The organism is Mesorhizobium sp. ESP7-2, from assembly GCF_020164715.1.
Lineage (GTDB): Bacteria > Pseudomonadota > Alphaproteobacteria > Rhizobiales > Rhizobiaceae > Mesorhizobium.
In genome coordinates, this window is the sequence record NZ_JAIUGQ010000037.1 from 1 (window position 1) to 53,704 (window position 53,704).

The window sequence follows — 53,704 nt, forward strand, 5'->3', positions numbered from 1 at the left end:
GTCCCCAACGACCGGGTCAAAGGAGCCGGCCCCGTCCCCGGGCCGGCTCCGCCATTTCTAGGACGATCCCACGCGGACAACGCCAGCACATGATCTGGCTTTCGCGCTGCGCTTTCTTCCTCCGGAATGCCGTGTGGCTTGATCCTCGACGGCCGGATCGTTGGTAGGTATGGTCTCGATTGCTTCTCCGCATGAGATACGCTCGCCAACTGGCGACCATCGACAGCGCGTTAGTCACCGAAGGTGCCGCATGCCGACCGAACCCCGATCACCACGCCTTGCTGTACTTATCGACGCCGACAACGCTTCCGCCAAGATTGCCGACGGTCTGTTCGAGGAGATCGCCAAGATCGGCGAGGCTAGCGTTCGTCGAATTTACGGCGACTTCTCAACTGCTCGGTCGAAGGGCTGGGCCGACATCCTGTCCAAACACGCGATCATACCGCAGCAACAGTTCGCTTATACCGTTGGCAAGAATGCGTCTGATATCACTCTGGTGATCGACGCCATGGATCTTCTCCATAGCGGTCGCTTTGACGGCTTCTGTCTGGTTTCGTCCGACAGCGACTTCACGAGGCTTGCTGCCCGCATCCGTGAACACGGCGTTGATGTGTTCGGCTTTGGTGAACGGAAAACCCCTGAGAGCTTTCGGCAGGCATGTCGCCGTTTCATCTATACTGAAAACCTCCTGCGTGGCGCAGCGAGCGTTCAGGATACCGCACCGGCAACAAAGCCACTTCAGTCGCCGAACGCCGCAACGCCAATCCTCAGGAAAGTTATCGGCCAGATGGACAGCGAGGACGGCTGGGTGTCCCTGAGTAATTTTGGGAAACAGCTCTTAAATCTTTTCTCGGATTTCGATCCCCGCACCTACGGCTTCGGGAAGCTGAGCGATCTAGTGCGGGAGACCGCTGCTTTCGAAATCGACAAGCCCAGCGGTGGAGCCATGCGAATACGCATTAACACTGCCGCCACCAAAAAAGGGAAAAACAAATCAGGGTGAGCTGAACCCGGACGCTTCTGCACGTATGGTTTCGCAGCCGCAATATCGTTCGCAATCCGCACAGTTTGGATTACTGCCGATGCTGGAAATCCCGGAAGATCGATGCGAGCGCCACAGGCTGTTCAAGGCGATCGACGATGCCTTCAAGGCCGGTGACTTCGTTGGACTCGGCAAAGCCTTGGGCGGTTCGCCCGGCTGGTTCGACGAGCGCATGCCATTCGAACTCGGTCTTGGCCATCCGCTGGAATACGCGATCTACTGGAGTCCGCTTGCCTTCGTCGCGGCGCTGCTCGACGCCGGATCCAGTCCGAACTACGGGGATCATGCCGGATTTCCCTCGATCATCGCGGCGCTGTCCACCGAGCGCGCGGACAAGGTCGACATCATCCGTATCCTCGTCGATCACGGCGCCGATCCGGACATGCGAGGCGTCAACGACTGGACGCCGCTCCACTACGGCGTAGCCATGCGTGACGCCGAGGCGATCCGCCTGCTTCTCACCGCAGGCGCGGACCCTTCTTTGAGGACTCGTATCGATCACTACACGACAGCCCTTGAAGAAGCAGAGATTGCAGGATTCGAGTTGGGCGCTTCGCTGTTGAGAGAAGCCACAGCCGAGCGCGCGCTCGGCGACCGGGATCGTTAGACGCAACCCGTGTCCGAAGTCACGTCCCGGCCGAGAGTTCAGACCTTCTTCAGCCCAGCCTTGAACCGTTGGCCATTGGCGACATAATGCGCGGCCGAGGCCCGCAGCCGCTCGACCGCGGCGTCGTCCAGCACCTTGATCGCCTTGGCAGGCGAACCAACGATCAGCGAATTGTCCGGAAACTCCTTGCCTTCGGTGACCAGGGCGCCAGCGCCGACGAGTGAATTCTTGCCGATCCTGGCGCCGTTCAGCAGGATGGCGCCCATGCCGATCAGGCTATTGTCACCAATCGTGCAGCCGTGAAGCATGGCGCGATGGCCGATCGTACAGCCCTGTCCGATGGTCAGCGGAAAGCCGGGATCGGTGTGCATGACAGTATGTTCCTGCACATTGGTGTCGGCGCCGATGACGACGGGCTCGTTGTCGCCCCTGATGACGGCACCGAACCAGAAGCCGGCATTGCGGCCGATCCTGATGTCGCCAATCAGCGTGGCATCGGGCGCAATCCAATTCGAGTCCGCGTCGGCGAAGCTGGGCTCCGTTCCATCGATTGCATAAAGCGGCATTGTCGGTCTCCGAATCGTCTCAGAGTGAAAACCCTAGGAGACGGAGCGCCCAGGAAGCAATGGCAAGCACGACGATGCCCAGCGCCAGGGACCAGGCAATAGCGGTGCAGCCGCATGACAAGAGCGCCGCTGTCGAGATGCGGTTCTGGCGCCGCGCATCGAGGGCATCGTTGACCAGCATGAATGGCCCGGCGCCGGCAGTGACGGCCAGCGAGCGCAGTACATGCGAGGGCGACACATAGGGCTCGGTGAAGGCGACCTTGCGACCCGATACCAGCTCCATTGTCGAGCCGGTCAGCCCGCAAACCGTCAGCCCGACGACAAAAGCGAACAGCAAGAGTTCCATCTGGGCCACATTAACCCTCCATTTACCATGAAATCGCACAGTCGCTTCAGGATGGCAGCAAGAGCCGTGCCGTATGATGTGTGCCGTCAAGAGACACCCAGATGGGGGACACCGGGATGGCGGACACCGGGATGGCGCACAGGCGGTGGGACGAGGACCGAGATGAAGCAGGCAGCGATCGCCGACGGCGCGGAACTCACCGTGGTCGATTCCATGCTGATGAAGCGGGTGTTCTACGCGTTCGCGGCTCTGGCCTTGCTGTCGATAGCCATCAGCCTTGGCGGCAAATGGTTCGGCCGCTCCATTGCCATGGCCGGCTACACCGACGACGCGACCGTGCGCGAGGTGGTGATCGGCAACAACGTCATCACCGTGCCGGCCAATTTCATCAGGTTCGAGCCGGCCAGGCGCGACGGTATCGCCTCGCGCCTCGACCTTTACCTGCGCTATCCCCAGATGGACGGCTACAGCGAGGCGTCGCGCGACGATTTCAATCACGCCGGGGCCAACAGGAACATCATCTTCCTGTCCTTCGAGCAGCAGATGATGTCGCGCGACATGAGCGGCCGGTTCGGGCCGATCTACAGCGCGCTGATCGTCCAGCCCGGTATTCCAGGACCCGGCGGCACGACGGTCTATGGGTTCAATGAGAAATCAGGTTATCTGAACGAGGTGCTGGTCGTCGGCAAGCGCGCTGGCAAGGACCCGTTCGTGGCCCGCTGCCTCAGCGGGCCGAGCGCCGGCGAATCGCTGGCTCCTTGCCAGCGGGACATCCATGTCGGGGATGATCTCAGCCTTACCTATCGCTTCCCGAGGGAATTCCTTGGCGACTGGCAGACGCTTGATGCGGCGATCGCGGCAGAGGCGGGGCGAATCCTGAAGACCCGACATTGACCGGCTGAAAAGCGGCCCGGCCGCGCTCTACGCGGCCTGCCGTGGCATTGCGGGCTCAGGCCAGGTCGATATCGAGGATCGCCATCGAGAAATTATAGTCGCCATCGTCCTCATCCTTGAAGACGATGCCGAGGAATTCCTCGCCGACATAGACTTCGGCCGAATCTTCCTTGCGCGGCCGTGCCTTGACCTCAAGCTTGGGGTTCTGGAAGACGCGCTTGAAATAGGCGTCCAGCTTTCTGATTTCGTCCGGCTTCAACAGTCTTCTCCGATCATCGGCTTGCTCGTTTGAACGGCGCTTCTGGCACGTCGACAATGGCGATGTAAAGGCAAGCCGACCTTATTGCACCGGAAGCGGGCAGCGCCGCCGGGCAATCATGCCGGGCAGCTGCCAGCAAATCAGATATCGAAACTGATGACGTGGTCCATCTTCTGCGACGGCAGAAGCTGGTCCATCTGGCGCGAAGGCTGGTCGCAGCCGGTCTCGCCGACCACGCGCGCCGGCACACCGGCAACCGTCTTGTTGTGCGGCACAGGCGACAGCACCACCGATCCGGCGGCAATCTTGGAGCAATGGCCGATCTCGATGTTGCCGAGAATCTTGGCGCCGGCGCCAATCAGCACGCCATAGCGAATCTTGGGATGGCGGTCGCCACCGGCCTTGCCGGTACCGCCCAGCGTCACGCCGTGCAGGATGGACACATCGTCCTCGATCACGGCGGTCTCGCCGACGACGAGGCCGGTGGCGTGATCGATGAAGATGCCCTTGCCGATGCGCGCGGCCGGATTGATGTCGGTCTGGAAGACTGCGGACGAACGGCTCTGCAGGTAGAGCGCGAAATCCTTGCGGCCCTGATTCCACAGCCAATGCGCCAGCCGATGGGTCTGGATGGCGTGAAAGCCCTTGAAGTAGAGCACCGGCATGATGAACCGGTCGCAAGCCGGGTCGCGGTCATAATAGGCCTGGATGTCGACGCGCACCGTGGTCGGCCAGTCCTTGTCGTCGGCGAGCATCGACTTGAACGTCTGGCGGATGAGATCGGAGCCGATATCCTGATGGGCAAGCCGCTCCGCGATCCTGTGAATGACCGCCTCTTCCAGGCTTTCCTGGTTGAGGATCGTCGCATAGAGGAACGCGGCCAGCAGCGGGTCGCGGTTGACCGCTTCCATCGCTTCGTCGCGGATCGAACGCCAGATCGGATCGACCGGCTGCAGCGCGTTTTGGCGGGAAATGCTGATGCTGTTCATCGACGTCTCGTCCTGCGTCCTGCTAGTCTGCTGTCATCGGGGCCGCACATATAAGCCAGATCATAGCACGATTGAACTCAATTTTCCTTAGTGCTGTGTCAAATGGATTTGGTTCGCGGGAATTCAAGCAGCCATGGAAAACGAACCCTTGATCGACGACGCGCTGAAAACCGAGCTTTCGGCGCTCTACGCCGCCGAGGAACGCCACTATCACGGCCTTGCGCATATCGAGGCAATGCTGGCGCTGGCTCGCGACTATCAGGGAGAACTGGACGACCCCGAAGCCGTCGAAGCGGCGATCTGGTTCCACGACGCCATCTACGACAGCAGGGCCAAGGACAATGAGGCGCAAAGTGCCGCCCTTGCCGAGCAAAAGCTCGCGGGCCGCACCGATGCCGCGCGCCTCGAGCGTATCAGCACGATGATCCTCGCCACCGCCACGCACCAGTTGCCGCCTTTCGACGACGCTGCGGCGACACGCGACGCCAGCCTGTTTCTCGACATGGATCTTTCGATCCTAGGCGCTGATCCGGTTGCGTTCGATGCCTATGAACGCGCGGTTCGCCGCGAATATGACTGGGTGGAGGAGCCGATATGGCGTGCCGGACGCGGCGCGGTGCTAAAAAGCTTCCTTGCCCGTCCGCATATTTTTCTCACGCAGGAGTTTAGGCAGCGCTTCGAACCAAAGGCAAGGCTGAACATGGCGCGGTCGCTGGAGACCTTGTCCTAGGTCAATTTCGCGATCCGAGGCGCTTCGTCCCAAGAAACCGGCGCGTCAGAGCGGATTTTCGGCGTAGAACTCCAGCACACGTTGCTTGAAGGTCTTGTCACCAACGGCCAGCATATGGTCGCGGCCCTCGATGTGGAAGGCCCTGGCGTTGGGCATCAGCGCCGCAAGCTCGTCCGGCGATCCGCCAATGTCGTCGGTGGTACCGACCGCGACCAGCGTCGGCTGGGCTATGCGGGCAATATCCTCTTCACCAAGCAATTCCCGTGACGTGACGATGCAGGCGGCAAGCGCCCGGCGGTCGCTGCGGGTCTGGTCGGCGAAGGCACGAAAAGCGCGGCCGCGTGGATGGGTGGTCGCGGTCGGATCCTCGGCAAGGAGGGCGGCGGCAATCGGATCCCAATCGCCGACCCCATCGATCATACCGATGCCGAGGCCGCCAAAGACCAACGTCGCCACCTTGTCCGGATCGGACAGTGCCAGGAAGGCCGCAATGCGCGCGCCCATCGAATAGCCCATGACATGGGCCCGCTCGATGCCGAGATGATCGAGCAGGGCTGCCGCGTCCGAAGCCATTTTCGCGGGCGTATAATCGGCCTCGTCGTAACTCTTGGACGACGAGCCGTGGCCGCGATTGTCGAAGGCGATGGCGCGATAGCCGGCATCGTTGAGCGTCTTGAACCAGCCGGGCGACACCCAGTTGACATAGTGGCTCGAGGCGAAGCCATGAATCATGAGCACCGGATCGCCCTCACCCGATGCCGGCTGGCGGTCGAGGAAGGCTAGATCGAACCCGTCATGGGAGAAAAACTGCATCGGAAAGCGATCCCTGGCGCTCAGTCGGAATCGACGTTCGGAGAATCGCCCTTGTCCGCGGGCGGCATGCCAGGGCCGGATGCGGTGCCTATCGCCGGATGGCGCAGCAGATCGCCGTCCGCGATGCCGTCCCTGGCGGCAGTGCCTGCCTTGAGTTCAAGCACGAAGCGGACCGGCTCGCCCGGCGAGACGATCGCCTCGGATTGCGGCTCGCCCTGCTTGATTGCGCGGATCCTGCCGTCCTGGCCGACAAAGATCAGATCGAGCGGCATCGGCGTATTCTTCATCCAGAAACTGACGTCGCGTGTCTCGTCGAAAACGAACAGCATGCCATGATTGGCAGCCATGTCCTCGCGAAACATCAGGCCGGCCTCACGCTCTGCCTCGGTATCGGCGACTTCGATGGAAAAGGAGCGTTTACCGTTTTTGGTCACAGCGACCAGCGGCGCGGGATCGACCGGAAGGATCATCGCCTGGCCATCGGCGGCGCTGGGTACCTGGAAATAGAAGAATGCGGCGGCGGCGACCATGACGGCAGCCACAGCGCACATCACGCCCGCCGTCAGCCTGTTCCTGTGTGTCATATGAAATCCTCGGCCGGATCGCCCTAGTGCGAGACCGGCAAGGTGCCCATATCGGGGTGAATTTCGGCGGCCATAAGGCCTTTGTCACCGCGGCCGAAACGGACAAGCACGACCTGGCCCGGCCGAAGCTCGGTGATGCCGTAGCGGCGCAAGGTCTCCATATGGACGAAAATATCCTCGGTGCCCTCGCCGCGCGTCAGGAAGCCAAACCCTTTGGTGCGGTTGAACCATTTGACCAAAGCGCGTTCGAGCCCACTCTCCGGCGTTACCGAGACATGGGTGCGCTGCTCCTGCATTTCGGCGGGATGGACGGCGGTGGTGACATCCATGGAAAGCACACGGAACGCCTGCAGTCCGCGCTCGCCCTGCTTCACAAGACAGACCACGCGCGCGCCTTCCAAGGCTGTCTGGAAGCCGTCCCGTCGAAGACAAGTCACATGGAGGAGGATATCGCCCGAAACACCGTCATCCGGAAGGATGAAACCATAGCCCTTGGCCACATCGAACCACTTGATGGCGCCGGAAATTTCGGTCAGGTCAGCAGAATCGCCGCCTTCGTCGCGCGTCAAAGCGTCGCCAAGGGTATTGGCCCGCCCCGTCAAAGAGGCCTTTTCCCCCATAAGAATGCCCCCTTTATTCAAGAACACCGCAACTGATTCTTGATACCAGATTAACACCGCGGCTTCCGGTGTGTGCAAGACCTGACGTGCCTTTTTTCACGGTTCATTGCGGGAATACCGGATTTGTTCTTTGCCGGCGCTGCCTGACCCGAACGATTGCCCTTTGGCCGGGCCGACCCTATGTTGCGCCGCAACCCAACAGATCGAGGAAAACACATGCGCTATCTGCACACCATGGTCCGCGTCGCCGATGTCGATGCCTCGCTCGATTTCTACTGCAACAAGCTCGGGCTGAAGGAAGTTCGCCGCCATGAAAGCGAGCAGGGCCGCTTCACGCTGATCTTCCTGGCCGCGCCGGAAGACGAGCAGAGCGGCATCAACGAGAAAGCGCCGCTGGTCGAACTCACCTACAATTGGGATCCGGAAGACTACAAGGGCGGGCGCAATTTCGGCCACCTCGCCTACGAGGTCGACGACATCTATGCCACGTGCCAGCGACTGATGGACAATGGCGTCACCATCAACCGGCCGCCGCGCGACGGCAACATGGCCTTTATCAGGTCGCCAGACGGCATCTCCATCGAGCTTCTGCAGAAAGGCCCGGCCAAGGCCAAGGCGGAACCGTGGGCGTCGATGGCGAATACCGGAAGCTGGTAATCGATCACCTTTTCGAGTGGCCGGCGGCCACTCCATGGTGTTTCGCTAAATTGTGCCTATCTATGCGGCTATGGCGCCTGCCCTGAAGAGCGGCGCCACATCATCAGATTCAGCTTTGGAGAACCCTTCATGCCGACCAGCCACGCCAATGTCTCCACGGCGCACGCAAGCCGCTATCTGCAGCAGTTGTGCAAGCATTGGGCGCACAAGTTTCCCGTCGAGTTCGACCCCAATCACGGCGTCATCGACCTTTCACTCGGCCGCACGGTCATGGACGCCGACGGGGCAGCGCTGCACATCACGGTATCGACCGGCGAGTCCGCTTCGATCGAGCGCCTCGAAAGCGTCGTTGCCGACCACATCAAACGCTTTGCGTTCCGCGAAGAATTGGCTTTCGACTGGAAACGCGCCGAGGCGGCATAGCGCGTTCATGCGTGTCGCCAAGCATTTCCGGCGAGACGCATGGATCAATCGCTACCGGACTTGCCCGCCATCTCCAGCAGCGCCAGCATCGATCGCCAATTGCGGGCCGTGCCCGGCACTTTCAACGTGCGCGGAATGAGGTTGGCGAACACCGATTTGCCGAGCCCGTCGGGCGCGCTGAGATAGAGCACATCGCCCTTGACCTCGAAACGCTCCGGGCCAGTGCACTTTTCAGCCAGCCGCGCCACCTCTTCGGCAGTCGGCTCACGCTCCAGCGCATAGGCGTGGAGCTTCGTGTGGTCAGCGGCCGCTTCCGGATAGGGATTTTCGCGAACCAGCCGTTCGAGCCATTCGAAATCGCGCACCATGATGCGCGAATGGAAACCCCATTTCTTCTCGAAAGCCGCCTCGATCTGTTTGGTCAGCACGGCGGCGTCGCCCTTGTCAGCCCGGAACACGGCATTGCCGCTCTGCACGTAGGTGGAGACATCGGAAAAACCGAGACCCTCGAAGAACGACCGCAACTCCGCCATCCTGACAATGCGGTTGCCGCCGACATTGATGCCGGAAAACAGGGCGATGAAGATCTTTCCGCTCATATTATGAAACCTGCCAATGTCTCATTGTCGGTGATGTCCTGATACTGGACGCCCTCGGCCTCGAAATTCGCCTTCAGCAGGTCGAAATTGCGCCGATCCTTGGTTTCGATGCCGATCAACACCGAGCCGAAATTGCGCGCCGATTTCTTCAGATATTCGAAGCGGGCGATGTCGTCGTCCGGGCCCAGCATTTCGAGGAAGTCGCGCAACGCGCCCGGCCGCTGGGGAAAGCGGATGATGAAGTATTTCTTTAGGCCTTCGAAGCGCAGCGCCCGTTCCTTGACGTCCGGCAGCCGCTCGAAATCGAAATTGCCCCCGGAGACCACGGCGACGATGGTCTTGCCCCTGATCTCCTTCCTGGAAAAATCCTTCAGCGCGTCGATCGCCAGCGCGCCGGCGGGTTCCAGGACCACGCCTTCCACGTTGAGCATCTCGATCATGGTCGCGCAGAGCCGGTTTTCCGGGACCAGCCGCACGCTGTCGGCGGCGAACTCCCTGAGATAGCGCAAAGGTTCGCGGCCGATCTCGGCAACCGCCGCGCCGTCGACGAAGTTGTCGACCTTGGCGAGCTTCAGCCGTTTTCCCGCCGCAAGACTCTCGCGCAGGCTCGGCGCGCCGGCCGGCTCGCAAAAGACGAACTGCGCCTCTCGGCCCTGATCGGCGAAATAGTGCGTGACCCCGGCAGCCAGACCGCCGCCACCCACCGGCAGCATGACGATGTCGGGCATGCGCGCGCCCGGCATCTGGTCCGCGATCTCATAGGCGACCGTCGCCTGGCCCTCGATGATATCCTTGTGGTCGAAGGGCGGCACCATATGGGCACCGGAGCTTTCGGTGAAGTCGAAGGCGGCGCGATAGCAGTCGTCGAAAAAATCGCCGACCAGCCTGATCTCGACGAAATCGCCGCCAAACAGCCTGGTCTTGTCGATCTTCTGCTGCGGGGTCGTCACCGGCATGAAGACTACGCCCTTCTTGCCGAAATGGCGGCAGACGAAGGCAAAGCCCTGCGCATGGTTGCCGGCGGACGCGCAGACAAACAGCTCCGCCTGGTTGCCTTCGCCAAGCGCCTTGCGGAAGAAGTTGAAGGCGCCACGGATCTTGTAGGATCGCACGGGACTCAAATCCTCGCGCTTCAACAGCACCCGCGCGCCTGTCTTTTTCGACAGATAGTCATTTTCCTGCAGCGGTGTCTCCGGGAAGATCTGGCGGATCGCGGAGGCGGCGGTGGCGACGCGCGAGGAAAAGGTGGTCATGGCAGGATCATCCCGGATCGCCCGCGGGCGAGTTAGACCACAACCCTATTACACATCCGACCCGGCAAGACCATTGCCCGGCCGAGCCCCACGCCCGCAAAGGCGCCTTCCCGAAATGCCAGCAAGTACTTGGGGACGTTTGTTCATGCTTCTCGCGTCGCGCCGAGCACGCGCATTGGTGGACGCCTGAATTCGACATCCGGCGGAGATGCCGGTGCCTGCCCTCTGTGATGGTACGGCCTCGCCGCCGCTTTGGCTTTCGCGCAACAGTGCGATGACCGTCGCGAAGCGCCGACCGCATTTTGGCTGGACACGACTTACTTCCGCCGCACTTCGCCTGCTGGGGAGATATCGCGGAGGGTGGATGGCCCTTTTTGGGCTCGAGTGGAATTTTTGACGTGCATGTGAAGACGATTTGCATTCTTGCGCTTGCCTTGCTGGTGGCAGGCTGCGGCGGCCACAAAACCGAGGAACTGCTCGGCAGCGCGGTCATGTCCGCGCCGGTGACGGAAATCGCCGGCAACCACTCGATCTTCATTGCCACGACCCGCAAGCCCTCCGACGACCCCAACAAGGTTTTCGACGGCGAACGCTCGGCGACGCTGAACTACGCCCGCGTCAACGTCACCGTCCCGGGGCTCCACACGACCGGCCAGATCGAGCGGCGCTCACGCGGCAAGTCGGATGATCCGGCCAAGTATTTCATGGCTTCCGAGGTCGTCGGCTACGACACCCAGCCGAAATTCTCCAGCGCGCTCAACGCCGACATAGCGGCGCGCGGCGGCCGCGTGATGGTCTTCGTCCATGGCTACAACACTGGCTTCGACGACGCCGTCTACCGCTTGACCCAGATCGTCCATGATTCCGGCTATCCGGGGACGCCGGTGCTGTTCTCCTGGGCCTCGGGCGCCAAGACCACCGACTATGTCTATGACAAGGAAAGCGCCAGCGCCGCCCGTGACCAGCTCGAAGTGACCTTGCGAATGCTGCAGCAGTCCGGTGCGCGGCGCATCGACATTGTCGCCCATTCGATGGGAACCTGGGTGACAATGGAAACGCTGCGCCAGATGGCCATCAGCGGCGATCGCGATCTTGGCGGCAAGCTCGGCGACGTGGTGTTGGCCTCTCCCGACATCGATGTCGATGTGTTCAAGAGCCAGATGCGCCGCTACGGCAAGCCCGACAAGCCGTTCATCCTGCTGTTGTCGGACGACGACCGCGCGCTGAGGTTGTCCGGCCTGATCGCCGGCGCGCGGCCGCGCGTCGGCGACTACAAGGATGCGGCGGACCTTGCCTCCTACGGCGTGACGGTCGTCGATCTCTCCAAGGTCAAAGGCAGCGACAGCTTCAACCACACGAAATTCGCCGACAATCCGGCACTGGTGAAGATGATCGGCCAGCGGCTGCGCGAGGACGATGGCTTCGCCAGCGACCGGGACGTGACCGACCGCATCAGCCTGCTTGGACAATAGATGCGGCTCGCGGGTTTCGCCGTGCCTGTTCACCATCGCCGAACCATTGGCCCACTTTGAACTGGACCACGCCCGCCTCTGGCCTTATCGGAGTATCGAGCGACGTCATGCGTTTGACGTCCCCTATGCGGGAGCCGACGCGTGGCCTTGCGCTTGAAGAGTTTTGGTGTCGTTGCGTTCGCGCTGCTGGTCGCTGGCTGCGCCGGAAAAACGCATGATCTGCTCAACAAGACGACGATCACCGTGCCGGCGTCCGATATTGCGGCCACCCATGAAATATTCGTCGCCACCACCCGCCAGAAGGCGGTGAAGGACCCACGGCAGGTCTTCGACGGCGACCGCTCCCCGACCACCAGCTTCGCGCGGGTCGATGTCACGGTTCCGAAGAGCCATCAGGTCGGCAACATCGAGCGCGCCAAGGGTTCGGCCAACAGCAACCCGGCCAAGGATTTCACGGCCAGGGACGTCACCTTCTACGAAGGCGCGCCGCAATTCGCCAAGGCGGTCGGCGCCGACATCGCCATGCGCGGCGACCGTGCGCTGGTTTTCGTGCATGGCTTCAACAATGGTTTCGACGACGGCATCTACCGGCTGACGCAGATCGCCCACGACACGAAATATCCGGGTACGCCAGTGCTGTTCTCGTGGGCGTCGAGCGCCAAGACGACGGGCTATATCTACGACAAGGACAGTTCCACCGCCGCCCGTGACGATCTCGAGGCAACGCTCAGGATGCTCGCCAAGACGCGGGTCAAGAGCATCGACATCATCGCCCATTCGATGGGAACCTGGCTGACGATGGAGGCGCTGCGCCAACTCGCCATCACCGGCGACCGCGATCTCGGCGGCAAGTTGGGTTATGTCATCCTTGCCTCGCCGGACATCGACGTCGACGTGTTCAAGAAGCAGATGACCCGTTATGGCAAACCCGACAAGCCGTTCGCCGTGCTGCTTTCGGGCGACGACCGGGCTCTCAAATTGTCCTCGTTTATCTCCGGCGACAAGCCGCGCGTCGGGGACTATGGCAATGCCGCCGATCTCGCCTCCTACGGCGTGGCCGTCGTCGACCTGACCAAGACCAAGGGTGGCGACGGCGGCCTCAACCACGCCAAATTCGCCGACAACCCGTTCCTGGTGCAATTGCTCGGCGACAGGCTGCGCACGCCGGCGGGCCTTGCTGCGGACGAAGACCCGGCACAGCTCAGCAATATCGGCCAAGGCCTGGGAAAGGCCGTCGGCTCCGCCGCCGAAGTCATCATCACGACGCCGTTCAAGGTGCTGACCATCGCCACCGGCGGGTGAGCAGCCAAGAGCGGACGGCCTTTCTCAGACAAACAGATCGACCTTCTGGAACGTCGTCACGTCGATCAGCCCGACATCGGAAATTCTCAACTCCGGAATGACCACCAGCGCCAGCAGCGAGTGCTGCATATAGGCGTTGTTCAGGGAACAGCCCATCTTGCGCATTGCCTCGGTCAGTTTCTCAGCCTTGGCGGCGACGATCTCGGCGCGCTCGTCCGACATCAGCCCGGCGATCGGCATTTCGACCAGCGCCAGTTCCTTGCCCTTGGAGAACAGCACGACGCCGCCGCCGACTTCCCCCAGTCGGTTCACGGCCAGCGCCATGTCCTGCTTATTGGTGCCAACGCAGATGATGTGATGGGCGTCGTGGGCCACGCTGGAGGCCATGGCGCAGTCGGCCATGTAGCCGAAACCTGAGACGAAGGCATTGGTGACGCCACCCGTGCCCCTGTGCCGCTCGACCAGCGCGATCTGGCATATGTCGTTGCGGCGATCCATGGCGACCAGCCCATCCTCGACCGGCAGATCGGCCTCCAGCGCGCGCGTGGGTGCCTGGTTCTCGATGACGCCGATCACCCGCACCCGCACTTCGTTGGCACCCTTGGGCGCCGCGATATCGAAATCGCCGGCCTTCAGTTTCTTGCCCAACTTGACGGTGTTCTTCGCCGTCTTCGGATAGTCATAGGCCGGAATATCGATGTCGAGCCTGCCGCCCTTGGCCAGCCTGACGCCGCGCGCATAGACCTCGTCGATACACATTGCGGTGAGATCGGAAACGATCAGCAGGTCGGCCAATCGCCCCGGCGCGATCGAACCGATCTCGCGTTCCAGCTTGAAATGCTGGGCGGTGTTGAGCGTTGCCATCTGGATCGCGGTCACCGGCTTCAGACCTTGGCTGATGGCGTGGCGCACCACCCGGTCCATGTGCCCCTCATGCACCAGCGTGCCTGAATGGCTGTCGTCGGTGCACAGGATGAAGTTGCGCGGATCGATGCCGCTTTCCGTCACCGCCTTGATCTGCGAGGCAACGTCGTACCAAGCCGAGCCCAGCCGCAGCATCGCCTTCATGCCCTGGCGCACGCGTGCGATGGCGTCCTCGGCACGCGTGCCCTCGTGATCATCCTCGGGTCCGCCGGCGATATAGCCGTGGAATGGCAGACCAAGATCGCGCGAGGCATAATGCCCGCCGACCGTCTTGCCGGCTTTGACCGTCGCGGCGATCTCGCCCGACATCACCGGATCGTTGGCGGCGACGCCGGGGAAATTCATCACCTCGCCAAGTCCGATGATGTTTTCCCAGCTCATCGCCTCCGCGACATCGGCGACCGTCAGTTCGGCACCGGCATGTTCGAGCCCAGGCGCCGAGGGCACGCAGGACGGCATCTGCACGTGCACGTTGATGGGCATGGCCACGGCCTCGTCATGCATCAGCCGCACGCCCGGCAGGCCCAGCACATTGGCGATCTCGTGCGGATCGATGAACATCGATGTGGTGCCGTGCGGGATGACGGCGCGACAGAATTCAGTGACCGTCACCATGCCGCTCTCGACATGCATGTGCGCGTCGCAAAGCCCGGGCACGAGATAGCGTCCGCCCGCGTCTACCACTTTGGTGCCCTGCCCGATCGTGTGGCTGGCATTCGGCCCGCAATAGGCGAAGCGGCCGCCCGATATGGCGATGTCGGTGCCGGCGATGATCTCGCCCGAATGGACGTTCACCCAGCGTCCGTTGCGGATGACGAGATCGGCGGGTTTGCGACCCATCGCGACATCGACCAGGTCGGTAGCCATTTCGGTCCACGGTTTGGGTTTCGTCGCGCGGGCGGGCGGCTTCCTGGCCATCAAAGACTCCTGTTTGCCTGACTGTGCCAAGCCGGCGGTGTTTTGACCAGCGAGGAAGAATGGATTTGCCTGGTGATCGCCGGATTACTCGGGTTTCACGTCGACTTCGACCTTGGCGTCGCCGGCTGAAATCCGCTCGGCAAATGTCGGCTGGGCCGTGGGCGTGGGCGTCGACTACGCGCTGACCGACAAAGTTCGTCGTCGGCGCGCAATATCGCTATTGCGACTTCGGCTCGGAGAACCACGAGGTGCCGGCCCTCCTCAACGACCGCGATCACAGCGTGCAACTGAACACGGTCGGCATCAATCTCAGCTACGAGTTCTGAGTATCGCCCACTGGTGACGTTCACGGGCCAAGCGCAAGCGCCTGCAGCTATACTTGTTGGAAAGGGCGGCCGGCGCCCCCAAGTGGGCGGGGGATGGGTTGGGCTTGAGAGGCGCCGGCCTTAGGCGGATCAGATCCGCCACCCAGATATTTATCGATGCTCGCGGCGCGGATAATTCCGCGATCGCACCAGTATCCCTACGCCACCTCCTCTGGGTTGCGGTTCGGCCACCGCAGAACACGACTTGACGGGCTTTGTCTGGCGTCTGAAAAGGGCTGGCCTGCGGACGTGGCGGAATTGGTAGACGCAAGGGACTGAAAATCCCACACACACCCGTTACACTAGCGAAGACATCCCTCTAGCGGCCTGATTTTGATTTCGTGCCGCTATCCTTCCATTTGCTGCTGCATTTGGCGGATGAGCCGTCCAGTATCAGAATGCAGAGCCCTCAGTTTGGTCAATTGCTCCGAAAATGCGTCCATTGGGCTTTCAAAATCGTCTTCCGCAGGCCCGATACCGATGCCGTGGAGCAGCCACGATAGGCTTACACCGAGGAGTCCGGTGATATTGAACAGCCGGTGTGAACTTGGTTGCGAACGATCGCTCTCCCAAGCATTGATTGTCGACATATTGACACTCAATTGCCATGCAAGCTCTTTGACACTCAGACCGCTCGCATCACGGGCCCTCGAAAGGCGCCCGCCGAAGGTGTCGAAATCCGGGGACTGTTCAAAAATATTCGTGGTGTCGGACACCCGATCTACCTCCTGTTTGGTTGATTTTGTCATTGGATTGCATCGGCCATCAACGATGACGCAGTTCCCCAAACATGGACGATGGCCACTCAGACCACAACCCGCAGTTGGGCGAATAAACTGCATACTATTGAAATCATTGAAGGATAATCGATACGGGAGCCCCGGTTCTCCGAGATCCTCAACTCTCGACGGGACTGGTTCACGCCAACCCTCACGAGTTGGATCATCTGGGCGAACAAGGCCAACAACCCGTTTGCAATGCCGCTCACCAAACGGGTGCAAGTGGTTCAAAAGCGCCGCCGCAACAGGCCAGACCACCATTCGCTACGCCAAGCTCGCTTCCTAACGATCCGGTTAACTTGGTGAAGTTCCTAGAGCCAGAAGGCAAAAGGCGCAGGGCGCCTGAAAATCTAATGCGTAGCCTTACCTAGCTAGACAGTCGCAGGAAATATTTGGCGCCGCAATCACTGGCACCCGGGTCGAGCTTGAACTTGTGACATGGGCTGTGACATACCGGTGGAACGGTGACTTGCGGGCGTGGCGAAACTGGTAACCGCACAGGACTTAAAATCCTGCGTCCTCAGTGACTTACGGGTTCGACCCCCGTCGCCCGCACCACCGCAAATGAGACTTAAAATCCCTCGATCTCTGATCGTACGGGTTCGATTCCCGTCGTCCGCACCAGCAAAGTCTTCAAATTTGTTGGATTTGCTCTGTTGAACCGCCGCAACGTCATTTAGCCCGGCGCGGCTACCGGCTGCGGATCACTGCTGTAACTCGGATAGTGCCCTCTCCAGCGGAGCCATCGAGATCTGGATCGGGCCGGAAAAGGCCACGTCCATATCGAAGATCAGATAGATCGCCCCGGCAACCAAAGCCGCCGACACCAGGTAGGTCGAAATGGTGATCGTATTGCGTGGCGCCCTGAAGCCGAAGCTGGCGAAGATCAGCACCAGCCAGGTAACCAGGAGCGTGATCAGAGGCACCGGAATCGTGCCCTCCGACTGCTCGATCAGCACCCAGCGCAGTTCCAGCACTTTCTGCAAATGCTGGCGGGCATCCTGCACAATGAAGCCATGCGCGTCGTCGGGCGGCGCCAGCGCACTCAGCCGGGTGCCGATTTCCGCCAGCAACTGCTCAGAGAGCCGGTTGGCGGCGACCAGCGTCTCGCTGGTCGGCGAGGCATCGCCCGCCACCCGCTGCAAGTAGACGACCAGCGGCTGGCGTACCGTGTCGGTTTGCGGGCCATATTGCCGCAAGGTCCTGTCGAGCAGGATCAACTCGGTCGCGTAGGCGTGGACATTGTGGTCGATCGATTCAAAGGTGTTCTTGGCCGAATTGATCATCAGCCCGAGCATCAGCGAGGTCATGACCCCGAACAGGTTCGCGGCGTGCCGAACCAGGGTGCTCGTGTCGTCGTCACGATGTTTGGCCGGCAGTTTTGGCCATATAACGGTGCTGGCAAGCGCCGCCGTAGTCAGGCACAGGAAGATTACCGTTGCGATGAAAGCTTCGCGCATGCCACTCATTCCGATGGGCAATGGCAAGATCGTCAGTTGATGACCGCCATCACGATTCCGGTGCGTCCTTGCGCCTTGCCGGACGCCTGCTGCAGGGGCGGGTTGACGCGCACCGCCTCGCGGCCCGCCGCGATAGTTCTGTCGACCTGTTCGGGCTTCGACCTAAGCCGGGTCGGAATAGCGTTGAGGCCAGACGCCAACGCATCGAGATCCCCCGAGCCTTCGATCTCGATGACGGGGAGTGTCATTCGATGTAGGTCACCGCACCCGTTTGCAGATCATAGATCGCCGCGACTATCTTCAGCTTCCCCGCCTTAATGAGACCGGCTAACACCTTGCTCGAGGCCGCCAGGCGCCTCGCGGTCCTCCGCGCGCTCTCCTTGGCAGTGTTGTCGACGAAATCGCCCGCTGCGCTCCGCATTGCTATCGCCGCGGGCAGGATCGGTTCGATCATCGGGCCGATCGCGCCAGGATAGGTCGCGTTCTTGGTGACCACGTCGCACGCCGCCTTCACGGCACCGCAGTTTGTGTGCGCCAGAACCACGATCAAGGGTGAGCCGAGCACCGCTGCCCCGTATTCGACGGTACCGAGCGTCGCAGTGTCGACAAGGTTGCCGGCATTGCGGGCGACGAACAATTCTCCAACGCCGTGACCGCCGAAAATCAGCTCCGGAGGAACGCGACTGTCGGCGCAACTGATGATCGTGGCCCAGGGCGCCTGATGTGCGGCGACGGCGTTTCGCTGCGCGGCAAGGTCCATCGAGCAGAGTTCCGGGTGACTGACGTAGCTTTCGTTGCCGGATTTTAGCGCAGCGAGCGCTTCATCGAGGCTTAGCGCGGTCGCCGCGCCTTGTGCCGCGCGCGCCGACCACGTGGCCCCACCAAGGCCGAATGCGACGAGTCCCGCGCCGACTTTGAGGAACTCCCTCCGGCCGACCCCTGTACCATCACAGGTGCTGCACATTCTTAGCCCTCGCCCATTGTTCTCCGAAGAATATGCGCTCGCTCTAATATATAGGCAAGCGATTGGCGATAAGGTCAGGATCGAAGAGAGGAGGCCAGGATGCAGGAACGACGAAAGCCACCGCAATGCAGTGCATCGGCGCGCCCCTGAAATCAGGCCGGCTTGCCCTTATCATCTAACCTTCAGCGAGAAATTGCCGTGGATTTGGATGCCTAGCCGCTCGCCTTTTCTCCACCGCACTTCCGCTCGATAAGTCGCACCGTCCAACGGCACGCGCAGCCGGAAGCTATCCGGCACATTTGCCCCCACAGCGACACGCAACTCAGCGCCGTGCTCATGCTGATTTCTGACGGCGCAGCCTATTTCGCCATCCTGCGTGATTATGAACGCATCCTTCAAAACCACTTCTCTCAAGTGACTTCGACGCTCGATTGGTGGCTCAGAGGATTTGTCGGTCATGGTAAGCTGCCTCCAACGAGCTAATGCTATCAGACTAAAGTCTGCGATGCAGGACGCAAAGGTCTTACGTTTTCGCTTAAGTTCCGTTCTTGTCCTTTGTCCGTTCTTTGTATTAGCAAATCATGAAATATTCAGCTCTATAATCATCGTCGGCCTTGCCCCGGAACTGTGGCGGGGAGAGCCGAGAATACACGGCATGGGAAGGCCCGGTATGTTCATCGACTTCTACGAAATGCTCGAAATCAGTCCGAATGCCAATTCGGAAACGATAGAGCGCATTTTTCGTCATTTTGCCATGCGCTACCATCCCGACAACCAGGTCACCGGCAACGAGTCACGCTTCAGCGATATCCTGGAGGCTCACAACACGCTCAAGGATCCGGTCAAGCGTGCGCAATACGATATTCAATACAAGGCTCATTTGAACCTCCGGGCCGAGCTGACCGATCAGGCGAGCAACAGCAAGAACCTCGATCGAGATTCCGCCTTTCAAGCCAAAGTGCTCTCACTGCTTTATGCAAAACGCCGACAAGACGTCAACAATCCTGGCATTGGCGACGATGAACTCGAACGAATGTCAGGCTGTCCGCGTGAGCACCTCGAGTTTCACCTGTGGTATCTAAAAGCGAAGGGCTGGATCGCCAGAACAGAAAACGGCACGTTCGCCATCACCGTCGAAGGCATCGATCGCGTTAATTCCGAACATCATCGCGACGCAGCCACCACCCGCCTGTTGGATCATGCGGGCTGAATTGGAATTCCTTGGTCTCCGATCAAGCTGCCATCGGATTAAGCTTCAGATGCTGGATCAGAATGATGGTCTTGGCATCGACGATGCGGCCGTCGGCGATGCCGGCCAGCGCTTCGTCGAGCGGCATTTCCAGAACCTCGATGTCCTCGCCCTCCTCTGGAGCGCCGCCGCCGGCCGAAATGCGGTCGGCGGGCGAATAGCGGGCGATGAAGAACCAGAGCCGCTCGGTGACGCTGCCCGGACTCATATAGGGTGAAAACAGCCGCTCGATCCTGTTCAACCGGTAACCCAGTTCTTCCTCGGCTTCCTTGCGGATGGCGGTTTCCGGATCGTTTTCGTCCAGCAATCCGGCACAGGCCTCGATCAGCGGTTCGCGGTGGCCAGTGACATAAGCGGGATAGCGGAACTGGCGCACCAGAAGCACGGTCGAACGCTGGGGGTCGTAGGGCAGGATCACCGCGCCGTCGCCGCGATCATAGGTCTGGCGAATCTGCGTCTCCCATTGTCCGTCACGCCGGCGATAGTCGAGCACGGTCTTCTTCAGAACCGCCCAGTCGTCGGAGACAATCTCTTCCGAGCGGATACGAACGCGGTCTTCCATCTGACACCTCGAAGCTTGCTGGCGAACGCAGGCGTAGCCGCGAACCGGTACAGGCGCAATCGGGCCAGCGATTGGTGCAGCGCCCTTCACTGTCTCGTGTGTGGTATGGAAGGGTGCCATTGCCTAAATAGCGCATTCCCCTCCCCGGAGTTTCTTCATGACGACATCGCTTTTCCAGCCGATCACACTCGATGGCCTCACCTTTCCCAACCGCATCGCCGTGGCGCCGATGTGCCAGTATTCCGCCGAGGACGGGTCGGCCAGCGACTGGCATCTCTACCACTGGATGAACCTGGCCATGTCCGGCGCCGGCATGGTCACGGTGGAGATGACCGATGTCGAGCGGCGCGGACGCATCAGCCATGGCTGTCTCGGCCTCTATTCCGAAGACAATGAAGCAGCCGCGCGCCGCGCGCTGGACGCGGCCCGGCGCGTGGCCGCACCCGGCACGAAGTTCGGCACGCAACTGGCGCATGCTGGCCGCAAGGCCTCGAACCGCAAGCCCTGGGAAGGTGGCGGCCCATTGCAGCCAAACGAGGATCCCTGGCAGACCGTCTCGGCCTCGGCCATCGCCTACGACACCGGCTGGAACGTGCCGCACGCCCTGGACGACGAGGAAGTCCTGCAGCTCATCGAGCGGTTCGCGGAAGCCGCAAGGCGGGCCGAACGTGCCGGATTCGACTTCATCGAACTGCATGCGGCGCATGGCTACCTGATCTTCCAGTTCCTGTCGCCGCTGTCCAACCAGCGCACGGATCGCTGGGGCGGCTCGCTGGAAAACCGGATGCGTCTTGTCGTCGAGATCGCCAGGGCGGTGAAGAAAGCAGTGCCAAGGCTGATGCTCGGCGCACGGCTGTCGGTGAAGGACTGGGTCGATGGCGGCTTTGACGTCGAGGACGCGATCGAGGTGGCGAAAGCGCTGAAGGCCGAAGGCATCGCCTATCTCTGCTGCTCGAGCGGCGGCAATTCGCCATTGCAGAAATTGCCCACCGGGCCGGGCTATCAGGTGCATCTGGCGGAAGCCGTACGCAAGGGCGCCGGCATTCCAACCCGTGCGGTCGGCCTGATCGACGACCCGAAACAGGCCGAGGCTGTTATCGCCGAAGGTCGCGCCGACATGGTGGCGCTGGCGCGCGCCTTCCTCGCCGATCCGCGCTGGGGATGGCGTGCGGCGGCCACCTTCAGCGAAAAGATCCATCCGGCGCCGCAGCTCGCCCGCTCGGTGACGACGATGGAACATTGGATGAAGGCGGCGAGCTGATCGCCGTTCTCCCGAGACCGGCGCCCCTGCTCGTGGTCCCGGACGGTTTGCCAAGGCCCGCTTCAATTCTGGCCGCGAACTGCTACGCTGGGTGAGGCTGCGGCGGGCGCGGCCGGGCTTGGGAGGTAATCATGTCGTTCAGGGCATTTCTTGCCGGCTGCAGCACTCATGGCCGTGGCCGGATTTGGCTCGGCTCTTCGACGCCGACCGTCGGGCAATATTGCGAGGGTACGGTGCACGGCCTCTCCGGCCGTTACAATCTGGCGACCGGCAGCGGCTTTCTCGCCGTGCGCACATGGCCAAACTCGTCCTCACGGATGATCGGGCAGTTGTTCAACGGCGATCATACGGAGATCTTCGACCGGCGCGGCAACTGGTATCAGGTCGAAATCGGCGGCGGCACCGGCTGGGCGAATGCGCGCTGGCTACGCAACGACTGCGGCTACTGAGACGCCAATGCATTTAGTGCGCGCCGCGGAAGCGACGCGACCTTTGGGCGCAGACCAAAGGCCATTTTTGCAACCAAATTGGCTGCTTTGCGTTGCGGCCATGATGGACAACAAGCCTTTTGAAACGCCCGTCGTGGTCGAGCTTGGCCATGTCGGCAAATATCGCCATATCCGCTCGACCCAGGAGGCAGCGGAGTGCCTGATGACCGTGTGGCCACTTAATCGCGGGCCTCGACATCGTGATGCCCTCGACACTTGCCTCAAAGTGCTGGAAGGTTATCGTTCGACAGCGGAAGCGCGCCGGGCCCTGATCGAGGCCGCCAGGGAATCGGAAGTGCTGGTGCCCGACGATAAGCTGCCCGACGACCGGTTGCATTGAGCAGGCGGACCTTTAACTGGAGGTTTTGATGGCGAAGCTGACTTACAAGATCGTCGAGCATGACGGTGGCTGGGCCTATAAGGTCGGCTCAACCTTCTCGGAGACATTTCCCACCCATCAGGACGCGTTGCGCGCCGCCGAGATCGCTTCGGCCGAACAACAGGTGGCGGGTTCCACCGATGGCATCCAGTATGAGGACGCCGAGGGCAAATGGCACGAGGAACTCGCAGACGGCCGCGACCGGCCTCAGACCGAAATCTCGGATTGATCTCGACAGGCGATGGCCGCGGATAGTGTGAAACTATCCGCAGCCAACCGGCGCCCCGTGAATCGAATTACTTCCCGCAGTACTTATCGTTGACGTTCAGCCCGGAATTGGCGTCGGGACCAGGCGTGTTGTGGGCACATGGACCGATACCTCCAGTGTTGCCTTGGGTGCTCAGCCCGGAGCCGTAAGCGTCGATGCTCCCGGTGGTGTACGGATCGACGGTTGTCTCCTCATGGTTGCCGAACAGCCACCAGCTATGGTTGGTATATGTCGGTTCTGACGACTGAGCCATGGCCGATGTTGCGAGGCCAATCGTCAGAGCGGATGCGGCTAGAAGTTTCGCGTACATATTAGTTACTCCGTATCTACCTTGGTCGTCTTGGGTGCGACACGGTCGAAACCCAATAGTCAGCCGAATGGTTCCCTGAAATTCTCGTGAAGTGGCGGTGATGCCGGGCGACAAAAGCGCGCCGCTATGCGCTCGATGAAGGCGACGACTTGTTCAGGCGCGGCGAATTGCGGCATCCGTCATCACCGGGATCCGAGCCGTGCACCTTATCCGCCCGCGATGCCGCCGCAAGGATGGCAAAAAACGGACTGACTTCGCGGGGCGGTCGTTGATCGCACCCCGCGTCCGAGAACAATCGGAAAGAGGCTTTCTCCCGTCCTGGTCAAGCTATGCCAGCCACCGTAATCCAGGTGATATCCGTGTATGCCGGATCGTTCGCCGTTTGGGCGGCATTGCCGCCGCCCGTCGGTCGCGCTATTCAGACGGGCCGTCTGTCGGAGCCTTCCATGCCTGAAATCGTCACTGCCGCCATGCTTGTCATCGGCGATGAGATTCTGTCCGGCCGCACCAAGGACAAGAACATCGGCCACCTCGCCGATATCATGACGGCGATCGGCATCGACCTGAAGGAGGTGCGCATTGTTCCCGACGAGGAAGACGAGATCGTCGCGGCGGTGAATGCCGTGCGCGCACGCTATACCTATGTGTTCACAACCGGTGGCATCGGCCCGACACATGACGACATCACGGCCGATTCGATCGCCAAGGCGTTCGGCGTGCCTTGTGAATACGATGCCAAGGCCTATGCCCTGCTGGAGGCGAGCTATGCCGCACGCGGCATCGAATACACGGAGGCTCGCAAGCGCATGGCGCGAATGCCGCGCGGCGCCGACCATATTGACAACCCGGTGTCCGTGGCGCCCGGTTTCCGCATCGGCAACGTTCATGTCATGGCCGGCGTGCCCTCGATCTTCCAGGCCATGCTCGACAATGTCGTCCCGACGCTGAGAGCCGGCAGCAAAATGCTGTCGGCCACGGTGCACTGCCCGTTCGGCGAGGGCCTTGTCGGCGGGCCATTGGGCGAGATCCAGAAAGCGCATCCGGATACGATCATCGGCTCCTACCCCAAATATGGCGACGGCAAATTCTGGACTGAACTGGTGGTTCGTGCCCGCAGCGCCGATGCGCTCGAGGCCGCGCGCGCCGATGTCGAGGCCATGGTGGCTGGCTTCGCCGGCAAGGCGAACTGATCCGGCGCAAACCGGAGCCAAGAACGACGCTGCAACGTTTTTCTGCCGCGAGGTCCATCACTCGCAAAGTTGAGGGATCATCATGCGTTTCAAGACCATCGTTGCCATTCTGCAGAACGAACAGGACGGCGAGCGGGTGCTCGACTGCGCCATCCCGCTTGCCAGCCGCTTCGAGAGCCATCTGATCGGTATCCATGCCGAGGCGCTCCCCGTGCCCTACACGTCGGCGACGGGCTTTCCCGATACGGAGTTCCTGCAGGTTTCCGCCGACATGAACCGGGAACGGGCCGAGAAACTCCAGGCTTTCTTCCTGAGGCGTATCGAGGATTCCGGCCTCTCTTTCGAATGGCGGAGCCTGGAAAGCTTCTCCGGCGACAGCGCACTGACCGGCATTTCAAGCGTGCGCGCCGCCGATCTCATCATCGCCGCCCAACGCGAGACCGGCGGCGATCCGAGCGCAGACGTCGATACGCTGGTCTACGATGCCGGCCGGCCGGTGCTGGTGGTGCCGCATGCCGGTCCTCTCGTCACCACCTTCAAACACGTTCTGCTCGCCTGGAACGGCAGCAAGGAGGCCGCCCGCGCCGCCTTTGATGCCCTGCCCTTCATCATCGAGGCCGAGAAAACCGACATACTGGTCATCGATCCACCCGATACGCTCGACGAAAGCCCGGAGGCCGCGGGCGCCGAAATAGCGTCGGCCCTGTCGCGCCACGGCGCCACCGTCAGTGTCTCGGTGCAGAAATCGGGCGGCACCTCGGTCGACGACATGATCCAGAACAGAATCGCGGAGACCGGCGCCGATCTCCTGGTGCTTGGCGCCTATAGCCACTCCTGGCTGCGCCAGCTTCTGTTCGGCGGGGTGACACGCACGGTGCTGCGCACGGCGCAGGTGGCGGCCTTCCTGTCGCGATAAGTCCACAGCGATCGCTACCAGCCACCCTTGCCAAGGCCGGGGGTTTCCAGTTAATTCCGCGCGCATTCCCCTGTTTTCTTGCACGCGGCCGTCGCGTGCCGCGGAGTGCGCGAGACATGTCCCTTCCCGAAAAAGCCTTCCCGGTCTCCTGGGACCAGTTCCATCGCGATGCCCGCGCGCTTGCCTGGCGGCTTGCCGGCACCAGCAAAGGCCAGTGGAAGGCTATCGTCTGCATCACGCGCGGTGGCCTGGTTCCGGCGGCGATCATCTCGCGCGAACTCGGCATCCGCGTCATCGAGACGGTCTGCGTCGCCTCCTATCACGACTACACCAGCCAGGGACAATTACAGGTGCTGAAGGAGATCACGCCGGCCTTGCTGTCCGACGATGGCGCCGGCGTGCTGATCATCGACGACCTGACCGACACCGGAAAGACCGCCGGCATCGTGCGGGCAATGATGCCCAAGGCCCATTTCGCGACCGTCTACGCCAAGCCCAAGGGCCGGCCGCTGGTCGATACTTTCGTCACCGAGGTCAGCCAGGACACTTGGATCTATTTTCCCTGGGACATGGGCTTCACCTATCAGAAGCCGATCGCCGACGATCACGCCGGCTGATTCGCGGCAAGCCGTTTTTACCAATCAAGCCAGCGCCGCCGACAATATTTGCTTGCGCGGACTGATCCGCCGACAAGATATCCTGCGAAATCGACCCTTGTTGACGGGAATCAGCCAGCGTGACCGAAGTTTTTACTTTTATTGGTCACAATTAGCCGTAAGATTCATGAGACGGCAAACGATTCTGGAGGCTGGGGCTAGCTTCTTCGATGTTGACACGGCCAACGACGCACAACCACCTTGCTGAAAGGGTCCGGCGACTCTTCGGCACGGCACCGTGTCGTCTGCAGGTTGCCGCCCTGCCCTGGCGCGATGTCGGGAACGGCGTCGAGGTCATGCTGATCACCAGCCGCGATACTGGCCGCTGGGTGTTGCCGAAAGGCTGGCCGGAAGCCAAGGAGCCGCTCTGCGAAGCCGCCGCGCGCGAGGCCGCAGAAGAAGCCGGTTTGCGCGGCAACGTCTCTCATCTCGAAGCCGGCCGCTATTTCTATGCCAAGGTTCTGGCTTCGGGCGAAGAAGTGCCTTGCGAGGTGCTGGTGTTTCCGCTGCATGTCGACAAGATCGCCGACCGCTGGAAGGAAAAAAATTCCCGCACACGCAGGTGGGTCAGTTCCAGCGAGGCCGTGCGCATGGTCAATGAGCCCGACCTCTGTCAGATCATCGCCTATTTCTGCGCCGACCCGCGCAGGTTCTCCTGAGCGCACGTGTATCGCGGCAGATTCACAACTATGTGATGCACCGCGTGTGAATGGTTTGCTAATTTTTCTTCGATAGAAATGGGCCAGTCTGGCGCGTTTCATCGATGGCGAATCCTGTAAACCCATTTCAGCAAGAGTCCCCTGAGCCGCAGCGCGAGCATCGGCCACGCGTGCTCAAAGGTGGAACGATCATCACCGGGATCCGAAATTCAGAAATCGGTTGTACGGTGCGCGACCAGCATGCGGGCGGCGCCGAACTGAAAATCCCGCTCGAGTCCCGGGTTCCCGACCAATTCCTTCTTTATGTGCCGCTCGACGGCGTCGCCTATCGCTGCGAAGTCCGCTGGCGCCGCAACGACCGGATCGGCGTACAGTTCGCCGGTACCGAGCCCAAGCCGAAGCGGCACTACGGCTGACTCCCTGCGCATCCGCCTGCCGGGCTTTTTTGAACCCGCCGGACAGTCTTGACGCAGCCCGCGTAGGCGGACCGGTGATCGCAAATACTTGCCGCCGGAAAATGGCCGCCACAGCGGCCCATTCTATCCCCGTTATCCACATGTGTGACACACAAGATGTTGGGGTCACAAAAGCTACGCAAACGAATCCTTGACGGCTCGAAACGAGTCGCCTTTTATAGGCCATGCGCTCCTGTTGAGAGTGCGACCGGAAAGTTCTGAGCCCGGTCTTTTTCCCGGATTATGTGCGTTTTGCCCGCATTTCCGCCTGTTTACGAGGCCGGCGGAAGCGTTGGGATCGTGGGGTGGTGGGGCGACGAAAGGGAGAATTGTCGGACTGGAATAAATTGTCTGTTAACACTATATTTAGGGTTTGCAGGCAGGTTCGACGCTAGATAGTGTGAATTTCCCTCAGGTGAGGGAATCGAAAAATTCAGTTTTGAGGGACCCGCGGGGTCGGTTGGCAGCCTCGGCAAACGCTCGGCAAGGCGTTTTGTCGTGTGCGTGGCCGCGCCCGCGAAGAGGAGATGCCGGCATTGTTCGCAATGCCGGCAAACGGCGGACAGCGCGTTTCGTCTTTTGGGGGCAGAAATCCCCTGATGAAAGCGCTATATATAGACAAAAGGGACCGGACCAATGCGCATCGAGCGTCGTTTCACCAAGCCAGGACATGCAGGCCAAGAAGGGGCCGCTTATGCGGAGATCGAATTCCGCAAGGCGCTTTCCGAGATCAAGAATCCGGATGGCTCGGTGGTGTTCCGCTTGGACAACATCGATGTGCCGGCGCAGTTCTCCCAGGTCGCCGCCGACATCCTGGCCCAGAAATATTTCCGCAAGGCCGGCGTTCCCGCGCGCCTGAAGAAGGTCGAGGAGAACGACGTCCCCTCCTTCCTGTGGCGCTCCGTCGCCGATGAGGTCGAGCTCGCCAAGCTGCCGGAAGCCGAGCGCTACGGTTCCGAGATCGACGCCCGCCAGGTCTTCGACCGGCTGGCCGGCACCTGGACCTATTGGGGCTGGAAGGGCGGCTACTTCAAGGCGTCGGAGGAAGATGCGCGCGCCTTCCGCGACGAGCTTGCCTATATGCTGGCCACCCAGCGCGTCGCGCCGAATTCGCCGCAATGGTTCAACACCGGCCTGCACTGGGCCTACGGCATCGACGGTCCGAGCCAGGGTCACTTCTATGTCGACCCCTTCACCGGCAAGCTGACCAAGTCGAAGTCCTCCTACGAGCATCCGCAGCCGCATGCCTGCTTCATCCAGGGCGTGCAGGACGACCTCGTCAACGAGGGCGGCATCATGGATCTGTGGGTGCGAGAAGCGCGCCTGTTCAAATATGGCTCCGGCACCGGCTCGAACTTCTCGCTGCTGCGCGGCGAAGGCGAAAAGCTGTCCGGCGGCGGCCGCTCGTCCGGCCTGATGAGCTTCCTCAAGATCGGCGACCGTGCGGCGGGCGCCATCAAGTCGGGCGGCACGACGCGCCGCGCGGCGAAAATGGTCATCGTCGACGCCGACCACCCCGACATCGAGGAATTCATCGACTGGAAGGTCAATGAAGAGCAGAAGGTCGCCTCGTTGGTGACCGGCTCCAAGATCGTCAAGAAGCATCTCGAAGCGATCATGAAGGCCTGCGTCAACTGCGAAGGCCATGACGACGACTGCTTCGATCCGGCCGTCAACACGGCGCTGAAGCGCGAAATCAAGGCGGCCAAGAAGTCGGCGGTGCCGGAGAACTACATCTACCGCGTCATCCAGTTCGCCAAGCAGGGCTACACCTCGATGTCGTTCAAGACCTACGACGCCGACTGGGATTCTGACGCCTACCTGACGGTCTCGGGCCAGAACTCCAACAATTCGGTGTCGCTGAAGGACAATTTCCTGCGCGCCGTCGAGACCGACGCCGACTGGCACCTGACCGCCCGCAAGGATGGCAAGGTCTTGAAGACGCTGAAGGCGCGGGACCTGTGGGAAAAGATCGGCTACGCCGCCTGGGCGTCGGCCGATCCGGGCCTGCATTTCAACACGACGATGAACGACTGGCACACCTGCGCTTCGGCGGGTGCGATCCGGGCCTCCAACCCGTGCTCGGAATACATGTTCCTCGACGACACGGCCTGCAATCTCGCCTCGATCAATTTGCTTCCCTACCGCAACGCCGACGGCACGATCGATATCGCTGCCTACGAGCACACCGTGCGGCTGTGGACCATGGTTCTCGAAATCTCGGTGATGATGGCGCAGTTCCCGTCGAAGGAGATCGCCAAGCTTTCCTACGACTACCGCACGCTGGGCCTCGGCTACGCCAATATTGGCGGCCTGCTGATGACCTCGGGCATTCCCTACGATTCCGACGAGGGCCGCGCCATCTGCGCCGCGCTGACCGCCATCATGACCGGCGTCGCCTACTCGACCTCGGCGGAAATGGCGTCCGAACTCGGCGCCTTCCCCGATTATGACCGCAACGCCCAGAACATGCTGCGCGTCATGCGCAATCATCGCCGCGCCGCCTATGGCGACAAGGACGGTTACGAAAAACTCGCCGTCAATCCGGTGCCTCTCGTGGCGTCGGACCTGAAGCAGCAGGATTTGGCCACCCACGCCAGGGCCGCCTGGGACCGCGCCATCGAACTCGGCGAGGAGCACGGCTACCGCAACGCGCAGGCAACCGTGATCGCGCCGACCGGCACGATCGGCCTGGTCATGGATTGCGACACCACCGGCATCGAGCCCGACTTCGCCCTGGTGAAGTTCAAGAAGCTCGCCGGCGGCGGCTATTTCAAGATCATCAACCGCGCCGTGCCGGAAGCGCTGCGCACGCTCGGTTACTCCGAGAGCCAGATCGCCGAGATCGAGGCCTACGCCGTCGGCCACGGCAATCTCAACCAGGCGCCGGCCGTCAACCCCGGCTCGCTCAAGGCCAAGGGCTTCACCGACGACAAGATCGCGGCGCTCAACGCCGCGCTGAAGTCGGCCTTCGACATCAAGTTCGTCTTCAACCAGTGGACGCTCGGCGCCGACTGGGTGAAGGAGACTTTCGGCTTCACCGACGAACAGCTCAACGACTTCTCGTTCGAAATGCTGCCGGCGCTGGGTTTCTCCCGGAAGGACATCGAGGCCGCCAACATCCATGTCTGCGGTGCGATGACGCTGGAAGGCGCGCCCTTCCTCAAGGCCGAACACCTCGCCGTGTTCGATTGTGCCAGCCCCTGCGGCAAGATCGGCAAGCGCTCGCTTTCGATCAACAGCCACATCCAGATGATGGCGGCGGCGCAGCCCTTCATCTCCGGCGCCATCTCCAAGACCATCAACATGCCGAACAACGCGACGGTGGAGGACGCCAAGAGCGCCTACATGTTGTCCTGGAAGCTGGCGCTGAAGGCCAACGCGCTCTACCGCGACGGCTCGAAGCTGTCGCAGCCGCTCAATGCCTCGCTGCTCGCCGATGGCGAGGAGGATGAGGACGATACGGTCGAGCAGCTGATCCAGGCACCGGCGGCGGCGCGCGCGGCGCAGATCACCGAGCGCATCGTCGAGCGCATCATCGAACGCGTGTCGCGCGAGCAGGAGAAGCTGCCCGGCCGCCGCAAGGGTTACACGCAGAAGGCCAAGATCGGTGGCAACACCATCTTCCTGCGCACCGGCGAATATGACGATGGCCGTCTCGGCGAGATCTTCATCGACATGAACAAGGAAGGCGCCACGCTGCGTGGCCTTCTCAACAACTTCGCCATCGCGATCTCGCTCGGCCTGCAATATGGCGTGCCGCTCGACGAATATGTGCACGCCTTCACTTTCACCAAGTTCGAACCGGCCGGCATGGTTATCGGCAACGATGCCATCAAGAGCGCGACGTCGATCCTCGACTACGTGTTCCGTGAGCTCGCCATTTCCTATCTCGGCCGCAACGACCTCGCCCATGTCGACCAGTCGGACTTCTCCAACACCGCACTTGGCCGCGGCATCAGCGAAGGCAAGACCGACGCCGTCTCCAAGGGCCTGACCCGCGGCTCGCCGGTGAAGCTGGTTTCGAGGGCAGGCGAGCCGAAGGGTTTTGCCGGCTCCTCCGGCACCCCTGCCCGTTCGGCGCCGACAGCCTTCTCCGGCTCCAACGTGCTGGCGTTGAAGCCGGCGAGCGACGAGGCGGTCGCCTACAAGCGCGACTATGAGGAGCGGGCCAAGGAGCTGGCGGAAGACATTGCCTTCGAGGAAGCGGCCTCCGACGCCTCGACTGATACCACCGCGGCGCTGTTCACCGATACGGCGGCCCATGAAGCGGCCGAAGCGAAGAAACTCGCCGCCGACCGCCGCGCCAAATCGCTGCTCCAGGGCTACACCGGCAATTCCTGCTCCGAGTGCCAGAATTTTACCATGGTAAGGAATGGGACTTGCGAGAAGTGCGATACGTGCGGCGCCACGAGCGGGTGCAGCTGAGAATCTAAGGCACTTCCTATTCACGGTATCCGAGGCCGGCCCGAGAGGGTCGGCCTCGGTGTTTTGTTCGACCGACCTTACGACCGAACCGATGATGTTACGGTGCTTTTCCCGACGCACTTGTCGATCGGCGGGCGTGATAGTGCGAGTTCTTCGGCACGGCAGTTACCCGTCACTGACGCAACCAGGTCAGGTTGATCAGCCCCATCGCGCTATTCATCGCTGCATCCCGTCAAGGAAAAGGCATCCCAGGCTGAGCCATCGGGGTTGGCGTTGGCGAAGTCGGGCCATTCGCTGAACGTCGCACCGAACTGCGGCAGCAACAGCCCTTTCGGCGCCGGTGTCGCTTCGTGGGAATTCAGCTGCTCGGCGCCGCCTCCGGTCAGGGCGTAGATCTGCCCGTCCCATATCCTGCACAGCCCGCTGCCGTCCTGCAGACCCGCTTCGAGGTCGCCGTCGGTGCAGGTGCGGCGGATGGTGCCGAGCGGAAATGAATTTTTGCCGTTGGTCCAGGTAATGTCGGCCGGCAGGCTTATGTCGGTATGGGGCACGGTCAGCGAGAACACCTGCGTCGTCAGTGCCGCCGGTTCGTTGTCGAGCAGCCGGAATTGCATGACCGCGCCCGAGCGTGGCTCCCTATAGGTGGCGTGGCTCAGGAGGCATTCCCTGGCGCTCGCTGCCTGCATGAGCCCGAGCGAAGCCAGGACGACCAAGGCCAGTTTGCGAATGATCATCGAAATCTCGGGGAAAACGTTGTGAAGCAAGGCCGGCTGCGTGCCGGGCTGCACAGTCGCATCATCCGTGCAAAACCATAAGCGAAATCCGGAACCGCTGCGTTTATCGCACGTCGATCGAAACTTGCGCCACACAAACCCGCAATCTGTATGATCAGACACAGCGGCCCAGGGGGACAAAGATGCAGCGTTTGGCAATCCTCAAGGCGATCTCCGCAACTACGATTGTGCCGGCCGCAGCAGCAGCGCCCTATGTCGGGACGTGGTCCAGGGACAGGTTGAACTGCCATGCGACCGCCGACGTCCAGAGCCAGACTGTCTTCACCGTGGATCAGTCGGCCCTGTCGTTTCCCAACCTCGGCTGCGAGCACGCGAGCTTCCGCAAAACCGCCACAGGTTGGGTGGTTCGCGCCAGCCAGTGTTATGGCGAGGCCCCATCGCTTGACGAGCCATTTTCCCCATCATCCATATCAAAAGAGATGGCGCGACGGTGCGATTGACCTGGCGGGGATTCGATAGCGGACCTCTCGTCCGCTGCTGAAGGCGGCGACGCTCAGACCAGTCCGACCAGCAAGGCCGAGCCGCCGAGAAAGCCTGCCGAACAGACCCACAGCAGCCAGAGCCCGCGCACCCGGCATTCGAGCACCGCCGAGGCGGGATTGGCGGCGTCGTAGTGCACGTCGACCTTGCTGCCCTCGACAGACCGCCGCGCCTGACCGCCGACGAGGCCAGGCAGCGAGGCCGTCTCGCTGGCGCCGAAAGCGACACGATCGGCGCTGTAGCGCTGTCCGGCGACACCATAGCTGTAGACGATGCGGGATTTGAAGACGGTGCGCCAAGGCCGGTAGCCCACGCCTTCGAACCGGCCGCGGGTCTTGATCGCCTGCAGGCCGGACGCATCGATACGGCCGGCCGTGGTCGGCCATTTTGCCGCCTGCCCGGCCATCGATTTCTGGGCAAAGCCCATGCGCAGCACAAAAAGACCCATGAAGAGCAGGAACGCCGCGGCACCGAGGTTCTGCGGCTTGGGCAAATGCGGCCCGATTGCCTCCAGCACGCCACCGACGGAAAACACCAGCACCAGCGCACCAACCACCAGCCCCGCCGAAAGCTGGACCATGAACTTGAAGGCGCCAACCGGCATGGTGCGCTCGATGACGGCCTTGCCCGGACCTGGATGGGTCATAGAACACGGTTACCGCCGTGCCGCGCGGAAACCGCGCAAGGGTTTCCGCGACTTCGAAATTCCCGAGGTTCTCCTGCACGCTGTAATGCGAACTTTGGAATGTCTTGCCGCCCACCTTGTACTCATAGGTGATGGCCGGAAAATTGCGGATTTCGGTCGAAGTGCTGCTCTCCGAGCCAGTGCCCGAGCTCGTCACCTCGCGCGCCTCGACGCGCGACGAGACGATCTTTCCAGGCGTCGGCAACCAGCGGCTGGCCGCCTTGACCTCTCGCCATTTCAGGAAGGTGACGATCGACAGCATGCCAGCGACCGTGCAGGCAAAGCCAACCAATAGAAATTTGAGCTCCAACTCGCCCCCCGACGACCAAGAGTGCAGCAGCCCGCATATAGACAGCACGGCGCCGGAAATGTCTCGTCTATTCGCAAGATCGGAAATGAACGCCGGCAACGCCATCCGCACGACGACGTGATAAAAGGGCTACTTGACGATCGACCCGATCGGATAAAATCCAGGAAGACAACAGCCGGGACGATGCGCATGAGTGACAAAGCAGACGACGAAACCGATATCGTGAACCAGCTCGCCTATGTCAGGGCCGATCCGACCCAGCACGACACGCTGACGCTTCTCGCCATGATCGATGCCGCCATCGCCGAGATCATGAGCCTGAGGACGCGGCTGCGGCTGAGCGAGGAAAAGAACGCCGGAAGCAACCAGTTCCGATAGGCCGGGAATGAGCGCTTGGGCGGTGGAAGGTGTCGCGCCCTAGTCCGAGTCAGCCATCATCTGCCGGCCGCCGCCGCCGGCCCAGGCGCGCCATTGCCACTCATCGCCGTGGAAGACGTTGAGATCGATGCGGCCGGTCACGCCATGCGACAGGCCGGAGCCGGAATACTGCCAGAACAGCCACTTGCGATCGGGATAGACCTTTGAAGGGTGCCGGGCCACAGCGCGCAGCCAGAACGGGTAGTCCGGGAAGGCGCCCTGAAGGTTGTCGCGATAGAAATCCGGCGCCGTGTAGATGATCGGCCGCTGGCCGTAGTGGCGCTCCAGCTTGTCCATGAACACCTGCATCTTCTCCAGCACCTTTTCGCGCGACGGGCGCCGCTGGCAGCTGGAATCGCCGTTCCACTCGACGTCGATCACCGGCGGCAGCGCGCCTTCCACCTTCGGCACGTTGCGGATGAACCAGTCGGCCTGCTCGCCGGCGGTGCGGCACCAGTAGAAGAAGTGATAGGCCCCGCGCTTCAGGCCGGCGGCGTCGGCGCCGCGCCAGTTCCTGGTGAACATCGGGTCGAGATGGTCGCCGCCGTCGGTCGCCTTGATGTAGGCGAAGTTGGCGCCCTGGGCGCGCAGCTTCTCCCAATTCACGTCGCCTTGCCAGCGCGACACGTCGACACCATGCACGGCAAGGTGACGGGGCGACGAGCGGCCGAAATTGATCGGCTTGGCATCGCGGAAGCCGTAGCGCGTGACCGGGCCTGCAAGCATGGGCGGCGCCGCCCGCGACAACAGTTTCGGCGGCGACACCAGGGCAGCCTCCTCGATCGGCGGCTCGACGCTGTCGGGCAGTTCGGGTGCGGGAAACGCCACCGTCTCTTCCTCCGCAAGGCCGAAGGGCCGAGCGGTGTCGTCCTCGGGCGCAACCTCAACCCGATTGCGCGCCGCGTTTGCCTTGGCCACCGGAACGGATGTGATCGGCGCGCTTGGCCGCACCACCGAACTGGTCGTCTCATTGGACGGCTTCTGCATGTCGAGCGCGTCCATGCCCGATGTCGACGAACAGCCGGCAAGGCACAGCGATGCGATCACGAAACTGATGACGCCTGGTAACCGCATCTGGACCTGTACTCAAACACAACAGACCGAAGGCGACGGCCGACGGACAACCAGACGAGTTATGAACGAGAAATTACCAATAAAGTTTGAATCAAGTTTTTTACCATGGCTGTGGCCCCTTTCAGACAGTCGCAGGAGCGGCCCGGCCAAGCCTTGACAGCGCCATGATATGGCTGTTGAGAACGGTATGCGGCGTATGCGCCGGCGTTCCCATGAATCTCGAAAAGGCGCCGGGCCACGCGGCTGGCTCGTCAACGACAAGCTCGACCAACTCAGGAGCCTGCTCGACAGCGGCAGCTGAGGAACACTTTCAAAGGGAGCTTGCGTGCAGTCGTTCATCGACCAGAGCGTTGGTTTCATCGAGAACCATCAGGCCTGGGCGGGCCTCGTGGTCGGATTGCTGGCCTTCGGCGAATCGCTGGTGCTGGTCGGCATCCTGTTGCCCGGCACCACGGTGCTGATCATCGTCGGCGGCCTGGTGGGTGCCGGTATCGTCCAGCCACTGCCGGTCCTCCTCGCCGCGATGATCGGCGCGGCGCTCGGGGACACCATCTCCTTCTTTCTCGGCAAATGGCTCGGGCGCGGCGTCGTCCACAAATGGCCGCTCAACCGCTATCGCCGCGAGATCGCCAGGGCGCGCCTGTTCTTCCATCGCTACGGTTTCGCCGCGGTTTTCGTCGGCCGCTTCTTCGGTCCGGTGCGTGCCACCGTGCCGCTGGTCGCGGGCATGATGGGGATGAACAGGCGCCGCTTCCAGATCGCCAACATCCTGTCGGCGATCATCTGGGCGCCGGTCGTGCTGTCGCCTGGGTGGCTGGTGGCGAAAGGGGCCGACAATCTGCCTGAGCTAGACGCAACCAGCCTGTTCGGCCTGGCGGTGATCGCGGCCATGGCGGCGGCGATCATCGTCGTCGTTATTGTCATCAGACTGCGCGGCAGGCGCGATACCCGGGCTTAGGGCGTTCAGCCGCGCTTCCTGAAGACGCCGATCATCGGCCCCAGGTTCCAGTAGTCGTCGTTGCGGCCGAGGGCCGGAGCGAGCAGGCTCGATATCGTGCCGTCGAGAAAGAGCGCGTTGTCGCAGCCGAGCACGTCGCGAAACAGGCGGGCGAAGGCATGGAACGTCACCGTGCCGTTCGAGATGGCAAAGACGGCAACCCCATCCTTTCGCACTCCGACGCCGTCGCGGCTCTTGCGCGACGTGCCGTCGGACCGGAATTTCGGGTGAAGCTGGCCGTCGATCACCAGCATTGGCCCCGATTGCGTCGCATAGTCGGTGGCTGGCCGCTGCCTGACGAAGTCCCTGGTCGCCCGGACCGCGGCCTTGCCGCCGCCGACGTAGAAGATGCCATTCGGCTGCAGCGAAAAGTTGCCGCTTCCCGAGCCCGTCTTCACACCGGCCATTTCCTGGCCGCGTTCGACATAGAGGCCGACCGGCCTGAGGTCCGGATGATACATGCCGCCATTGATGGCAAACAACATGGTACGGCCGGCCGTGCGCTGGGCGCTGTCGAGATTGTGCAGCGATTGAAAAGGCTTGCCCGCCGGGTCTTTCCAGAACAGTTCGATCGAATACAGTTTCGGATCGACCTCGCAGACGAGAAAGCTCGCGGCCTCGAAGGCGACGTCACGGCAAGGCGGCACCGAAGCGAACCACTGGCCGAATGCCATCATCGTGGCGACCGCGTGGGGCAACGCGCCCTTGACCAAGGTCAGCAACAAGGGCGCAGAATGCAGGAGAGTCAAAAAATCCATGCGCGTTCCGGATTGTCGGTCCCAACGAATTGTCGTGGATAGCACCGCTTGCCGGCACGATGAAGGATTTGCTCGAGGAGAAGCGTGGACTACGGCCCGACGGCTATTTGACGGCGCTGACCAGCTTCTCTTCGCCGGCAAGAATGGAGACCCAGTGCCCGGTGTCGTCACTCGCCTGTCTTTTCAGATAGCGATACGGCGTCTGGTTCCAGACACGAACCTTGTCGACGAGATTGTCGAGGATGAAGTCGCCCTTGTCGGTACGCACCGTCAGCACGGCGTGGCCCTCGCCGTCCGGCTTGCGAACCACCGTCATCAGGAGGTTGGCTATGGCAATGCCCAGGCTGTTGAGCTCACGCCGCTTTTCCAGCGCGTAATCCTCGCAATCGCCGAAGCCATTGTCCGGATAGGCCCACCATTCCTCCTTGCCGTAATTGTCCATGTCGCTCATCGGCTTGACGCGTGCGTTGACCGAAAGGTTCACGGCTCTGATCTCCCGCGACAGCTTGGCGGTCAGTCGTGCCGGCTCGCTGTCGGGTGAACGGATCAAGCACTCGGCGGAATGGATCTTGCAAAAATCATAGTGGCCGATCGGCTGGGAGGTCGAGCCGCCGATAACCATGGAAACGGGAGCCGTGTAGGCGGAACTCGCCGCCGAACAGAAAGCAATCAGGCCAATCGCGAGCCCCAGCCCCTTCGCCTTCCGGCGCCAACCCATCAAGGATGCCATCCGGCCCCGCCCATCTGTTTTGTTAACAGAACGTTAAGGGCGGATGTTGCCGGAAGTCAATGAAGGCGTCCGATCACATCTTCGGGCATGGGTTCATGTCCTCCCGGCGGTTGCAGCCGCGCAACACCGGAAGCGTGCCGATCCGGCCTAGGCAAGCCATCCCGTTGCCACGCCGAGCAGCAAGACAACCCCGAGCACGCCGCGATAGATGACGAAGGGCCAGGCGGAAAAGCGTTCCAGCACGCGCATCAGGCCCCAGATGGCGAAAAAGGCCGATATCGAGGCCACAAGCAGTCCCATGCCGAGAACCGACCATCCATGGGCATCGAGATGCACCTTGTGCAGTTCCCACAATTCCTTGAGGCCGGCGAGCGCGATGGCCGGCAGCCCGAGCAGGAACGAGAAACGGGCCGCCTCCGCCCGCTTGAAGCCAAGCCCCAGTGCCGCCGTCAGGGTCGAGCCGGAACGGGAAACTCCGGGTATCAAGGCGCCGATCTGCGCGATGCCGACCAGCAGTGCATCGGCCAGCGACGCGTCGGCCATGGTGCGCCGGTGGCGGGCAAGGATTTCCGCCAGCCCCAGCAGGACCGCCATGGCGATGCAGGCCCAGCCAATCACACTCAGGCTACGCAACGGCGAATTGCAGGTGTTGAGAACGCCCGAGAGCGCCACCCCGGCGATGACGATGGGGATCGTCGCCAGCACGATCCACAGCGCCAGGCGGAAATGCCGGTCGGCAAAATCGCGGCGCGTGAGGGCGTCGAGCGACCCGAACAGAAGATCCCTCACATCGCCCCAGAAATAGCTGACCACGGCGGCAAGGGCCGCCAGTTGCATGGCGGCAGAGAAGGCGGAACCCGGATCCTGCCAGCCGAGCACGGCCGGCACGATGCGCATATGGGCGGTCGAGGAAATCGGCAGCAGTTCGGTGATGCCTTGCACCAGGCCGAGGAATGCGACCTTGGCAAATCCAAGGCCGACAAAGCCCGTGTCGACGCCTTGCGTGCAGATATCAGCCATGTCGGGTTCCATGCGGGAGAGATCGGACTTGCGAAGGCACGATCGGCGGCGATCGGAGCCGGACAAGCCATACCGTCATGCTGCGGAGAATCAATTTACGGATTTGTAAGCTGGCACCGCCGCGTCAGGCGCGTACGGTTCAAACCGGCCCGAAGGGCCGGCGATGCTCCCATGGGTGAGGTTGACAAGACGATTACGGGCACAGCCACAGTTTCTGGCAGGTCCTGGCAATCACATGCGCGGGCGGCATGACAGGCTCCTCTGCGGACGGCCGGCGAGCCCGCTCAAGCAGCATGCGCACCTGTTCCGGGCGCACACGGTCGCGCTCCATCACAAGCAGGACCATCGGGTCGCTCAAAAGCTCGTCCAGGGTGCTGATGCTGTCGCTCATCCGTCGTCTCCTCGAATGCCGGGCCCGCGACGCTTAGATAGGGTGACAAAGATGGCCCGCCAATGACGCTTTGCCGGCTATCGCGTGTCTCTTTGGGTTATTTTTTGGTCATCCTAGGGCACGTCCTCTCCTGCTGACGGGAAGGAGAAAGCCTAGGCCGGCGGAGCGCCTTCATATTGCGGCAGGCCGTCGTCCAGCATCACCCAAGGCTGCTTCGAGGTGGTCCAGATATGCATCTGGGGCCGGAACAGCGACGGGTCGTCGAGCGAACCGGTCGTGACGCCGATGATGCCGGCCGAAACGCGCCGCGAAAACATCGTCGTGCCGCAGCTCGGGCAAAAACCGCGCTCGAGGTCCGGCGAGGTATTGACCGTGGCCAACGGGCCCTCGACCGTCACATCGTCGATGCGGAACAGAACGCGCGCATTGAAGGCCGCGCCGATCGCCTTCTGGCAGAGCCGGCAATGACAGATGCGCTCGTTGATGGGGCCGGCGTCGGTGCGGTAGCGCACCGCCCTGCACAGGCATCCGCCCTCATATTTTGTCGTCGCCTGGATCCATTGTTGGAGTGAACAGGCGGCAAGGTAGCGGCGAAGCCGATTGGGTCAATTGAAAAGCTTTGATACAAGGTCATCGATTATCGTGATGTGGCAGGACCGTCATGACAGCGGACATCGAAACAATCGGCATTGCGGCTCTGTTCGGACCGCCCTCGCCCGCCCGCGACCGCTGCGACGCCAGGATCATGGCCGCCGCGTCCGGCATCGGCTTCATGGCGGTCCGGGATTTCCCCGGCGACGACTGGCTGACGCCGGACAAGCGCGCGCAAGTGCTGCGCATCTTCGCGCTTCCCGATGCCGGGAGGCAGGAATTGCTGCGCTGGAATTTCGATCACACGAAGAAGAATTTCTACCGCGGCTGGTTTCCGCTGCAGCCGCAAGCCGTTTCCTACAAGGAAGGTATCGACATGGGGCCGGACCTTGCCGACGCGGCGCGACTGTCAGCCTCCGACGATCCCTTGTGCGAGCCGACACCACTGCCGGCCGAAAATGCGCTGCCCGGCTGGCGAACCGCGACAGCCGACTACTATCGCGCGATGGAGACGATCGGCACCATGCTGATGCGGTCGATCGCTCGCGGACTTGGCCTGCCTGAACTGATCTTCGATGCCTATTTCGATGGTGGCATCTCGACGCTGCGCCTGATCCGCTATCCCCTGCGCGACGCCAATGCCGGCGTCGACACCAGCGGGCCGGAGTTTTCGGTGATCCACAAGGGTGAGATGCGCACCATCATCGGCCGCGAACATGCCGATTCAGGCTTCGTCACCTTGCTGGCGCAGGACGGCGTCGAGGGCCTGCAGGCAAAGAACCTCGCCGGCGAATGGATCGACGTGCCTCCAGCCAACGGCACGCTGGCGGTCAATTTCGGCCAGTTGCTGGAACGCTGGACCGGCGGCCGCGTGCGGGCGACACGGCACCGGGTCATCGCGCCGAAAACGGTGCGGTTCTCGATCCCGTTCTTCTACGAGCCGCGCGTCGATGCGGAAATCTCGCCTCTGCCATTGGACGACGCCGAACCGTTCGCGCCGTTTCTCTACGGTGACTATCTCTGGGAGTCGGCGACGAACTTCGTCGAGATGAGCGGTATCAAGCATCTGAGGCAGCCGCGCCGCGTCAAGGCTTCCTGAGCGACACGCAGGCCGTCTCGCTGGAGACGACCTGCGGAGATGGCAGGGTCAGGTTTGCGTCCCAAGGACGAGCCGAGCCAACGCGACCCGAAATCGCCGGTGAAAAATTCTGGACACTGTGAGTGCTGCAGAGGAGGCGCGCGTCAGTGACGTTTGGCGTGCACCAGATAGGCGTCGATCTCCGACTCGCCGAGCCACTTGGCTGCCTCCAGACGATGCAGTCCTTCGACAAGTATGTGCCGCTTGCCGTCGTGGCGGACCTGGATCGGCGTCTTCATACCGTTTTCCAGTATATCCTCGGCCAGATGCCGGACGGTCTCGGGATGCAGCGTCTTCTTGCGCGCGGTGGGCACATAGATGTCGTCGACCTTGACCTTTTGCACCCTGAGCATGCCTGTCCCCGTGGCGGAGCCGCCGCCATCTTTCCTGAGATAGTCGGTTTGCCGAGCGCGGCCAAGAGTGCGGCTAACGAATGCTGGCATGATCGTTTCCATTTGACGCCTGGCCGGCGGATCGCCGAAATGGCGCCTCCGATGGTCCAGGGCTTCATGATCAATCCGCCGACCGAATTTCCCGATTTCGGGCTGACGCCCGAGCAACGCCGCCATGCCGTGCGCGGCCACTATTACGAATGGCCAGGCATGGATGGCGAACGCGGCGAGATCTGGTGTTACAGCGACCGGTTTTCGTACCGTGCCGGCGAGACGGTTACGCTGCATGTCAGTTCGACCGCTCCGTCCTTCGGCATCACGATCGTTCGGGACGGCGGCACCGAGACGAAAATGTTCGAGAAGTCGGGCATCGCATCGTGCTGGCAGGACAGTCCGGATCAATGCTCGGCCGAAGGTTGCGGCTGGCAAGCCTCCTTCGAATTTTGCGTCGGAAGCGACTGGTCGTCCGGCGCCTATCGCGTGACCCTGACCGCAGACGGGCGCGACGGCAAGCCGATCCAAAGTCACCACATTTTTATCGTTTCTCCCCAGCCCGGCAAGAAACCCGGCCGCGTGCTGCAGGTGGCGGCGACGGGCACATGGCTTGCCTACAACACCTGGGGAGGCTCCAACCACTATCAGGGCATCACCGGGCCCGACCGCAACCAGTACTCGCCCATCGTGTCGACGCAGCGCCCCTGGTGCCGCGGCTTCGTCGTGCTGCCCGGGGATGCGCCGCGCGTGCCATTGGAGGTCGCGGTGCCGCCGAAGACCGTGCCGCGGTATCCGCACATGGAGTGGGCGCTCGCCACCGGTCATTCGAAGAAATACGCCTCGTCAGGTTGGGCCAGCTACGACAGCCATTTTTTTCGCTTCGCCGAACGATCCGGCTACGGCGTCGATCTCGCCAGCCAGAACGAACTGCATTTTTCGCCCGAGATTCTCGACGGATATGACTGCGCGGTCTTCGTCGGCCATGACGAATACTGGACCTGGGAGATGCGCGACGCGGTCGACTTCTACGTCGAACGCGGCGGTTACGCGGCGCGTTTTGCCGGCAATTTCATGTGGCAGACGCGGCTGGAGGACGAGGGCCGCCGACAGGTCTGCTACAAATACCGCGCCCGGGCCGAGGATCCCGCCTATCGCGGCGGCGACGTGACGCGCGCCACCAATTCCTGGGAAGCGCCCGAAATCGGCCGGCCGGGTTCAGCCACCTTCGGGCTCAACGCCACACGTGGTGTCTATGCCGGCTGGGGCGGCTGCGCGCCACGTGGCGTACGCGGTTTTCCGGTCTATCGGCCGGAACATTGGGCCTTCGCCGGTACCGGCATCTATTACGGCGACCTGCTCGGCGCCGACAGCCATGTCTATGGCTATGAGGTGGACGGGCTCGACTTCGAGATACGCGGCGGCCTGCCCTACCCGACCGCGACCAGCGGCGCGCCCGATGGCTTGCAGGTGCTCGCCGTCGGTATGGCAAGCCAGGTCGAGGAAAGCGCCGACATCCCGGTCGAGGACCAGTTCCTCACCGACGAGGATGGCCGCTTCACCGCCGAAACTTTGTTCGGCGAGGCGAGCGACGCCAATCTCGAAAAGGTCAAACGCGGCAATGGAATGATCGTCAATTTTCCGCGCGGCAAGGGCGAAGTGTTCCACGCCGGAAGCTGCGAATGGGTCGCCGGCCTGCTAAGACAAGACCCGATGGTCGAACGGGTTACCCAGAATGTCCTCGATCGCTTTCTTGGAAAGTCCTGACATGTCGAAAGTCCAGCCTGCCATTCAAGACACCGATGCCCGGCGCCAATCGCATCTGTTCTACCTCTCCAGCCTGCGCCGGCCGCTGATCGACCGCGCCGAAGGCATCTACATGTGGACGCAGGATGGCCGCCGTTTCATCGACGGATCGAGCGGCCCGATGGTCGCCAATATCGGCCATTCCAACCGCAATGTGCTCGACGCCATGAAGCGGCAGATGGACCGCGCCACCTTCGCCTATCGGCTGCATTTCGAGAACGAGCCGGCGGAAGAATTGGCGCGCGAACTTGCCGGCAAGCTGCCGGAAGGCATGGACCGCATCTTCTTCGTCTCCGGCGGTTCGGAAGCGACGGAATCCTGCATCAAGCTGGCGCGGCAATGGGCCGTGGCCACCGGCCAACCCAGTCGCTGGAAAGTGATCACCCGCTTCCCTTCCTATCATGGCGGTACGCTGGGGTCGCTTTCGATCACCGGCGACGATGCGCTGGCCGAGACTTTTACGCCGATGATGCGGGTGATGCCGACCGTGCCGGCACCGACCGCCTGGCGCGCACGCGACAATCTCTCGATGGAGCAGCGCGGTGTGCGTTATGCCGACATGCTGGAGGAGAAGATCCTCGCCGAAGGTCCAGAGAGCGTCGTCGCCTTCATCATGGAGCCGATCGGCGGCGCGGCGACCGCTGCGCTTGTCGCGCCGGACAGCTACTATGCGCGCATCCGCGAGATCTGCGATCGCTACGGCATCCTGCTGATCCATGACGAAGTGATGAGCGGTGCCGGCCGCACGGGCAAATTCCTCGGCGGCGACCACTGGAACTGCAAGCCCGATATCGTCGCACTATCGAAGGGGCTGGGTTCGGGCTATGCGCCGCTCGGCGCGCTGGCGGCGCCGATGCGGCTGGTCGAACCGCTGCTCGCCACCGGCGGCTTCCAGCACGGCCACACCTATGCCGGCAACCCTCTTGCCTGCGCCGCCGGGCTTGCCGTGCTGGGTGAAATGGACCGGCTCGACCTGATCGCCAACGCCGCCGCCATGGGCGACGTGCTGATGGACGGATTGAAGGGCCTGGCGAAGCGCTTTCCGTTCATTGCCGATGTGCGCGGCAAGGGGCTGCTTACCGGCGCCGAAATGGTCGCCGATCCCGATACGCTGAAACCGATCGACCAGAGCAAGAAAGCGACGCAGCGTCTGCTCGACCTCGCCTATGAGCGCGGGCTGATCATCTATGGCCGCAGGGTCAAGGGCGGCGTCGACGGCGACAATTTCATGGTGGCGCCGCCGATGATCGTCACCAGCGAACAGATCGGCGAGATCATCTCCATCATTGGCGACTCGCTTGAGATTCTTGCCTCGGAGCTAGATCTGCCGGTCGAAGGCCGGGGGTAGAGCAGATGGCGCCGCGTAAAGTCATCATCACCTGCGCCGTCACCGGTTCGGTGCACACGCCGTCGATGTCGCCCTATCTGCCGGTGACGCCGGACCAGATAGCCGCGGACGCCATCGCGGCGGCCGAGGCCGGCGCCTCGATCCTGCATCTGCATGCCCGAGACCCCAGGGACGGGCGGCCGACCGCCGATCCCGATGTGTTCATGCAGTTCCTGCCGCGCATCAAGCAGGCGACGTCGGCTGTCATCAACATCACCACCGGCGGCTCCTCGCTGATGACACTGGACCAGCGGTTGGCGGCGCCGCTTCGGGTCCAGCCCGAAATGTGCTCTCTCAACATGGGCTCGATGAATTTCGCGCTGTTCCCGATGCTCGACAAGCCAAAGGAATGGCAACACGAATGGGAACCGAAGCTGCTCGAAGCCACGCGCGACACCATCTTCAAGAACACGTTCGCCGACATGGAGGGCCTGCTCGAGCGGCTTGGCAAAGGCTGCGGCACCCGCTTCGAATTCGAGTGCTACGATGTCGGCCACCTCTATTCCCTGGCGCATTTCCGCGACCGGGGACTGGTTTCGGGGCCGCTGTTCATCCAGTTCGTGCTGGGCATACTGGGCGGCATCGGCGCCGACCCGGACAATCTCGTCCACATGAAGCGCATCGCCGACAAATTGTTCGGCGACAGCTACCAGTTCTCGGTGCTGGCCGCGGGCCGCAACCAGATGCCGCTGATATCGATCGCCGCCGCGATGGGCGGCAATGTCCGTGTCGGGCTGGAAGACAGCCTCTATGACGGCCGCCAATTGGCGAAATCCAACGCCGATCAGGTGCGCCGCATCCGTGGCATTCTCGACGGGCTGTCGCTGGAGGTTGCCACACCGGCGGAAGCGCGCGACATGCTGGCGCTCAAAGGCGGTGACAGGGTGGCGTTTTGACGTGATGATGGCGCCCGGTCCTACCCCCCTCTGTCCTGCCTTGGCGCCGTGCCTATGATGAGTGCGGTCCTCCTCCGCCCCGGCACCATCGACGATGTCGAAAACATCCACGCGGCGATCCTGAAGCTCGGTACCCATATCGGCGCGCCCGAGGAAATCGTCTCGACGGCAGACGACCTCAGAACCTGGGGCTTCGGCGAAAAGCCCGCCTTCTCGACCCTGATCGCCGAAGTCGGTGGCGAATTCGCCGGGCTTTGCCTGCATTTCCCGATCTTCTCGACCTGGATGGGTCGGCCTGGCGTCTATGTGCAGGACCTCTATGTCGAGGACCGGTTCCGTGGCCGCAAGATCGGCGAACGCCTGCTGCGGCGCGTGGCGGCCGAGTGCCGTAGGGACGGCGGCGTGTATCTCAGGCTGTCCGTCGACACCGACAATGAGGGCGCCAAGACCTTTTACGAGAGGTTGGGCATTGCCTGGTCAAGTTACGAGCAGACGCAGAAAATCATCGGCGAGGCCTTTTTCGCCTTCGCCGACGCGTCGGAAAATGGGGAGCAGGAATGAAGGCCTTCTATGCGCAGGAGCAGAAGCGGCACGACCCCAAGGCCTTTCTTTCCAGCGGTGCGGCGCAGCCCAACCCTGAAAAACCGGAACGCGTCGAAAGATTGCTAGCCGGCGCAAAATCCGCCGGTTGCACGATCGAACGACCACGCGATCACGGCCTCGGCCCGGTCTCGGCGGTGCACACACCCGAATATCTCGACTTCCTCGAACATATTTTCGAACGCTGGCAGCGCATCGAAGGGGCGTCGGCCGAGGTCATCCCCAACATCCACCCGATCGCCCGCAACGGCTCCTATCCGGCCTCCGCTGTCGGCCAGGTCGGCTACCACATGGCCGATACGGCTTGTCCAATCTCGGGCGAGACCTGGCAGAGCGCGCTGTGGAGCGCCTGGAGCGCGGTCGAGGCGGCGGAAACGGTGATGGCCGGCGCTTCCGGCGCCTATGCGCTGTGCCGACCACCTGGCCATCACGCCTTTGCAGATGTCGCCGGCGGCTTCTGCTTCATCAACAATTCGGCCGTCGCGGCACAGGTGCTGCGCAGACAGGCTGCCCGCGTGGCGATCCTCGATGTCGACCTGCATCACGGCAATGGCACGCAAGGCATTTTCTATGCGCGACCTGACGTGCTGACCGTTTCGCTTCATGCCGATCCCGTGCGCTTCTACCCGTTCTTCTGGGGCCATGCCGATGAGCGCGGTGAAGGTCCGGGACTTGGCTACAATTTCAACCTGCCGCTACCGCGCAAATCCGCGGATGCGGCGTTCCTGGAAGCGCTCGGCGTGGCGTTCCAGCGTATCCGCGCCTTCTCCCCCGATGCGCTGGTCGTGGCGCTCGGCCTCGACGCGTTCGAGGGCGATCCGTTCGGCGGGCTTTCGGTGACGACGCCAGGTTTCTCGCGCATCGGCGAGGCCATCGCCGGGCCCGGCCTGCCGACGGTCATCGTCCAGGAAGGCGGCTATCTCTGCGACGCGCTCGGCGACAATCTCACCGCCTTCCTCACCGGTTTTGGCGGCAAGGCGCGGTGACAAACTCGCGTCAGGAGCGTTGCTGCCTGAGCATGGCAATCACCCGGTGCACGCTCTCCAGCGTTTCGTCGATTTCGGACGCCGTATTGTAGTGCGCGATGCCGATGCGCACGACGCCCTGCTCGGCGGGAATGCCGAGTTGGTGGACGATCTCCCAGGCATAGTTGTGGCCCGACCACAGGAAAATGTTTTCGGCGTTCATCTGCCGCACGATCGTTTCAGGCACTATGCCGTCCACGGTGAAGGAAACAGTCGGCACACGATCGCCGAGCCGTTTCGGATCGGTGATGCCGTGGATGGTCAACCCGGAAATATCGGACAGACCATCGATCAATCTTTGCGCCAGCGGGTTTTCATAGGCGATGGAGACTTCGAACGCCTTGGCAATCCTGCGCCTTCTCGACCCACCCTCGCCGGCCGAGGCGCCGAGGTCGGCAAAATAGTCGACCGCGGCGGTGAGCCCGGCCATCAGTTCGATCTGCGGTGTGCCGAGTTCCAAGCGCTCCGGCAAGCCATCGGACGAGCAGCGGCATTTATAGGCTTTCAGACCTTCGATGACCTCGCGCCGGCCCCACAATATGCCCATATGCGGACCGAAGAATTTGTAGGCCGAGCAGATCAGGAAATCGCAGCCGAGATCCTGCACGTCGATCAGGCCATGCGGCGCGAATTGCACGGCATCGACATAAACCAGCGCGCCGGCGTTTTTTGCAAGTTGGGTCAAAGACTTGACCCGATTGATCGAGCCGGTGAGATTGCTGGCGTAGTTCAACGCCACCAGCCGTGTCTTGCCGGACAGCAGACCTGCCAGCGTCGCCTCCTCGACCTGCCAGCTCTTCTCGTCGAACGGCAGCCAGTGCACGACGAGGCCAAGGTCCTCGGCCAGTTGCAGCCAGGGCGACACATTGCCCTCATGGTCCATGCGGGTGAGGATGATCTCGTCGCCTGGCTTCATCGTGCGCCCGAGCGTTCGCGACATGTGATAGGTCAGCGTCGTCATGTTGGCGCCGATAATGATCTCCTGGGGGCTTGCGGCACCGAGGAAATCGGCCATCGCCAGATGCGCCTCGTCAACGATCTGCTGCGCCGCGATCGTCGTTTCAAAATAGCCGCCAAGATTGGCATTGGTCGTGAGCAGGCAGCGCGACACCGCGTCGGCCACAGCCTGCGGCACCTGCGTGCCGGCAGGATTGTCGAGATAAATACGCCGCCGGCCCTTGCCGGTCAGCGAGAGAGCGGGGAATTTTCCACGCACGGCCTCGATCGGGAAATCCAACATCGTCTCCACCCCTTTGCTGTTGTTCGACAATTCCGCAGCCGGCCAGGTCACGGACAGGGATTGCCGACCCGTTGGTGAATGGCGTCCACCGCCTTCTGCATCTCTTCGGTCCAGACGACATCCACCGAGGACAGCGCCATTTCCAGCTGCGAAATGGTTGTCGCGCCGATGATGTTGGAGGTCACGAAGGGGCGGCTCGAGACATAGGCATTGGCAAACAGCGCCGGCTCCAGGCCGAAAGAGCGCGCCAGTTCATTGTATTCGAGCTGCGCTTCGGCGGCATTGGGCGTCTCATAACGCTGACCGCGATTGAACAGTTGCGAGCGCGAGCCCTGCGGGCGGGCGCCGTGATCGTATTTGCCGGTCAGATAACCCTGCGCCAGTGGCGAATAGGCGAGCAGCGACACCCCTTCGCGCTCGCAAACCTCGGCGAGGTTCACCTCGAAGGTGCGGTTGACCAAGTTGTAGGCGTTCTGGATCGAGGCGACGCGCGGACCGATCTCCTTGTCGGCCTCCGCCAGGAAGCGCATCACGCCCCAAGAACTCTCGTTCGAAAGACCGAAATGGCGGACTTTCCCTGCCTTCACCAGTTCCTCGAACACTGCGAGCGTCTCGGCGATCGGCGTTTCGCCGGCTGGTGCGCCGACAGCATCGGCACGCCGCGCCACCGCGCCGACACGCGTCGGGTTGGCGCCCCAGGGAATGTCACGCTCCGGCCAGTGGATTTGATAAAGGTCGAGATAGTCCGTGCCGAGCTTGGCCAGCGACTTGTCGATGGCATCAAAGATATCGGCCCGCACCAATTGCGAGGGTCGGTCGCCGCGAAACCAGGCATTGGCCGTGCGACCGACGACCTTTGAGGCAAGGATCACCTTGTCGCGATTGCCCTTGGACTTCATCCAGCTGCCGATGATCTTCTCGGTCCGCCCTTGCGTCTCGGCCTTGGGCGGGATCGGATAGAGTTCGGCGGTGTCGATGAAATTGACGCCACGCGAGAAGGCCAGGTCCATTTGGGCATGGCCCTCGGCCTCGGTGTTCTGCTGGCCCCAGGTCATCGAACCAAGGCAAATCTGGGTAACAAGAAGATCGGTCCGACCGAGACGGCGTTTGTGCATGGAATTCTGCTCCGGAGGGAGGTATGCGCGGCTGCGCGGGGAGGAATTCGCATCTTATAGGAAAAGCGAAGGCGCTCTCCAAGCCTCGCCGGGCCGACTTTTGCATGAGCGGAGACGGTTAGCGGCGTGCGACGGCCACGGCGCGGCGCTTGGCCTCGTCGATCAGCATATTGGCCACCTGCATGCGGATCATGGCGCGCTGGCGCAGATGCGGGGCAACGCGGTCGGGATGGTTGGCGAAGGCAAAGCTGCGGCGCATGCGACCGAAATCGGCAACGCCCTTGGGTTGATTCAGTCCCAGTTCGACCGCGATCGATTCAGGATCGATCGGCGGCAATGTTTCCTCCGGCTTCGGCTCTTCGCCAGCCAGGGCCAGCCTGGCCTGTTCGAGCAAGGCGGCGAATTCGCCGGCTAGATCGGCACCGGCCTCGCGATATTCCGCGGCGGATACCTTGATGCGGCCGGAATGGAGTTCATCGGCGACCGAGAGATAATCGAACGGGATGGATGGGCGCGCGCCGGTCTCCGCGCCCTCGATGCCGTCGCTCTTGTCGGAGGCGACGAAGAGGTCGTCGAGCAACGAAGCGAAATCACGCTTGGCGCTGGTAGCGATGTCAGCCTCCCGCTTGCCTGACTGTCTGGACTACAGAGTAGAACCGGCTCGTTAAAAATACATGCCACCGATGTGAACGAATTTAGCCGTTGCCAGGATTCCGATCGGGGATCAATGTTCCTCAAACGAAGAGCCGGACTGCACCTTTTGCAGTCCGGGATGTGCCAGCTTCGAAGCCTAACGATTGGCGCGGCGCAAGAGTTTCACCGGGCCGCCAGAAAAATTTGAAAAATCATCCCGACATGGCAGGCATGCAAATGCTGCACTGCACAATCTTCACGATTCACCTATACTGTCTGGCGTGGAGGACCAACCAGGAGCCTGAACCATGGGTTTCTTCACGGAAATGTTCGCCCGGCCGCGCCCGCAGGAACATCAGAGATATCGCGCGGCGCTCGCACTGCTTTATTCGATGAGCAATGCCGAGCGCGCCGACATCGGCATCAAGCCTGCCGATTTCCCGCGCATCGCCCGCGAAATGTCCATCCGCTAGGCAGGTTGCGAGATGTCCCGGATCGATACGGGACATCTCGAACGTCACTCCTCAACGCGATCCCAGGAATGTCGCCTTTCCCAGCGGCACACCATTGTGGCGAAGGATGTCGTAGGCGGTGGTGAGATGGAAATAGAAGTTGGGCATGGCGAAATGCAGCAGATATTGCATGCCGCTCAAAGTGGTTTCCCGGCCCCCCAGCTTCAACTCGACCATCCTGTCATCCGATCCGTCGATATCGGCGGCCGAAAAAGTCGCCAGATAGGCGACCGTCTTGGCGATCCTCGCTTCGAGATCGGCAAAGCTTGCTTCATTGTCCTCATATTTCGGCACTTCGCGGCCGGCCAGCCGTGACGGCGCGCCCTTGGCGTGGTCGGTTGCGATCTGCACCTGCCTGGCAAGGGCGAACATGTCGGGCGCGAGCCGCGCCGTCAAAAACACCTGCGGGTCGATCTTGCGGTCAAGCGCATTCTGTTCGGCTGCCGCAAGCACACTGGAAAGTGCTTTCAGCCTGGCTGAAAACACGGGCACGGATGCCTCATACATCGATATCGTCACGTCAGATCTCCTGTCCGGTCTGAGCGCCGGTGGGAGGGAGGTAGCGCCTCTGCGCACGATTCTTCAAGCGCCGCAGACACGGTGTCACCACGTCGCCGCAATCGCCATGGTAGAATCTTCGTTATCGAGTGGAGATTCCCCATGAGACGCGCCCTTCTGGCAGCGACTGCCCTTCTCTCCCTTGCCACGACAGGCCAAACGGCATTGGCCGCCAGCGATACGCCCGAAGCGCCTTACGTCGATGATCGGTCGAGCGCTGATGCGGTCGTCCGCTCTCTCTACAGCGCCATCAACCGCCATGAATTCGCCCGCGCTTGGGGCTACTATGGAGATACAAAGCCGGCAAAGGATTTCGATACGTTCGTCAAAGGCTATGACGGCACCGACACGGTGGAGGTCAAGACCGGTCCGATCTCGGACGAGGGCGCGGCGGGCAGCATCTATTACAACGTCCCGGTCGCCATCCAGGCAACCGACAAGAAGGGCGAAGCGAAGGTTTTCGCCGGCTGCTACACGCTGCGCCAGGTCAATGCCCAAATCCAGGCGCCGCCCTTCCAGCCGATCTTTATCGACAAGGGGGCGCTGAAGCCCTCCACCGCGGATTTCGACGAAGCGCTGCCGCCAAGCTGCGGCGACGGTCCGCCGCCACCGAAGAAGGATGCCGCACTGGAACAGGCCAAGAAGGCCTTGCTGGCGACCTATGCCGACCAGTGTGACAAAAATCTTCTAGCCAACGAGCCGGAAACTTTCTCGATCAAATACAGGGACAAGGACGCGGCCGCCGGCGATCCCGACCGGGAAACGCGGCTTTTTCATTTCGCCTGCTCTACCGCGGCCTATAATGAAAACTCCGTCTACTACATGAGCGATGATGTATCTGGTGTCAGGCAGTTGCAGTTCACCGAGCCTGAGATGGATATCCGCTACGTCAACAACGACAGCGAGGGCAAGGTCGAGTCCATGCACATTGTCGGCTTCCGGACGACAGGCTGGGCGACCAATTCCGACTATGACAAGGATGCCCACACGATCACCACCTTCAACAAATGGCGCGGCGCCGGCGATGCCTCGTCATCGGGCACCTATCTGTTCCGCAACGGCGATTTCTCGCTGGTCCAGTATGATGTCGATGCGTCCTATGACGGCGAGCAGAACCCTGAGACAGTCGTCGACTACAACACCGCGCCCTGAAAATACCCCGGGCTTGCAGTCAGCGTCGTTCAGGGCGCCTTCGACAGCATCCAGTTGAGCGTTCCGCGCCAATCTGCCATGCGGATTGGCGTGCCATGGGTGCCGGTTTCGAAGCGGACAAAACGGGTTGGATAGGTTTTGGACTTGGCGAGGATGGAGCGGAAGAAGGCCTCCTGGTTGGCAACGGGAAAGACCACGTCATGGCTGCCCTGGCCGAAGAAGACCGGCACCCGGCGTTTGAAGGCGGGGCTGGCGAAAAAGCTCTGGTCCCATAGCGAACCCAACAGCAGCAAGCCGTTGATGCGGGCGCCAGTATCCTTGCGTGCGGCAAGCTTCCAGCACAGCGCACCGCCCATCGAGCCGCAAGCGATGAAGATTTTCGCGCCCGGGGACTGTTCGGCATAGTGCTCGATCAGGGCCGCGATCAGTGCTGCGCCCTTGTCGCCGAAATCAGGAAAATCAGGTGTGATATAGAGCCCGCCATTGCCGGCCATCAGGTTCTTGAGGCGGTTGAAATTGCCACCGAAGGTGAAGTCGTCGACGCCTTGCTTGCGGCTGCCGCCCTGCCCGTGCAGATAGAGCACGATGACGGCGGCGCCTTGCGTCTTGCCGACGGCGACATGCCTGACATCGCCGGCGTCCGTCTTCAACATCAGATCCTGCTGCACCTTGCGCACGCCGGTGTCGGTGTACTGGCGGTGCACGCGCTTTTCCGGCACCTCGTCGCGCTGGTTGATGTCGCGCATTTCACGGTAGTCGAGGACGGTGTAGGCGCCGTCGCTGTCGGACGAGAGCGTCGCCGGATAGGCGAAGAGATCGTCCTTGAAGGGTTTGAGCGTGAGAACATCAGCGTAGGCCGCGATCGGAAACAAGAAGGATATTGCAAGCAGAAATGCAGGGACAGCGCGAGGCGCCCCCCTCTGGCCTGCCGGCCATCTCCCCCTCGAGGGGGGAGATTGGCAGCTTCCGCGTCGCGATATTTGCTCCGGCGTTAGCGATTGGCGAAAGCCATCGTGACATCCGATCTCCCCCCTTGAGGGGGAGATGTCCGGCAGGACAGAGGGGGGTAAGCAGCGGCGAAGTAAGAAAGAGAAGGCCATGCCATCAGGCATGCGAAATTCAACCTCTATTTGTCAATCCTGCAGCACGCCGCCGGCGCCTTCGAGCGCCTCTCGGGTGTCGACATCGACGGACGCGCCCTCGCCGATCTCGACATCGATGACATCGAGCCCCTCGGCCTCGACCAGATGGCGTGCGCCGGTATCGCCTTCGAGATGGGCGACGGCCGCGAACAGCGAGCGCGGCAGGAGCACCGGATTGCCGCGTTTGCCTTCATGCGAGGCGCGAACCACCGAATTGCCTCCGGCCGCGAGGAACGCATCGATCAGCCGGTCGAGGTCGCCAGGCGCCACGCCGGGCATGTCTCCAAGAACGATCATTGCACCGGCGACGTCTTGCGGCAGATAGGCAATTCCGGCCTTCAGGGACGTGGACAGGCCATCGGCAAAGTCGGGATTGTCGGCGAAGGTGACGTCGAGGCCAGACAAGGCCGCGCGCACCCGCTCGCGCTGATGGCCGGTGACGACGATCGTGCCCGAAGCCTTCGAGGCGAGCGCGCGTTCGGT

General features: G+C 62.1%; 62 protein-coding genes, 1 tRNA gene and 1 pseudogene (1 of these 64 cut by a window edge). 31 read left to right on the forward strand and 33 right to left on the reverse strand.

Annotated features, from left to right (window positions below):
• The first annotated feature begins 250 nt into the window (after positions 1–250).
• On the forward strand, positions 251–1,003 hold the full coding sequence (locus tag LB543_RS26365; protein ID WP_224593914.1) for an NYN domain-containing protein: 753 nt from the start codon (positions 251–253) through the stop codon (positions 1,001–1,003).
• Positions 939–1,649: an ankyrin repeat domain-containing protein gene (locus LB543_RS26370; RefSeq protein WP_224616241.1), complete on the forward strand. Its 711-nt coding sequence runs from the start codon at positions 939–941 to the stop codon at positions 1,647–1,649. The genes LB543_RS26365 and LB543_RS26370 overlap by 65 nt, the downstream gene beginning before the upstream one ends.
• Positions 1,650–1,687: 38 nt before the next feature.
• Here the strand turns inward: LB543_RS26370 and LB543_RS26375 are convergent, their stop codons facing one another.
• Both LB543_RS26375 and LB543_RS26380 read right to left on the reverse strand, forming a co-directional pair.
• Positions 1,688–2,215, reverse strand: a complete 528-nt coding sequence (locus LB543_RS26375; protein WP_140760079.1) for a gamma carbonic anhydrase family protein — start codon at positions 2,213–2,215, stop codon at positions 1,688–1,690.
• Positions 2,216–2,234: 19 nt separating this feature from the next.
• Positions 2,235–2,561: a DUF6949 family protein gene (locus LB543_RS26380; RefSeq protein ID WP_263498842.1), complete on the reverse strand. Its 327-nt coding sequence runs from the start codon at positions 2,559–2,561 to the stop codon at positions 2,235–2,237.
• Positions 2,562–2,723: 162 nt separating this feature from the next.
• On the opposite strand from LB543_RS26380, the gene LB543_RS26385 reads away from it, so the two are divergent.
• The gene (locus LB543_RS26385) at positions 2,724–3,455 is read left to right on the forward strand and encodes a hypothetical protein (RefSeq protein WP_224616242.1); all 732 of its coding nucleotides are present in this window, start codon (positions 2,724–2,726) and stop codon (positions 3,453–3,455) included.
• A gap of 55 nt (positions 3,456–3,510) precedes the next feature.
• Here LB543_RS26385 and LB543_RS26390 read toward each other — a convergent pair whose 3' ends face one another.
• Positions 3,511–3,714, reverse strand: coding sequence for a DUF3126 family protein (locus LB543_RS26390; protein WP_140755036.1), 204 nt, complete (start codon positions 3,712–3,714; stop codon positions 3,511–3,513).
• A 140-nt stretch (positions 3,715–3,854) separates the two neighbouring features.
• Positions 3,855–4,703: a serine O-acetyltransferase gene (gene cysE, locus LB543_RS26395; RefSeq protein WP_224616243.1), complete on the reverse strand. Its 849-nt coding sequence runs from the start codon at positions 4,701–4,703 to the stop codon at positions 3,855–3,857.
• 133 nt (positions 4,704–4,836) lie between these two features.
• Between cysE and LB543_RS26400 the strand changes: the two genes are divergently transcribed.
• Positions 4,837–5,433: a hypothetical protein gene (locus tag LB543_RS26400; protein WP_224616244.1), complete on the forward strand. Its 597-nt coding sequence runs from the start codon at positions 4,837–4,839 to the stop codon at positions 5,431–5,433.
• Positions 5,434–5,478: 45 nt separating this feature from the next.
• On the opposite strand, the gene LB543_RS26405 is transcribed toward LB543_RS26400, so the two are convergent.
• The 3 genes from LB543_RS26405 to LB543_RS26415 are packed head-to-tail and all read right to left on the reverse strand — an operon-like array spanning position 5,479 to position 7,450.
• Positions 5,479–6,246: an alpha/beta fold hydrolase gene (locus LB543_RS26405; RefSeq protein WP_224616245.1), complete on the reverse strand. Its 768-nt coding sequence runs from the start codon at positions 6,244–6,246 to the stop codon at positions 5,479–5,481.
• A 20-nt stretch (positions 6,247–6,266) separates the two neighbouring features.
• The gene (locus LB543_RS26410) at positions 6,267–6,830 is read right to left on the reverse strand and encodes a DUF192 domain-containing protein (RefSeq protein WP_224616246.1); all 564 of its coding nucleotides are present in this window, start codon (positions 6,828–6,830) and stop codon (positions 6,267–6,269) included.
• A gap of 23 nt (positions 6,831–6,853) precedes the next feature.
• A complete protein-coding gene (locus LB543_RS26415) occupies positions 6,854–7,450 on the reverse strand; it encodes a cold-shock protein (protein WP_140755750.1) in 597 nt (198 codons plus the stop codon).
• 216 nt (positions 7,451–7,666) lie between these two features.
• Between LB543_RS26415 and gloA the strand changes: the two genes are divergently transcribed.
• Positions 7,667–8,107 (forward strand): lactoylglutathione lyase, encoded by a 441-nt coding sequence (gene gloA, locus LB543_RS26420; protein ID WP_140755046.1) that lies wholly within the window; start codon positions 7,667–7,669, stop codon positions 8,105–8,107.
• A gap of 129 nt (positions 8,108–8,236) precedes the next feature.
• Positions 8,237–8,530, forward strand: coding sequence for a DUF2218 domain-containing protein (locus tag LB543_RS26425; protein WP_140813715.1), 294 nt, complete (start codon positions 8,237–8,239; stop codon positions 8,528–8,530).
• Positions 8,531–8,574: 44 nt separating this feature from the next.
• On the opposite strand, the gene LB543_RS26430 is transcribed toward LB543_RS26425, so the two are convergent.
• A complete protein-coding gene (locus LB543_RS26430; RefSeq protein WP_140755048.1) occupies positions 8,575–9,129 on the reverse strand; it encodes a DUF1697 domain-containing protein in 555 nt (184 codons plus the stop codon).
• Positions 9,126–10,382 (reverse strand): threonine ammonia-lyase IlvA, encoded by a 1,257-nt coding sequence (gene ilvA / locus LB543_RS26435; protein ID WP_224616247.1) that lies wholly within the window; start codon positions 10,380–10,382, stop codon positions 9,126–9,128. Before ilvA ends, LB543_RS26430 begins: the two co-directional genes overlap by 4 nt.
• A 398-nt stretch (positions 10,383–10,780) precedes the next feature.
• On the opposite strand from ilvA, the gene LB543_RS26440 reads away from it, so the two are divergent.
• A complete protein-coding gene (locus tag LB543_RS26440) occupies positions 10,781–11,854 on the forward strand; it encodes an alpha/beta hydrolase (protein ID WP_224616248.1) in 1,074 nt (357 codons plus the stop codon).
• A 141-nt stretch (positions 11,855–11,995) separates the two neighbouring features.
• A complete protein-coding gene (locus LB543_RS26445) occupies positions 11,996–13,156 on the forward strand; it encodes an alpha/beta hydrolase (RefSeq protein ID WP_140813717.1) in 1,161 nt (386 codons plus the stop codon).
• Positions 13,157–13,180: 24 nt separating this feature from the next.
• Here the strand turns inward: LB543_RS26445 and ade are convergent, their stop codons facing one another.
• Together ade and LB543_RS26455 are read right to left on the reverse strand one after the other, a co-directional pair.
• On the reverse strand, positions 13,181–14,998 hold the full coding sequence (ade, locus tag LB543_RS26450) for an adenine deaminase (RefSeq protein ID WP_224616249.1): 1,818 nt from the start codon (positions 14,996–14,998) through the stop codon (positions 13,181–13,183).
• 712 nt (positions 14,999–15,710) lie between these two features.
• Positions 15,711–16,079 carry a helix-turn-helix domain-containing protein gene (locus LB543_RS26455; RefSeq protein ID WP_181178246.1) on the reverse strand — a complete coding sequence of 123 codons (369 nt, stop codon included), beginning with the start codon at positions 16,077–16,079 and terminating at the stop codon, positions 15,711–15,713.
• A gap of 534 nt (positions 16,080–16,613) precedes the next feature.
• On the opposite strand from LB543_RS26455, the gene LB543_RS26460 reads away from it, so the two are divergent.
• A tRNA-Leu gene (locus LB543_RS26460) sits at positions 16,614–16,700 on the forward strand.
• A gap of 146 nt (positions 16,701–16,846) precedes the next feature.
• On the opposite strand, the gene LB543_RS26465 is transcribed toward LB543_RS26460, so the two are convergent.
• The 4 genes from LB543_RS26465 to LB543_RS26480 all read right to left on the reverse strand — a co-directional run bounded on the left by LB543_RS26465 (position 16,847) and on the right by LB543_RS26480 (position 19,025).
• Entirely contained in the window at positions 16,847–17,602 is a 756-nt protein-coding gene (locus LB543_RS26465; RefSeq protein WP_224616250.1) for a DUF4239 domain-containing protein, read from the reverse strand.
• 32 nt (positions 17,603–17,634) lie between these two features.
• Positions 17,635–17,850, reverse strand: coding sequence for a hypothetical protein (locus LB543_RS26470; RefSeq protein WP_224616251.1), 216 nt, complete (start codon positions 17,848–17,850; stop codon positions 17,635–17,637).
• The gene (locus LB543_RS26475) at positions 17,847–18,362 is read right to left on the reverse strand and encodes a carbonic anhydrase (RefSeq protein WP_224593893.1); all 516 of its coding nucleotides are present in this window, start codon (positions 18,360–18,362) and stop codon (positions 17,847–17,849) included. Before LB543_RS26475 ends, LB543_RS26470 begins: the two co-directional genes overlap by 4 nt.
• A gap of 375 nt (positions 18,363–18,737) precedes the next feature.
• The gene (locus tag LB543_RS26480) at positions 18,738–19,025 is read right to left on the reverse strand and encodes a PilZ domain-containing protein (RefSeq protein ID WP_224616252.1); all 288 of its coding nucleotides are present in this window, start codon (positions 19,023–19,025) and stop codon (positions 18,738–18,740) included.
• Positions 19,026–19,236: 211 nt separating this feature from the next.
• Here LB543_RS26480 and LB543_RS26485 point away from each other — a divergent pair, with 211 nt between their 5' ends.
• A complete protein-coding gene (locus tag LB543_RS26485; RefSeq protein WP_224593891.1) occupies positions 19,237–19,776 on the forward strand; it encodes a DnaJ domain-containing protein in 540 nt (179 codons plus the stop codon).
• Between the two features lie 22 nt (positions 19,777–19,798).
• Here LB543_RS26485 and LB543_RS26490 read toward each other — a convergent pair whose 3' ends face one another.
• A complete protein-coding gene (locus LB543_RS26490; RefSeq protein ID WP_224616253.1) occupies positions 19,799–20,377 on the reverse strand; it encodes an NUDIX domain-containing protein in 579 nt (192 codons plus the stop codon).
• 157 nt (positions 20,378–20,534) lie between these two features.
• Here LB543_RS26490 and LB543_RS26495 point away from each other — a divergent pair, with 157 nt between their 5' ends.
• From LB543_RS26495 to LB543_RS26510, 4 genes are all read left to right on the forward strand, one after another.
• A complete protein-coding gene (locus LB543_RS26495; protein WP_140755074.1) occupies positions 20,535–21,638 on the forward strand; it encodes an NADH:flavin oxidoreductase/NADH oxidase in 1,104 nt (367 codons plus the stop codon).
• A gap of 131 nt (positions 21,639–21,769) precedes the next feature.
• Positions 21,770–22,087, forward strand: coding sequence for an SH3 domain-containing protein (locus LB543_RS26500; RefSeq protein ID WP_224616254.1), 318 nt, complete (start codon positions 21,770–21,772; stop codon positions 22,085–22,087).
• 100 nt (positions 22,088–22,187) lie between these two features.
• Positions 22,188–22,466 carry a DUF982 domain-containing protein gene (locus tag LB543_RS26505; RefSeq protein WP_032935880.1) on the forward strand — a complete coding sequence of 93 codons (279 nt, stop codon included), beginning with the start codon at positions 22,188–22,190 and terminating at the stop codon, positions 22,464–22,466.
• 28 nt (positions 22,467–22,494) lie between these two features.
• Positions 22,495–22,734: a DUF2188 domain-containing protein gene (locus LB543_RS26510; RefSeq protein ID WP_027145493.1), complete on the forward strand. Its 240-nt coding sequence runs from the start codon at positions 22,495–22,497 to the stop codon at positions 22,732–22,734.
• Positions 22,735–22,801: 67 nt separating this feature from the next.
• Here LB543_RS26510 and LB543_RS26515 read toward each other — a convergent pair whose 3' ends face one another.
• Positions 22,802–23,083, reverse strand: coding sequence for a hypothetical protein (locus tag LB543_RS26515; protein WP_140755080.1), 282 nt, complete (start codon positions 23,081–23,083; stop codon positions 22,802–22,804).
• A gap of 446 nt (positions 23,084–23,529) precedes the next feature.
• Here LB543_RS26515 and LB543_RS26520 point away from each other — a divergent pair, with 446 nt between their 5' ends.
• The 6 genes from LB543_RS26520 (at position 23,530) to LB543_RS26545 (ending at position 31,387) form a co-directional block, all read left to right on the forward strand.
• Positions 23,530–24,273, forward strand: a complete 744-nt coding sequence (locus LB543_RS26520; RefSeq protein ID WP_224616255.1) for a competence/damage-inducible protein A — start codon at positions 23,530–23,532, stop codon at positions 24,271–24,273.
• An 82-nt stretch (positions 24,274–24,355) separates the two neighbouring features.
• Positions 24,356–25,189 (forward strand): universal stress protein, encoded by an 834-nt coding sequence (locus LB543_RS26525; RefSeq protein WP_140755084.1) that lies wholly within the window; start codon positions 24,356–24,358, stop codon positions 25,187–25,189.
• 116 nt (positions 25,190–25,305) lie between these two features.
• Positions 25,306–25,806, forward strand: a complete 501-nt coding sequence (gpt, locus tag LB543_RS26530) for a xanthine phosphoribosyltransferase (RefSeq protein ID WP_140755086.1) — start codon at positions 25,306–25,308, stop codon at positions 25,804–25,806.
• A 209-nt stretch (positions 25,807–26,015) separates the two neighbouring features.
• Positions 26,016–26,504 carry an NUDIX hydrolase gene (locus tag LB543_RS26535; RefSeq protein WP_224616256.1) on the forward strand — a complete coding sequence of 163 codons (489 nt, stop codon included), beginning with the start codon at positions 26,016–26,018 and terminating at the stop codon, positions 26,502–26,504.
• A gap of 104 nt (positions 26,505–26,608) precedes the next feature.
• Positions 26,609–26,920 carry a PilZ domain-containing protein gene (locus tag LB543_RS26540; RefSeq protein ID WP_224616257.1) on the forward strand — a complete coding sequence of 104 codons (312 nt, stop codon included), beginning with the start codon at positions 26,609–26,611 and terminating at the stop codon, positions 26,918–26,920.
• Positions 26,921–27,595: 675 nt separating this feature from the next.
• Positions 27,596–31,387 (forward strand): vitamin B12-dependent ribonucleotide reductase, encoded by a 3,792-nt coding sequence (locus LB543_RS26545; protein ID WP_224616258.1) that lies wholly within the window; start codon positions 27,596–27,598, stop codon positions 31,385–31,387.
• Between the two features lie 212 nt (positions 31,388–31,599).
• Here LB543_RS26545 and LB543_RS26550 read toward each other — a convergent pair whose 3' ends face one another.
• A complete protein-coding gene (locus LB543_RS26550; protein ID WP_224616259.1) occupies positions 31,600–32,121 on the reverse strand; it encodes a hypothetical protein in 522 nt (173 codons plus the stop codon).
• A 182-nt stretch (positions 32,122–32,303) separates the two neighbouring features.
• Here LB543_RS26550 and LB543_RS26555 point away from each other — a divergent pair, with 182 nt between their 5' ends.
• The gene (locus LB543_RS26555) at positions 32,304–32,621 is read left to right on the forward strand and encodes a hypothetical protein (protein ID WP_224616260.1); all 318 of its coding nucleotides are present in this window, start codon (positions 32,304–32,306) and stop codon (positions 32,619–32,621) included.
• 53 nt (positions 32,622–32,674) lie between these two features.
• Here LB543_RS26555 and LB543_RS26560 read toward each other — a convergent pair whose 3' ends face one another.
• Both LB543_RS26560 and LB543_RS34230 read right to left on the reverse strand, forming a co-directional pair.
• A complete protein-coding gene (locus LB543_RS26560) occupies positions 32,675–33,307 on the reverse strand; it encodes a DUF3592 domain-containing protein (RefSeq protein ID WP_263498837.1) in 633 nt (210 codons plus the stop codon).
• A pseudogene (locus LB543_RS34230) lies at positions 33,240–33,761 on the reverse strand (DUF3592 domain-containing protein); the annotation flags it as partial. The pseudogene LB543_RS34230 and the gene LB543_RS26560, both read right to left, overlap by 68 nt.
• An 84-nt stretch (positions 33,762–33,845) precedes the next feature.
• Between LB543_RS34230 and LB543_RS26570 the strand changes: the two are divergent.
• Positions 33,846–34,034, forward strand: coding sequence for a hypothetical protein (locus LB543_RS26570; protein WP_224593866.1), 189 nt, complete (start codon positions 33,846–33,848; stop codon positions 34,032–34,034).
• A gap of 39 nt (positions 34,035–34,073) precedes the next feature.
• Here LB543_RS26570 and LB543_RS26575 read toward each other — a convergent pair whose 3' ends face one another.
• The gene (locus LB543_RS26575) at positions 34,074–35,147 is read right to left on the reverse strand and encodes a glycoside hydrolase family 25 protein (protein WP_224616261.1); all 1,074 of its coding nucleotides are present in this window, start codon (positions 35,145–35,147) and stop codon (positions 34,074–34,076) included.
• A gap of 325 nt (positions 35,148–35,472) precedes the next feature.
• Between LB543_RS26575 and LB543_RS26580 the strand changes: the two genes are divergently transcribed.
• Complete coding sequence (locus LB543_RS26580) at positions 35,473–36,105, forward strand: DedA family protein (RefSeq protein ID WP_140812861.1); 633 nt, start codon at positions 35,473–35,475, stop codon at positions 36,103–36,105.
• Between the two features lie 5 nt (positions 36,106–36,110).
• Here the strand turns inward: LB543_RS26580 and LB543_RS26585 are convergent, their stop codons facing one another.
• The 5 genes from LB543_RS26585 to LB543_RS26605 form a co-directional block, all read right to left on the reverse strand.
• Positions 36,111–36,902, reverse strand: coding sequence for a phosphodiester glycosidase family protein (locus LB543_RS26585; RefSeq protein ID WP_140755106.1), 792 nt, complete (start codon positions 36,900–36,902; stop codon positions 36,111–36,113).
• Positions 36,903–37,005: 103 nt separating this feature from the next.
• A complete protein-coding gene (locus LB543_RS26590) occupies positions 37,006–37,632 on the reverse strand; it encodes a transglutaminase-like cysteine peptidase (protein WP_140812862.1) in 627 nt (208 codons plus the stop codon).
• Between the two features lie 147 nt (positions 37,633–37,779).
• On the reverse strand, positions 37,780–38,652 hold the full coding sequence (locus tag LB543_RS26595; protein WP_140812863.1) for an undecaprenyl-diphosphate phosphatase: 873 nt from the start codon (positions 38,650–38,652) through the stop codon (positions 37,780–37,782).
• 193 nt (positions 38,653–38,845) lie between these two features.
• Complete coding sequence (locus tag LB543_RS26600) at positions 38,846–39,043, reverse strand: hypothetical protein (protein WP_140755112.1); 198 nt, start codon at positions 39,041–39,043, stop codon at positions 38,846–38,848.
• A 152-nt stretch (positions 39,044–39,195) separates the two neighbouring features.
• Positions 39,196–39,555 carry a GFA family protein gene (locus LB543_RS26605; protein WP_224616262.1) on the reverse strand — a complete coding sequence of 120 codons (360 nt, stop codon included), beginning with the start codon at positions 39,553–39,555 and terminating at the stop codon, positions 39,196–39,198.
• Between the two features lie 149 nt (positions 39,556–39,704).
• Here LB543_RS26605 and LB543_RS26610 point away from each other — a divergent pair, with 149 nt between their 5' ends.
• Entirely contained in the window at positions 39,705–40,733 is a 1,029-nt protein-coding gene (locus tag LB543_RS26610) for an isopenicillin N synthase family dioxygenase (protein ID WP_224616263.1), read from the forward strand.
• A gap of 143 nt (positions 40,734–40,876) precedes the next feature.
• On the opposite strand, the gene LB543_RS26615 is transcribed toward LB543_RS26610, so the two are convergent.
• A complete protein-coding gene (locus LB543_RS26615) occupies positions 40,877–41,125 on the reverse strand; it encodes a ParB N-terminal domain-containing protein (RefSeq protein WP_140755118.1) in 249 nt (82 codons plus the stop codon).
• Between the two features lie 156 nt (positions 41,126–41,281).
• On the opposite strand from LB543_RS26615, the gene LB543_RS26620 reads away from it, so the two are divergent.
• Genes LB543_RS26620 through LB543_RS26640 form a run of 5 tightly spaced genes read left to right on the forward strand, consistent with a single transcriptional unit; the run spans position 41,282 to position 46,830 of the window.
• On the forward strand, positions 41,282–42,922 hold the full coding sequence (locus tag LB543_RS26620) for a N,N-dimethylformamidase beta subunit family domain-containing protein (protein ID WP_224616281.1): 1,641 nt from the start codon (positions 41,282–41,284) through the stop codon (positions 42,920–42,922).
• Position 42,923: 1 nt separating this feature from the next.
• The gene (locus LB543_RS26625; protein ID WP_224616264.1) at positions 42,924–44,309 is read left to right on the forward strand and encodes an aspartate aminotransferase family protein; all 1,386 of its coding nucleotides are present in this window, start codon (positions 42,924–42,926) and stop codon (positions 44,307–44,309) included.
• A 5-nt stretch (positions 44,310–44,314) separates the two neighbouring features.
• A complete protein-coding gene (locus LB543_RS26630) occupies positions 44,315–45,244 on the forward strand; it encodes a 3-keto-5-aminohexanoate cleavage protein (protein ID WP_224616265.1) in 930 nt (309 codons plus the stop codon).
• A gap of 57 nt (positions 45,245–45,301) precedes the next feature.
• On the forward strand, positions 45,302–45,805 hold the full coding sequence (locus tag LB543_RS26635) for a GNAT family N-acetyltransferase (protein WP_224593846.1): 504 nt from the start codon (positions 45,302–45,304) through the stop codon (positions 45,803–45,805).
• Positions 45,802–46,830 (forward strand): histone deacetylase family protein, encoded by a 1,029-nt coding sequence (locus tag LB543_RS26640; RefSeq protein ID WP_224616266.1) that lies wholly within the window; start codon positions 45,802–45,804, stop codon positions 46,828–46,830. The genes LB543_RS26635 and LB543_RS26640 overlap by 4 nt, the downstream gene beginning before the upstream one ends.
• Positions 46,831–46,840: 10 nt before the next feature.
• Here LB543_RS26640 and LB543_RS26645 read toward each other — a convergent pair whose 3' ends face one another.
• From LB543_RS26645 to LB543_RS26655, 3 genes are all read right to left on the reverse strand, one after another.
• The gene (locus LB543_RS26645) at positions 46,841–48,109 is read right to left on the reverse strand and encodes a cysteine desulfurase-like protein (RefSeq protein WP_224616267.1); all 1,269 of its coding nucleotides are present in this window, start codon (positions 48,107–48,109) and stop codon (positions 46,841–46,843) included.
• Positions 48,110–48,156: 47 nt separating this feature from the next.
• Positions 48,157–49,224, reverse strand: coding sequence for an aldo/keto reductase (locus LB543_RS26650; RefSeq protein WP_224616268.1), 1,068 nt, complete (start codon positions 49,222–49,224; stop codon positions 48,157–48,159).
• Positions 49,225–49,342: 118 nt separating this feature from the next.
• Positions 49,343–49,804 carry a hypothetical protein gene (locus LB543_RS26655; RefSeq protein WP_224616269.1) on the reverse strand — a complete coding sequence of 154 codons (462 nt, stop codon included), beginning with the start codon at positions 49,802–49,804 and terminating at the stop codon, positions 49,343–49,345.
• A gap of 361 nt (positions 49,805–50,165) precedes the next feature.
• Here LB543_RS26655 and LB543_RS26660 point away from each other — a divergent pair, with 361 nt between their 5' ends.
• Positions 50,166–50,330, forward strand: coding sequence for a hypothetical protein (locus LB543_RS26660; protein ID WP_140755132.1), 165 nt, complete (start codon positions 50,166–50,168; stop codon positions 50,328–50,330).
• Positions 50,331–50,381: 51 nt separating this feature from the next.
• On the opposite strand, the gene LB543_RS26665 is transcribed toward LB543_RS26660, so the two are convergent.
• Complete coding sequence (locus LB543_RS26665; RefSeq protein WP_224616270.1) at positions 50,382–50,888, reverse strand: DUF1993 family protein; 507 nt, start codon at positions 50,886–50,888, stop codon at positions 50,382–50,384.
• A 141-nt stretch (positions 50,889–51,029) separates the two neighbouring features.
• Here LB543_RS26665 and LB543_RS26670 point away from each other — a divergent pair, with 141 nt between their 5' ends.
• Positions 51,030–52,079, forward strand: a complete 1,050-nt coding sequence (locus LB543_RS26670) for a DUF1176 domain-containing protein (protein WP_224616271.1) — start codon at positions 51,030–51,032, stop codon at positions 52,077–52,079.
• A 29-nt stretch (positions 52,080–52,108) separates the two neighbouring features.
• Here the strand turns inward: LB543_RS26670 and LB543_RS26675 are convergent, their stop codons facing one another.
• Entirely contained in the window at positions 52,109–52,960 is an 852-nt protein-coding gene (locus LB543_RS26675; protein ID WP_224616282.1) for an alpha/beta hydrolase family protein, read from the reverse strand.
• A gap of 252 nt (positions 52,961–53,212) precedes the next feature.
• A protein-coding gene (locus tag LB543_RS26680; RefSeq protein ID WP_224616272.1) for an NTP transferase domain-containing protein crosses the window boundary here: on the reverse strand, positions 53,213–53,704 show its 3' portion. 1,119 nt of this gene lie beyond the right edge of the window; the window shows 492 of its 1,611 coding nt (coding positions 1,120–1,611); its start codon lies off the right edge, out of view — the gene reads right to left on this strand; it ends in the stop codon at positions 53,213–53,215.

What these genes read in the sequence shown, in the direction of transcription:
- LB543_RS26570 (WP_224593866.1), top strand. Translation starts at nt 33,846, where the DNA reads ATGAGTGACAAAGCAGACGACGAAACCGATATCGTGAACCAGCTCGCC.
- LB543_RS26515 (WP_140755080.1), bottom strand. Translation starts at nt 23,083, where the DNA reads ATGTACGCGAAACTTCTAGCCGCATCCGCTCTGACGATTGGCCTCGCA.
- LB543_RS26625 (WP_224616264.1), top strand. Translation starts at nt 42,924, where the DNA reads ATGTCGAAAGTCCAGCCTGCCATTCAAGACACCGATGCCCGGCGCCAA.
- LB543_RS26615 (WP_140755118.1), bottom strand. Translation starts at nt 41,125, where the DNA reads ATGCTCAGGGTGCAAAAGGTCAAGGTCGACGACATCTATGTGCCCACC.
- LB543_RS26525 (WP_140755084.1), top strand. Translation starts at nt 24,356, where the DNA reads ATGCGTTTCAAGACCATCGTTGCCATTCTGCAGAACGAACAGGACGGC.
- LB543_RS26535 (WP_224616256.1), top strand. Translation starts at nt 26,016, where the DNA reads ATGTTGACACGGCCAACGACGCACAACCACCTTGCTGAAAGGGTCCGG.
- LB543_RS26500 (WP_224616254.1), top strand. Translation starts at nt 21,770, where the DNA reads ATGTCGTTCAGGGCATTTCTTGCCGGCTGCAGCACTCATGGCCGTGGC.
- LB543_RS26430 (WP_140755048.1), bottom strand. Translation starts at nt 9,129, where the DNA reads ATGAGCGGAAAGATCTTCATCGCCCTGTTTTCCGGCATCAATGTCGGC.
- LB543_RS26650 (WP_224616268.1), bottom strand. Translation starts at nt 49,224, where the DNA reads ATGCACAAACGCCGTCTCGGTCGGACCGATCTTCTTGTTACCCAGATT.
- LB543_RS26425 (WP_140813715.1), top strand. Translation starts at nt 8,237, where the DNA reads ATGCCGACCAGCCACGCCAATGTCTCCACGGCGCACGCAAGCCGCTAT.
- LB543_RS26590 (WP_140812862.1), bottom strand. Translation starts at nt 37,632, where the DNA reads ATGGCATCCTTGATGGGTTGGCGCCGGAAGGCGAAGGGGCTGGGGCTC.
- LB543_RS26415 (WP_140755750.1), bottom strand. Translation starts at nt 7,450, where the DNA reads ATGGGGGAAAAGGCCTCTTTGACGGGGCGGGCCAATACCCTTGGCGAC.
- LB543_RS26510 (WP_027145493.1), top strand. Translation starts at nt 22,495, where the DNA reads ATGGCGAAGCTGACTTACAAGATCGTCGAGCATGACGGTGGCTGGGCC.
- LB543_RS26405 (WP_224616245.1), bottom strand. Translation starts at nt 6,246, where the DNA reads ATGCAGTTTTTCTCCCATGACGGGTTCGATCTAGCCTTCCTCGACCGC.
- LB543_RS26520 (WP_224616255.1), top strand. Translation starts at nt 23,530, where the DNA reads ATGCCTGAAATCGTCACTGCCGCCATGCTTGTCATCGGCGATGAGATT.
- LB543_RS26595 (WP_140812863.1), bottom strand. Translation starts at nt 38,652, where the DNA reads ATGGCTGATATCTGCACGCAAGGCGTCGACACGGGCTTTGTCGGCCTT.
- LB543_RS26560 (WP_263498837.1), bottom strand. Translation starts at nt 33,307, where the DNA reads ATGACCCATCCAGGTCCGGGCAAGGCCGTCATCGAGCGCACCATGCCG.
- gpt (WP_140755086.1), top strand. Translation starts at nt 25,306, where the DNA reads ATGTCCCTTCCCGAAAAAGCCTTCCCGGTCTCCTGGGACCAGTTCCAT.
- LB543_RS26550 (WP_224616259.1), bottom strand. Translation starts at nt 32,121, where the DNA reads ATGATCATTCGCAAACTGGCCTTGGTCGTCCTGGCTTCGCTCGGGCTC.
- LB543_RS26585 (WP_140755106.1), bottom strand. Translation starts at nt 36,902, where the DNA reads ATGGATTTTTTGACTCTCCTGCATTCTGCGCCCTTGTTGCTGACCTTG.
- LB543_RS26475 (WP_224593893.1), bottom strand. Translation starts at nt 18,362, where the DNA reads ATGGACCTTGCCGCGCAGCGAAACGCCGTCGCCGCACATCAGGCGCCC.
- LB543_RS26640 (WP_224616266.1), top strand. Translation starts at nt 45,802, where the DNA reads ATGAAGGCCTTCTATGCGCAGGAGCAGAAGCGGCACGACCCCAAGGCC.
- LB543_RS26575 (WP_224616261.1), bottom strand. Translation starts at nt 35,147, where the DNA reads ATGCGGTTACCAGGCGTCATCAGTTTCGTGATCGCATCGCTGTGCCTT.
- ade (WP_224616249.1), bottom strand. Translation starts at nt 14,998, where the DNA reads ATGGCCAGGAAGCCGCCCGCCCGCGCGACGAAACCCAAACCGTGGACC.
- LB543_RS26375 (WP_140760079.1), bottom strand. Translation starts at nt 2,215, where the DNA reads ATGCCGCTTTATGCAATCGATGGAACGGAGCCCAGCTTCGCCGACGCG.
- LB543_RS26555 (WP_224616260.1), top strand. Translation starts at nt 32,304, where the DNA reads ATGCAGCGTTTGGCAATCCTCAAGGCGATCTCCGCAACTACGATTGTG.
- LB543_RS26660 (WP_140755132.1), top strand. Translation starts at nt 50,166, where the DNA reads ATGGGTTTCTTCACGGAAATGTTCGCCCGGCCGCGCCCGCAGGAACAT.
- LB543_RS26545 (WP_224616258.1), top strand. Translation starts at nt 27,596, where the DNA reads ATGCGCATCGAGCGTCGTTTCACCAAGCCAGGACATGCAGGCCAAGAA.
- gloA (WP_140755046.1), top strand. Translation starts at nt 7,667, where the DNA reads ATGCGCTATCTGCACACCATGGTCCGCGTCGCCGATGTCGATGCCTCG.
- LB543_RS26645 (WP_224616267.1), bottom strand. Translation starts at nt 48,109, where the DNA reads ATGTTGGATTTCCCGATCGAGGCCGTGCGTGGAAAATTCCCCGCTCTC.
- LB543_RS26670 (WP_224616271.1), top strand. Translation starts at nt 51,030, where the DNA reads ATGAGACGCGCCCTTCTGGCAGCGACTGCCCTTCTCTCCCTTGCCACG.
- LB543_RS26385 (WP_224616242.1), top strand. Translation starts at nt 2,724, where the DNA reads ATGAAGCAGGCAGCGATCGCCGACGGCGCGGAACTCACCGTGGTCGAT.
- LB543_RS26505 (WP_032935880.1), top strand. Translation starts at nt 22,188, where the DNA reads ATGATGGACAACAAGCCTTTTGAAACGCCCGTCGTGGTCGAGCTTGGC.
- LB543_RS26400 (WP_224616244.1), top strand. Translation starts at nt 4,837, where the DNA reads ATGGAAAACGAACCCTTGATCGACGACGCGCTGAAAACCGAGCTTTCG.
- cysE (WP_224616243.1), bottom strand. Translation starts at nt 4,703, where the DNA reads ATGAACAGCATCAGCATTTCCCGCCAAAACGCGCTGCAGCCGGTCGAT.
- LB543_RS26540 (WP_224616257.1), top strand. Translation starts at nt 26,609, where the DNA reads ATGGCGAATCCTGTAAACCCATTTCAGCAAGAGTCCCCTGAGCCGCAG.
- LB543_RS26410 (WP_224616246.1), bottom strand. Translation starts at nt 6,830, where the DNA reads ATGACACACAGGAACAGGCTGACGGCGGGCGTGATGTGCGCTGTGGCT.
- LB543_RS26365 (WP_224593914.1), top strand. Translation starts at nt 251, where the DNA reads ATGCCGACCGAACCCCGATCACCACGCCTTGCTGTACTTATCGACGCC.
- LB543_RS26495 (WP_140755074.1), top strand. Translation starts at nt 20,535, where the DNA reads ATGACGACATCGCTTTTCCAGCCGATCACACTCGATGGCCTCACCTTT.
- LB543_RS26465 (WP_224616250.1), bottom strand. Translation starts at nt 17,602, where the DNA reads ATGCGCGAAGCTTTCATCGCAACGGTAATCTTCCTGTGCCTGACTACG.
- LB543_RS26480 (WP_224616252.1), bottom strand. Translation starts at nt 19,025, where the DNA reads ATGACCGACAAATCCTCTGAGCCACCAATCGAGCGTCGAAGTCACTTG.
- LB543_RS26490 (WP_224616253.1), bottom strand. Translation starts at nt 20,377, where the DNA reads ATGGAAGACCGCGTTCGTATCCGCTCGGAAGAGATTGTCTCCGACGAC.
- LB543_RS26380 (WP_263498842.1), bottom strand. Translation starts at nt 2,561, where the DNA reads ATGGAACTCTTGCTGTTCGCTTTTGTCGTCGGGCTGACGGTTTGCGGG.
- ilvA (WP_224616247.1), bottom strand. Translation starts at nt 10,382, where the DNA reads ATGACCACCTTTTCCTCGCGCGTCGCCACCGCCGCCTCCGCGATCCGC.
- LB543_RS26620 (WP_224616281.1), top strand. Translation starts at nt 41,282, where the DNA reads ATGATCAATCCGCCGACCGAATTTCCCGATTTCGGGCTGACGCCCGAG.
- LB543_RS26470 (WP_224616251.1), bottom strand. Translation starts at nt 17,850, where the DNA reads ATGACACTCCCCGTCATCGAGATCGAAGGCTCGGGGGATCTCGATGCG.
- LB543_RS26600 (WP_140755112.1), bottom strand. Translation starts at nt 39,043, where the DNA reads ATGAGCGACAGCATCAGCACCCTGGACGAGCTTTTGAGCGACCCGATG.
- LB543_RS26630 (WP_224616265.1), top strand. Translation starts at nt 44,315, where the DNA reads ATGGCGCCGCGTAAAGTCATCATCACCTGCGCCGTCACCGGTTCGGTG.
- LB543_RS26485 (WP_224593891.1), top strand. Translation starts at nt 19,237, where the DNA reads ATGTTCATCGACTTCTACGAAATGCTCGAAATCAGTCCGAATGCCAAT.
- LB543_RS26635 (WP_224593846.1), top strand. Translation starts at nt 45,302, where the DNA reads ATGAGTGCGGTCCTCCTCCGCCCCGGCACCATCGACGATGTCGAAAAC.
- LB543_RS26610 (WP_224616263.1), top strand. Translation starts at nt 39,705, where the DNA reads ATGACAGCGGACATCGAAACAATCGGCATTGCGGCTCTGTTCGGACCG.